Source organism: Streptomyces sp. NPDC002324 (assembly GCF_053593335.1).
The window spans coordinates 1-56,965 of record NZ_JBSFCF010000049.1; the positions used below are offsets into that span (position 1 = coordinate 1).

Sequence of the window (56,965 nt, forward strand, 5' to 3'; positions counted from 1 at the left end):
TGCCGTTGCGAGGGTGTTCAGGTCGTTCGTCACACATCGACATTGGACGCCCTCGCGCTCTGTCCGCAGGCCATCCCTTGGACTCATTCATCTAGTGCCTGTCGGCGGTCCACGGGCGGGCGGTGTGCCCGTGGTGGCCGCTCACGGGGTTCCCCGCTCCTCGGGGCTCGTGGGCTACGCCGAGGCCTCGGTCAGGCGCCGCAGTTCCTCGGGGGTGAGGGTGAGGTTGGCGACGGCCAGGAGGTCGGGGAGCTGGTCCACGGTGCGCGCGGAGGCGATCGGCGCGGCGACGGTCGGCTGGGCGGCGAGCCAGGCCAGGGCGACGGTGGCGTGGGCGGCGCCGCGGGACCCGGCGATCTCGTCGAGGGCCGCGAGGACCCGCGTGCCGGCCGGGGTTTCGAGATACGCTCCGGCGCCGGCCGCACGGGGGCTGTCGACCGTCGTGCCGGGGCGGTACTTGCCCGTGAGGAAGCCCTTGGCGAGGGCGAAGTACGGGACGGCGGAAAGGCCCGCGTCGGCGGCGACGGACTGGAGCGGGCCCTCGTAGGTGTCCCGGGAGACCAGGTTGTAGTGGGGCTGGACCGCCACGTAGCGGGCCAGGCCCTCGGCGTCCGAGAAGTCCAGGGAGGCCTTCAGGCGTTCGGGGGTGATGTTGGACGCGGCTGTCGCGCGGACCTTGCCGGCCTTCACCAGGTCGTCGAGCGCGGTGACGATCTCCTCGACGGGCACCTCGGGCTGGTCGAAGTGGGTGTAGTAGAGGTCGATGTGGTCCGTGCCGAGGCGGGCGAGGGAGGCGTCGGCCGCGGCCTTGATGTTGGCCGCCGTCAGGCCCTGGTACTCGGGGTGCTGGCTCACCTTGGTCGCGATGACCACGTCGTCGCGGTTGCCCCGGGACCTGACCCACCTGCCGATGATCCTCTCGGACTCACCGCCCGTGTTGCCCTCAACCCAGGCCGAGTAGGAGTCGGCGGTGTCGACGAAGTTGCCCCCGGCGGCCGCGTAGGCGTCGAGGACGGCGAAGGACTGGGCCTCGTCCGCCGTCCACCCGAAGACGTTGCCGCCGAGGGAGAGCGGGAAGACCTCGATGTCGGACGTGCCCAGCTTGCGAAGAGAAGTCATGTGCAACGTCAACCGTCGCGGCGGACGCCCGCATTCCGCGCCGGCGTGAACGCCATGTGAAGCCGTGGGGCGGCAAGGGGTCGGGGGCCGCGGCGGAAGCGGTCGCCGGCACGCGCGTATGACGAACGCCGCGCGGTCCTCACGGACTCACGCGGCGTCGCCGCTTCGTTCTCCGACCGGCTCTACGGGGTCAGACCCTTGCTGCGCAGCCACGCCGCCGGGTCGATGCCGCTGGCCGAGCCGCCCGGGTGGACCTCCATGTGGAGGTGGGCGCCGGTGACGTTGCCGGTGGCGCCCACGCGGCCGATGACGTCGCCGGTGGCGACCTTCTGGCCGACGCTGACACCGATGGAGGACTGGTGGGCGTACCAGATCTCGGTGCCGTCATCGAGGGTGAGGACGGTCTTGTAGCCGTAGGAGCCCTCGTAGCCGGCCTGCGTGATGGTGCCGCTGTGGACGGCCTTGATCAGGGTGCCGGTCGGGGCGGCGAAGTCGAGGCCGGTGTGGTATCCGGAGGACCAGTAGGGGCCGGCCTGACCGAAGGTGGAGGTGAGGGTGTACGAGGAGGTCGGCAGCGTGAACTGCTTGGCGAGGGAGGCGAGACGCTCCGCTTCCTTCTTCGCCGCGGCCTCCTCGGCCGCCTTCTTCTCGGCGGCGGCCTCCTTGGCCTCGGCTTCCTTCTTCTCCTTGGCGGCCAGCTCGGCGGCCTTGTCCGCGGCGGCGGTCTGGGCGGCCTCGGCGGCGGCCTTGTCGAAGGCGTCCTGCTGGGACTCGGCCTGCGCCATGATGCGGGCGCGCAGCGCCTCACCGGCGTCGGCGGTGCCCTGTTCGGTGTCGGCGGCCGTCAGGCCGGCGCTGCTGAGGGGGGATCTGGAGGCCTCGGGCTCCGGCTGGTCGGCCTCGTCCTCGTCCTCGAAGACCGAGCCGACGTTCGGCATGTCGGGCATCGAGATGGACACGGGGGCCTTGCCGGACTGCGCGCTGGCCATGCCGGCGCCGCTGACGGCGGCTATGACACCGACACCGAGAACCGTGGAGCTGCGGGCGAGACCGCCACGAGCGAGTACGCCGGTCTTCTTGGCGACGCGGTGCCGACCGCGAGCGGGGCGAAGGGAGTCCTCACTGGGATTCCACTCCTGCCAGGGGCCCTCGTTGTCGCTGTTGTAGCTGCCGTAGCCGAACGTCTGGCTCTCGCCGTCACGCTGGTCGGGCACGAACGGGGCTTCGGTCGCGGACCGGTTCGACGCCACGTGGGCGTACTCCTTCCTTCCTCCTCGCCTACCGGGTTAGCTGACGGGTTCGGAGCAGGAAGGTCTCCTACGCGCGTAAACCGGTCGTGCGCACTGCCACGACGGTCTCCGTGCGATTCACCCCAGGGTGGTGGTTCCCCGGTTCCCTTGCGGGATTCGGCGCGTGAGCACGGAGCCGTCTCTTGTGACGGCTGGGACGACCGCGCTGCGTTATCGAACGTTAATAGACGCGAGTACTCCATTCCAAGCTGTTCCGAATGATCGTTCCGGCGTTCCCGGTGGACTTTACGGGTCATGAGGGGTTTAAAACGGGCGAGTTGACTTGCCTCACGAGTAACAAAAGTTCTGACGCCATATCAGCAGACCTACGGAAGACGGTCGAACAAACACGTTCGGTGACATTCGGTGACAGGAGCGCCTCCGAGCCTCCGTGCCTGCCGGATGTCACGGGCGGCGGACCGCCAGAAGGGCCATGTCGTCCGTCGTGCGGTCGCCCGTGTGCCGGCGCACCTCGTCCGCCAGGGTCGTCAAGAGGGCGCGCGGGGCGGAGAAGACCCTGCCGGACAGGCGCTCGGCCGGGTCGTAGAAGGCACCGCGCGCGTCCCGCGCCTCGGAGAGACCGTCCGTGTAGAACAACAGCGTGGCGCCGGGCGGAAATTCGGCCTCCTCCGCGCGGTCGGGCCAGGCGCCCAGGTCCTCCATGCCCAGCGGGAGGGCCGGCCGCCGGGCGTCCAGGGTGCACAGGGTGCCGTCGGCGAGCAGCAACAAAGGCGACGGATGCCCCCGGTTGACGATCCGGGCGCGTCCGGCCCCGTGCGGGAACTCCGCCAGAACCGCCGTCACGAACCCCTCGTACTCCACCGCCGCGTCCCGCAGCGCGGCCTCCCGCCTGGTCGTCTCCCGGGCCAGCGCCCGCTCCAGCCGCTGGGCGACCGCTTCGAGCGTCGACTCCTGCTCGGCCGCCTCCCGGAACGCGCCGATCAGCACCGCCACCGCCGACACCGCGCCCAGCCCCTTGCCGCGCACATCGCCCACGATCACCCGTACGCCGTGGGGCGAGTCCTGCACCGCGTACAGATCACCCCCGATCGACGCCCCCGCCTGCGCGGCCTCGTACCGCGCGGCGATCTCCAGCCCGCCGATCCGCTCCTGCGGCACCGGCAGTACGGCCCGCTGCGCCGCCTCGGCGATCTCGCGGGCGGTGGCGAGCCGGGCGTCGCTGCGGCGGACGAGGCGGTTGATCAGTACGGCCAGTACGGCGACGGTGGCCACCGTGGCGATCTCGGTGATCGCGTCCACCTGACCCGTGTCGCCGTAGTAGCCGCGCACGGCGCTGACCCCGGCGACCGAGGCGATTCCGACGATCACCGTGCCGAGCAGCGAGAAGAGCGGGGCCGCCACCAGGGGCGAGGCGGTGAAGAAGGGGACGGCCGTGAACTCGCGCGGGGTGAAGTGGTCGTAGAAGAGGCCGATGGTGATGAGCAGGGCCGGGAGGACGCGAAGGAGCGTACGGACGTACGAGAGCCGCCACCCGCTCGGCTCCCTCACCCCCGCCACCCCTTCTCGCTGCCCACGGATACAGGGTTTCCGGCGATGGAGCCCGGGGCTAGTCGACGGGGCCGATTGGGCTAGCGGGAGGGGAGCCGGCAGGAGGGGCCGGCAGGAGGGGGAGGAGGGGCCGGCGGGAGGGAGCGGAGGGGGTGGACCCTGGATTCAGCCCGCGGTCAGTCCCGTCAGTCCCGTCAGCTCCGGCAGCTCCGGGAGGGGGAGCGTGTGCTGGGTCTGGAGGACTTTCGCGCGGAGGTAGCGCACGTTGTGGGCGGTGGTGAAGACGCCGGTGGGGACGCGGTGGCGGACGCCCATGCCCAGGTCGCGGAGCTGCTGCGCCTTGTCGGGGTTGTTCGAGAGGAGGTCCAGCCGGTCGATGCCGAGGGCACCCAGCATCTGGGCCGCCGCCGTGTAGTCACGGGCGTCCTCGGGCAGGCCGAGCGCCGCGTTCGCCTCGTAGGTGTCGAGCCCCTGGTCCTGGAGGGCGTACGCGTCGAGCTTGTTGTAGAGGCCGATACCCCGGCCCTCCTGGCGGAGGTAGAGGAGGACGCCGCCGCGTTCGGCGATCCGCTCCACCGCCTCGCGCAGCTGCGGACCGCAGTCGCAGCGGGCCGACCCGAAGACGTCGCCGGTCAGGCACTCGGAGTGCAGCCGGACCAGCGGGTCCGTGCCGGGGGCGGGGTCGCCGAGGACGAGCGCCAGGTGCTCCTGGCCGTCGACGAGGCCGTGGAAGGTGACCAGTTCGGCGTCTACGCCGTAGCCGTCCTGGAAACGCAGCGGCACCCGGACGCGGGCACGCGGGGTGGCAGCGGGAATGTCGGGCATGCGGGATCTCCGGTCCTGGTGCGGGCGTCGTCATGCTTCAGATTTGAAGCATGACGCTCGGCAGGACTCTAACCCCTGCTTCAAATTTCAAGCAACCTCTTTGGGATGCCTCACATTCCCGCGACCCGGGAATAAACGCGAGACCTACTCCCCGGACGGACCGGCCTGGCTCGACGGACACGCGCGGCGGCGCCACGGCAGATCGTCGGAGCCGGGGGCCGCCTGCGGGTCCCCGCCCTGGATCGCCGTCGCGATGGACGCGCAGATCTCCTCGAACTGACCGATCTGCTCGGGGCTGAGATGGTCGAAGACGGCCTTGCGGACCGTTTCGACATGGCCCGGCGCCACCCGCTCCAACAGGCCCATGCCCTCGTCGGTGAGCACGGCGACACTGCCCCGCTTGTCCCACTGGCAGTCCTCGCGCCGCACCACGCCGTCCTTCTCCAGCCGGGTGACGACATACGTCAGCCGACTGCGCGTGATCTTCTGATGCTGGGCGAGATCGGTCATCCGCATCCGCCGGTCCGGCGCCTCGGAGAGGGAGGCCAGCACGGAGTAGTAGAGGTGCGGCAGACCGGCCTCCTGCTGGAGCTGCCGGTCGAGCGCGTCCTCCAGGAGCGAGCTGGCGGCCACGTAGGCACGCCAGGCACGCTGCTCGTCGGGGGTGAGCCAGCGGGTCGTCATACGTACAGTGTAGTTATTGTTTAAAACTTGAACCAAGCCCCGCCGGAACGCCACCCCGACCGGCCCCACCGCCGTAGTCCCATCCCCACCACCGAAGTCGCAGCCTCACCGCCGTAGCCCCATCCCCACCGCCGTCACCGCCAGGGAGCGCGTCCATGCCCCAGCCCTACGTCCTGTTGTCCGCCGCCGTCTCCCTCGACGGCTTCCTGGACGACACCGGGCCCGAGCGGCTGCTGCTCTCCGGCCCGGCCGACTTCGACCGGGTCGACGAGGTGCGCGCGGCCAGCGACGCCATCCTGATCGGCGCCGGCACCCTGCGCACCGACAACCCCCGCCTGCTGGTCAACTCCCCCGAGCGCCGCGCGGCCCGTGTCGCCGCCGGACTCTCCGAGTACCCGCTGAAGGTCACGGTCAGCGCGTCCGGCGATCTCGACCCGGCGGCCCAGTTCTGGCACACGGGCGGCGCGAAGGTCGTGTACACGACGGACACGGGTGCGGGGCGGCTGCGCGACCTGGGCCTGCCGACCGGCCCGAACGGGGTCGACGTGGTGTCCGTCGGCCCCAAACTGGAGTGGCCCGCCCTCCTCGACCACCTCGCGGTCGTACGCGGCGTCCGGCGCCTCATGGTCGAGGGCGGCGGCCTCGTGCACACCCAACTGCTCCAGCAGGGCCTCGCGGACGAGGTGCAGCTGGCCGTGGCACCGGTGTTCGTGGGCGAGACGGACGCGCCGCGACTGTTCGGGACGGGCGCGTATCCCGGGGGACCGAGGAGCCGGCTCCGACTGCTGGAGACCCGGCCGGTCGGCGACATCGTCCTCATCCGGTACGCCCCCTCCGTCCCCGGCGCCGGGAAGGCCGTCTCCCCCGCCGACCGCCACTGGCTGGCCCTGGCCTGCGAACTGGCCGCCGCGTGCCCGCCCTCGCGGACCGCGTTCAGCGTGGGGGCCGTCGTGGTCGCCGAGGACGGTACGGAACTGGCCCGGGGCCACTCCCGCGAGGGCGGCGACCCCGTGGTCCACGCCGAGGAGGCGGCCCTGGCCAAGATCGACCCCAGCGACCCGCGTCTCGCCTCCGCCACGGTCTACAGCAGCCTGGAACCGTGCGCCCGCCGCGCCTCCCGCCCCGCGCCCTGCGCCCGGCTCGTCCTGGACGCGGGCATCCGCCGTGTCGTCACGGCCTGGCGGGAGCCGGACACGTTCGTCGAGGACGCGGCGGTCGGGAACGCGGTGCTGGCGGCGGAGGGGGCCGTGGTCGTGGTGCTGGGGGAGTACGGGGGGCGCGCGCAGGCGCCCAACGAGCATTTGGTCGGCTGAGCGGGGGCTGGGCCGGCAAGGCCCGGCGGGGGCCCGACGCCGACGCGCCGGGGCCTGACGCGGACCTGCCGAACGCGTCGCTTTCGGCCCCCGAACAACCCGTGTGCTTGGGGTCCCGCAGATGGCGTACACTGGTTTCAACGACGCGGGGTGGAGCAGCTCGGTAGCTCGCTGGGCTCATAACCCAGAGGTCGCAGGTTCAAATCCTGTCCCCGCTACTGAAGGCCGAAGGCCGGAATCCGATCAGGATTCCGGCCTTCGGTGCGTGCGGCACCCGCGCTCGCCCGCTCACCGCACGGGGGCGGCTCGCAGGGATCCCTCGCCGGAGGGCCATGGTCAGCGGCTGACCGCGAAGACCGTGCCGTCGTCGTTGCCGACGTAGACCGTGTCGTCGGTCGCCGTGGGCGAGGAGCGGATGTCCGCACCGGTGCGGTACGTCCACAGGGATGTGCCGGTGTCCGCGCGCACGGCGTAGAGGTTGCCGTTCTTGCTGCCGACGTACACGGTGTCGCCGAGGACCGCCGGTGACGAGTAGACGACGGCCCCGATGCCGAACTTCCACCTCTGCCGCCCGGTGCGGGCATCGACGGCGTACAGGTTGCCGTCGTCGCTGCCGACGTAGACGACGCCGCCGGACACGGCCGGCGAGGACCCGACTCCGCCTCCGGTGGCGAAGCGCCAGCGGAGGTCACCGGTGTCGCAGTCGACGGCGTACAGGTTGCCGTCGTAGCTGCCCAGGTAGACCACCCGGTCGGCGACCGCGGGTGAGGACTTGACGTCGCCGTCGGTCCCGAAGGCCCAGCGGCGTTCGCCCGTCGCCACGTCGACGGCGTAGAGGCGGGAGTCCTCGCTGCCGACGTAGACCTTGTTCCACGCGACGACCGGGGAGGAACGGATCCGTCCCTTGGCGGCGAACGTCCACTTCCGGTCCCCGGTACGGGCGTCCACGGCGTACAGCCGCGCGTCGTCACTGCCCGCGTAGACCACCCCTCCGGCGACCACCGGTGACGAGTTGACCTCCCCGCCCGCGCTGAACTGCCAGCGCTGCTCGCCGGTCTTCACCTCGACGGCGTAGAGGTGGTAGTCCGCGCTGCCGAAGTAGGCCAGGCCACCGGCCACGGCGGGGCAGGTGTAGACGCCGTTGCCGGTGCCGAACTGCCAGCGCGGCTTGCCGGTCTCGGCGTCCAGGGCGTACAGGTTTCCGTCCTTGCTGCCGGCGTACACCAGGCCGCCCGCGGCGAGGAGAGCGGGCGCGACCGGGCCTCCGGTGCCGCGCTTCCATCTCGGCTTTCCCCGGGTCGGTACGCCGTCCGGGTCCTTCAGGGTGCCGTTGCCAGACCCCTGGTCCGGCTCGTTCTCGCGACGCCCCAGCAGATAGGTGCCCGCGCCCACGCCCCCCGCTCCGGCGAGCGCGGCCAGCACCCGCCGACGGGTCGGCGCACCCGCGCCACGGTCCGCCGCGCGCGACGGGCCGGAGGTCGGCCGCCGGGGCGCCGATCGTTCCGGTACGTCCCTCTTCCCGGAGTGCTGCGGCTGCTCGGGCGGCGACGGTTGCGGTGGTGGCCGCCGATCGATCCAAGTGAGGGGACCGCCGTCCGGTACGCGCGGGTCCGCGGGAAGGCGCGGGTCCGGAACGCTCGGGTCCGCAACGCCCTGAGCGCCCTGAGGGACCGTCCCACTACCCCCGGCGGTCGCGGACACCCCGTCCCTCTCCCCCGCGCGGCGTACCGAGGAGGCCACGGATGCGGGCAGCCAGGCTCCGCCGTGCAGGGCGAGGGTCACGGTGTCCGCGCCGTACTCCGTTTCGGGCACCGGCAGGATGAGGCCCGCGAACTCGGCGAGAAGCTCCGCGACGGTGGGCCGACGGGCCGGAACCTTGTCCAGGCAGCGGCCCAGCAGGGGGCGCAGCCCTGCCGGGACGGCGGACAGGCCCGGCTCGTCGTGGACCACGCGGTAGCCGACCCCGATCGACGAACCGGACCCGAAGGCACCCTCGCCGGTGGCGGCGAAGACGAGTACCCCGCCGAGGGCGAACACATCGGCGGCCGTGCCGGCCCGGCCACCGGTCAGTTGCTCGGGCGACATGAACGCGGGGGTGCCGATGACACCGCCGCCGCGGGTCAACGCACTCGATCCGGCGGTGATCGCGATCCCGAAGTCGATCACCTTGGGTCCGTCGGGGGCGAGCAGCACGTTGGAGGGTTTCAGATCCCGGTGGACGAGGCCCGCGGTGTGGATGGCCTGGAGCGCCTCGCTCAGACCCGCGCCGAGGGCGTGCACCGAGGTCTCGGGCAGCGGTCCGTGGCGGGCGATGGTGTCGTCGAGCGAGATGCCGGCGACATGGACGGTGGCCAGCCACGACGGCTCCCCGTACGGATCGGCGTCGACGACCGCGGCCGTGAACGCCCCGCTGACGGCCCGGGCGGCCGCCGCTTCCCGGGCGAAGCGCTGCCGGAACTCGGGTTCGTAGGTCAGCTCGGGCCGGATCGTCTTCACGGCGACCGCCCGGCCCCCCGGCGACACACCGAGGTAGACGCGCCCCATCCCACCCGCGCCGAGGCGCCCCACGATCCGGTACGGCCCCACCTGCCGAGGGTCGCCGCTCTCCAGTACCTGCGCCATGGGCCCCCGCCCCTTCCGAGGGCGATCGCCCCCCCGACCCCCCGAACGCCTTCCGGTCCATGATGTCCGCCGCACACGGAATCCGCACCACACTGTGCGGTCGGACGCGACACGGACCCACGAAGGTTCCCGAGCCCCTCCCCCCGCCGATGCCCCTCCGACTCTCAGCCGTGGGCCCGCGCCGTGAGATAGGGATCGCGGCGGAGAACCTCGCGGCTGCCGAGAAGGGTGCCGGCGGCCAGGCGACGTCTGAGCCCATCAAACGGGGCCGCCCCCCTCACCGACGTCACACGCTCAGCCCCTTTCCGCGAGCCTGCTCCGGGGCGGCGTGCCAGGCTCGGGAGCGCGCCGGGTGTGTCGGCCGGCGAGGCGTTCCGGTGCGTTCCGGTTCGGTGGCAGCCGTCCGTGGGAGCGGAACGAGCCCGCACCCGCGAGGAGGCTGCGCATGCCGGTCGGTACGGACGGGTCCGGGGCCTCCTCGCCTGTGGACCCGAGGACGCTGCTGCGGAGCCGCGCCTACCTCGTCCTGCTGTTGATGGCCGCTCTCATCGGCGTACCGGTGTCCGCGGCGGCGTTCGGGTTCCTCGCGCTGGTCGGGGAGGTCCAGCCGCTGCTCTACGCGGATCTGCCCAAGTCTCTGGGGTTCGGCGGAACTCCGTCCTGGTGGCCGCTGCCGCTGCTCGCCGTCGGGGGACTGCTGGTAGGTCTGACGGTCCGATACCTGCCGGGGCACGGCGGTCATGAACCGAGCGCCGGGTTCCAGCCCGGCGGTGTGCCCAAGCCCGTCGAGCTGCCCGGCATCTTTCTCGCCGCCTTGGCGACGCTCTGCTTCGCCGCCGTCCTCGGACCCGAGGCACCCCTCCTGGCACTCGGCAGCGGGCTCGCCGCCGGTGCCGTGCGGCTGGTCAGACGCGATCCGCCGGAGCAGATGAACGCGGTGCTGGGCGCGACGGGGAGTTTCGCGGCCGTCAGCTCCCTGCTCGGATCGCCTCTGCTGGGGGCGTTCCTCCTGATGGAGGCCTCCGGGCTGGGAGGGGTGATGATGACGACGGTGCTGGTACCCGGGCTGCTGGCCTCGGGCATCGGTGCGCTCGTCTTCGTCGGGCTCGGCTCCTGGACCGGGCTGGGCACGTACTCCCTGGTCCTGCGCGACGTACCCGAGGCCGTGCGCCCGACGGCGGCGGAGTTCGGCTGGGCTCTGCTCATCGGTCTGTCGGCCGCGCTGGTGGCCGCGGGCATCCGATGGCTCGCCGTCCGGCTCAGGACGCGCGTCGAGCGGCGCCGAGTGGCGGCCACGGTCGTCATCGGCCTGGTCGTGGCGGGACTGGCGATCGGCTACGCGGAGGCCACGGACAAGCCGGCGACCGACGTGCTCTATTCGGGGCAGACGGCGCTGGACCCCTTCCTCACGCACAGTGCCACGTACTCGGTGGGCGCGCTGGCGTTGCTGGTGCTGTGCAAGGGACTCGCCTACTGCGTGTCGCTCAGCGCCTTCCGGGGAGGCCCGATCTTTCCCGCGATGTTCGTGGGAGCCGCGGGCGGCATCCTCTGCTCCCACCTACCGGGGCTGAGCCTGATCGCGGGGTTCGCGATGGGTATCGGGGCGATGAGCGCCGCGATGCTGCGCCTCCCCCTGGTCTCCGTCCTGCTGGCCACGCTGCTGATCGGGGTCGAGGGGGTCACCGTCATGCCGCTGGTGATCGTCGCGGTGGTGGTCTCGTATGTGGCTACGGCGAGGTTCACGCCGGGGCCCGTATCGGAGGCGGGGCATCGGCAAGGGCCGGGGGCGGGCGCGGGCGCGGGGCGACCGCAGGTATGAGTTGTTCGCCTCGCCTCCCGTCCGGCCGGCGTGGTACCCGGCGGCCGGACGGGAGGCAGAGCGCCCGCGGGCTGCGCCTACATCCCGCGTCCGGTCTCTTCGGTCTCCTCGACGTCGTCGGTGGCCTCGGTGTCCGGTACCGGCAGACGCAAGCCCCTGGACTCGGCGACACGCAAGGCGTCCGTCAGGCACTCGGCGAGACGGATGCCCGCGAAGCGGACCTCGGTGTACGGCGAGGCCGGGTCGTCCAGCACCGGACGGGCGAGGTCGAGTACGTCGGTGCCGGTGGCGAGTTGGGTGGCCTCCAGTTCGTCGGCGAGACGGGAGAGGGGGCCACCGTGGTGGTCGGTCATCAGATAGCAGGGCTTTCCGTCGGGCGACGGCCATGGCAGAAGCCGGAGTTCGAGCGCGGGCGCGTAGGCGGGTACGGGTGTGCCGTCGACGCGTTCCATCAGGCGGCCACCTTCCGCAGGCCGACCAGGTGCTGATCGAGGTCGACCCCGTAGTCGGCGGCCAGGACGAGCGCGAGACGGCGGTACTGCCGGAGGGCGGCCTCTTCTTCGTGCGCGGCGAGGTAGGGGCGGACCAGGGCGGAGGTGGAGCCGTCGATCGGGGCGTGCAGGCCGTAGGGGGAACGGTGACGGGGAAGTCCGGAGGACGCGGGGGCGGGAGCAGGGCTGTGGGGGTGTTGCCGTACGGCGGTGACGTGCAGGCAGAGGTAGGGACGGTGGCGGGTCAGTCGGCGTTTGCCGGTGCCTGGGGAGAACAGCAGGCGCAGCCATCGGAGGACGCGGGGGATAAGGTCGGTCATGTCGACGCTCCTGGTAAGCGTTGGCCGTGCCCCGGGAGGTCTCCACACCTCGCCGGGGTCTGCTGATTTCGACCATACCGGTAACTGCGTCCCCCTGCACCTCTCTGATTACTTCCGCGTCCCACTGCGGCGGGACGCGTTCCACTCCTGCGGTACGCGGAAGGCTGCGGCAACGTGGAGGGATGACGGAGCTTCCGCGCTACGAGTACGTGAAACTCGCCGATGCCATCGCGGCGGACATCGCCGCCGGCAAGTTGCCGCAAGGGGCCGCGCTGCCAGGCGAGCGCGCGATGACCGATCTGTATCGCGTGAGCATCGGCACCGTGCGTCGAGCTGTCGTCGAGCTCCGGAAACGAGGACTCGTCGCCACCTTGCCTGCGAAGGGGACGTACGTCATCGCGACGCCCGAGTCCTCCACGGGCAGCTCGGAGACGAACGGAACCGCTGACTAGCCCGAGGGCTCAGGAAGTTCAACCTGTGGCCGGACCCGATGTCACGTACTGGCCGGGCGACGCGGCGGACGCCCTCGCCCGGCAGCGCGTCAGGACCTCGTCGCCAAGGTCCCCGAACGCCGCGGCGCCCGAGCCGACCGAAGCCGACCCGGGCGCCGCACCGCAGGTCAGAGGGAGTAACCCCCACCCGCGAACCGTAGGCCCTGTGGGACTCGAACCCACAACCAATGGATTAAAAGTCCACTGCTCTGCCAATTGAGCTAAGGGCCCAGGCGATGTTGCCTCCCCGAGCATAGCCGGACGTGGCCGGGAGTCCGATCGGGTATCGGTGACCCGGCCGCGTCGGAGTACCGCAAAAAGGTCCGCCGCAGAACAGAACGGACGGAAGATCGCCGGAAGCGGGGCGAGTTGACTGGTGCCCGAGCCCTCTCGGTCAGGGCGGCCTCGTCCTCACCGCGCCACCTTCCGCGCCGCCTCCCGCGCCACACTGCGCTCGTGCTCGGGGTTGAGGAACCAGTGGCGGGCCGAGACGGCCCACCAGATCGCCGCGAAGCCCAGTACCACCAGGACGGCGACCGGCGCGTAGTTGAAGTTCTCCCAGGTGACCGGGGCGAGCTGCGGAAGCATGAACAGCACGGTGATGGCGAAGACCCACACCACGGCGATGATCCCGATCACCCGGGACCAGCGCCCCAGGTGCCAGGGGCCGCGCTGGAACGCCTCGCCCTTGCGCAGCCGCAGCAGGGTCGGGATGACGTAGGCGATGTAGAGGCCGATCACCGCGATCGAGGTGACGGCGGCGTACGCGGTGACATTGATCAGGTACGGGAGGCCGAGGACCAGCGCGCCGCCCGCCGCCAGCCAGACGGCCGCCACGGGAGTGCGGGTGCGCGGGCTGACGGTGTGCCAGACGTGCGAGTACGGGAGCGCGCCGTCGCGGGAGAAGGCGTAGATCATGCGGCTGTTGGCGGTGACGGAGGCCATACCGCAGAACAGCTGTGCGCCGATGACGACGAGGAGGAGCAGCTTGCCGCCGGTCGCGCCGAGCGCGTCGAGCAGGATCTGCGCGGGCGGCACCCCGGTCGCCGACTCGCGGGCGCCGTCGTAGGACTGGATGGCGAAGGTGAAGCCGAGGAGGAGGACGAAGCCCGCCACCCAGGACGTCCAGATGGACTGGACGATGCCCTTGGGGCCGGCCGTCGACGCGTCGTGCGTCTCCTCGGTCATATGGGCGGAGGCGTCGTACCCGGTGAAGGTGTACTGCGCCATCAGCAGGCCCAGCAGCACCACGTACAACCCGCTGCCCCAGCCCGTGTGGTTGACGAACTCGGTGAACACGAACGACGCCGACTGATGACTGTCCGGGACGATGACGAGCGCGCCGACGATGACCACCACGCCCACCACGTGCCACCACACGCTGATGTTGTTCAGCAGCCCGACGATGCGTACGCCGAAGGTGTTCAGGAGGCCGTGCAGCAGCAGGATCGCGGCGAAGAGGAGGATCGTCCGGCCCGGGGTCACCTCGAAGCCGAACTCCAGGTTCAGATACGCCGCCAGAAAGGACGCCGCGCCGAAGTCGATGCCGGCGGTCACGGCGACCTGGCCGAGCACGTTGAACCAGCCCGTGAACCACGCCCAGGCGGCCGCGCTGCGCTCCGGCGCCAGCCGATGGGCCCAGAAGTACAGCCCGGCGGAGGTCGGATAGGCCGAGCAGATCTCGGCCATGGCGAGGCCCACGAAGAGCGTCATCAGGCCGACCGCGACCCAGCCCCAGGTGATCACCGCGGGCCCGCCGGTGTTCATGCCGAAGAGGTAGAGCGTCATACAGCCGGAGAGGACCGAGATGATCGTGAAGGAGACCGCGTAGTTGGAGAACGCGGACATACGGCGGGCGAGGACCTGCGTGTAGCCCAGTTGGGCCAGACGTTCCTCGTCGGACACCGAGACCGACACAGACTCCGGAGCCGAAGCCCCGGCTGCCCCACGGGCTATGTCGTCATCTGTCATGCCCCCAGCAATTCCCTCTCCGGGGACGTGACATGCGCCACACCGTGGCCGAAAATCGGCGAGAACCGATCGATGCGGGATCGAACCTGACCGAACACACACGAAGGCCCGTACGACCGGAGTCGTACGGGCCCTTCGAGGTGTGAGTCGGCGTCAGCCACCGGCCTCAGCGAACGGGATCAGCCGTTGCGCTTCCAGCGCGGCTTGTCGTCGCGGCGGCCGAAGGAGGAGCCGGTGCCGGTGCCGGAACCGGAACCGGTGCCGGTGCCGCGGTGGTCGTCACGACGGCCGTACGGACGCTCGTGGCCGCCGGAGCGGAAGCCCGGACGGTCGCCGCCCTGGCGGTCACGGTTGAACGGACGGTCGCTGCCCCGGTGCCCGCCACGCTCGTCGCGACGCTCGAAGGAACGGCCGCCACGGTCGTTGTCCCGACGGAACCCGCTGCCGCCACGGTCGTCACGACGCTCGAACGAACGCCCACCGCGGTCGCCGTCACGGCGCTCGAACCCGCCACCGGCGTTGTCCCGGCGGAAGCCGCTGCCGCCACGGTCGTCACGACGCTCGAAGGAGCGGCCACCACGGTCGCCGTCCCGACGGTCGTCACGACGGTCGTTGTCCCGGCGGAAGCCACTGCCACCGCGGTCGTCACGACGCTCGAAGGTACGGCCGCCACGGTCGTTGTCCCGACGGAAGCCACTGCCACCGCGGTCGTCACGACGCTCGAAGGTACGGCCACCACGGTCGCCGTCCCGACGGTCGTCACGACGGTCGAACCCACCGCGCTCGCCGTCGCGGCGGAACCCACCACGGTCACCGCGGTCACCACGGTCGTAGCCGCTGCCGCCCCGCTCCTCGCGGCGCTGACGCGGCTGGTCGTACGAGGAACGCTCGTACGCCGGACGCTCGGCAGGCTGCTCGACGATCGCGGCCGGGGCCTCGACCGCCGTACCGTCCGCCTCGACGGCGGCGGTGACGGTGATGGCCTCGGCAGCGGCGGCGACGGCCGCCTCCGGGTCCTCGCCCCGCTCCCGCGCGGCGCGCGCGGTCAGCCGGGTGGCCTCGTCACGCAGCTCGGCGGCGCGGCGCGTGGCCCGCTCCAGCTCCTTGGTGAGCTGGGAGACCTCACGCTCCGCCTGCTGCGCGGCGTTGTCGGCCGACTCGGCCTGGACCTCGGTCATCGACCGGGCGCCGGTGATGTCGGCGACCTCGGTGTCGAAGGCCGTACCGCCCTGGATGATGTGGCGCGAGGCGTCGACGCCCGCGTCCTCCATCAGGCGGAAGATCTGCCGGCGCTGGTGCGGCAGGGACAGGGACACGACTGTGCCGCTGCGGCCCGCGCGGGCCGTACGGCCGGAGCGGTGCAGGTAGTCCTTGTGGTCACCGGCCGGGTCCACGTTGAGGACCAGGTCGATGCCGTCGACGTGGATACCGCGGGCGGCCACGTCGGTCGCGACCAGCGCGTTGACGTAGCCCTTCTTGAAGTCCTCCAGGACGCGGGTACGCGCGCCCTGCGTCATACCGCCGTGGAGCGCGTCGGCCTTCACACCGGAGTCGCAGAGCTGCTCGGCGATGCGGTCGGCGCCCAGCTGGGTGCGGACGAAGATGATCGTGCGGCCCTTGCGGGAGGCGATCGCGGCGGTGACCGGCGCCTTGTCCTTGGGCTTCACGATCAGGATGTGGTGCGACATGGTCGTGACGTTGCCCTGGGCGCTGTCGACCTCGTGCGTGACCGGGTTGCTCAGGTAACGCTTGACCAGCGTGGAGATCTCGTTCTCCATCGTGGCCGAGAACAGCATCCGCTGGCCGCCGCCCGGGATCTGGTCGAGCAGCTCGGTGACCTCGGGCAGGAAGCCCAGGTCGGACATCTGGTCGGCCTCGTCGAGCACGGCGACCTGGACGTTCTCCAGGGAGCAGGCGCCACGGTTGATGAGGTCGCGCAGCCGGCCCGGGGTGGCGACGAGGACGTCGACGCCGCGCTCCAGGGCGTAGATCTGGTTGCCCATCGACGTACCGCCGCAGACGACCTTCATCTTCAGGCCGAGGACGTCACCGTACGGCTGGAGGGCGTCCGCGACCTGCATCGCGAGCTCACGCGTCGGCGTGAGGATGATGCCGCGGGGCTTCTTCTTCTCCGTGTGGCCGCCGGCCAGCTGCGCGAGCAGCGGCAGACCGAACGACAGCGTCTTGCCGGAGCCGGTGCGGCCGCGGCCGAGGATGTCCTTGCCGGCCAGGGCGTCCGGGATGGTCGCGGCCTGGATCGGGAAGGGGGTGGTCACGCCGTTCTGCGCGAGCTTGCGCACGACGCCCTCGGGGAGACCGAGAGTCGCGAAGGTGACCTCGGGAGCGGCCTCGGCGGAGGCGTTCTCGATGTTCTCGACGACCTCTGCGTCCGCGCCGTTCTCGGGCACGACAACGTGATCAGTACTGGAAATGGACATGCGTATGCGAAACCTTCCGGAGTCTCGTCGGCACGCGCCCGTCAACTCCGTGATTCGCACACGACCGCCTCTATGCGGTCCGCCACGGCAAGGGAGAGTACGCGCCACACGGCGCGCTCTGTGATGGCGCCGGGCAATGGGGCAAGGGGATCAAACGATCTGCCACCATACGCACCCGCAACCCCTCAAGGCAAACCCAGCGGATATCCGCAGGTCCGGGCCCGACGTTTTCGGGCGGAGGTGAGGGCCGACGTCAAGCGGCGGCAGAAATCTCATCCTACAGCATGCATCGGGCGGCTCGTGCAGCATGCGCGGGGCGGCGCTAGGCGGCGTCCCCCGCCTCCGGCGCCGGCTCCCGCTCCACGAGCTGCGCGCCCTGCTCGTGCCCGCCCTGCTCGTGCGCGGACGACGACGGCTCGGCCGAGGGCTCGGGCACGGGCGACGGCGACTGGGGCGGCTCGGTCGGCTCGGGCTCGGGCTCCACGACCGGCGGCGGGGACGGCTCGCCCTTGGTCGGCTCGGGCTTCTGCGGCCCCTCGCCCTTCCCTCCGCCCTTGCCTCCCTCGGGCGGCTTCGCCCTGCCGGACGGCTTGGCCGCCCCGGAGGCCGACGCGGACGCGGAAGGGGACCCGGACGCGGAAGGGCCGGGCGAGGCGGAGCCGTGCCGCTTCCCCTGCCCGGCCTGGTACCCCGTACCGCCGCCACCCGTCCACGCGGAGCCCCCGTCGGGCCTCTCGCCGCCCCGCTGCCCCGCGGACGGCGACGGCCCGGGCTTCCGCCCGTCGTCCCCCACGCTCATACAGCCGGCGGCCGCCGCTACGGCCATGACCGTGGCGGCCAGACGGACGGGTACGTTCAAGGCGCGCACGGCGGCCACCTCCGAGGGGGGCGTGAAGGGGAGTCCCCCTGCCCAACTCCCGCCGCCCACAAGAAGACACGCGCCGCCCGGCGCCCGCGCCGGCCCCTATCCGTACCCCAGCGCGTGCAACCGCGCGTCGTCGATCCCGAAGTGATGCGCGATCTCGTGGACCACGGTCACCTCGGTCTCCGCGACCACGTCCTCCCGCGACTCGCACATCCGCAGCGTCGGCCCCCGGTAGATCGTGATCCGGTCCGGCAGCACCCCCGCGTACCACTCGCCGCGATCCGTGAGCGGAGTTCCCTCGTACAGCCCGAGCAACTCGGGGTCGTCGGCGGGCGGCTCGTCCTCGACGAACACCGCCACGTTGTCCATCAGCCGTGTCAGCTCCGGCGGAATCCGGTCCAACGCCGTGGCGACCAGTTCCTCGAACTCCTCGCGCGTCATCTCCAGCACACGGCCATTGTCATGCACGACACGCGGGTACGAGAGCCCCGGGAAGCACGCGGGCCGCACCGGGCACCGCAAACCCGGCGCATCCGCGAGCCCGGCGCACCCGCGAACGCCGGACCCAGGCACCGCCCACCCGCACGACGCCCCGGCGGCCACCCCTCCCGCCCCCACCACCCCCGCCGCATATCCGCCCCCGCCCCGGGGCATACGCGACCAATGGCACGCGCCCCCGCCGACCCGGCCTCCGCCGACACCCCCGACGTCCCGCGTTCGACCCTGCGCCGCATCCGCCGCGCCCTGTCCCGCGCCCCCCGCGCCCTGGCCCGGCACCACCGGTCCCGCCGCGCGCACCCGACCGTCGAGCTGGTCCACCACCCCCACCCGTGGACGCGGGCACTCAGCCTGGTCGCGGTCGTCCTGCTCGGCGCCTGGCTGGGCCTGCTGATCGTGGGCAACGTCCGCACCCCCGTCGGCCCCATGAACACGACGATGACCCTGCGCCCGTCCCTCACCGGCGGCACGAAGATCAACGTCTCTCCGCTGGGCGCCCTGGAGCTGCAGAGCCACAACGCCCCCGTACGCCTGGACGTGAACGTCGACCAGCTCGACCCCGAGCGCGCCCAGGCCCTGGTCGACCACCCCGAGCGGATCTCCGGGCTGCAGGAGGAGATCGCCTCCGACGTGCGGCACGGCACCATCGACCTGGCCGTACGGTCCGGCGTCGCCGTCGTCGCCGGGGCCACCACGCTCGGCCTCGCCGTCTACCGCCGCCCCCGCCGCGCCCTCGCCGCCGGCGGCCTCGCCTTCGTGCTCCTGGCCGGTGCCGGCGGGACGGCCGCCGCCACCTGGAACCCGAACTCCGTCCTGGAGCCGAAGTTCTCGGGCCTGCTCTCCTCCGCCCCCTCGATCGTCGGCAACGCGCGCAGCATCGTCACCGAATTCGACGTCTACCAGAAGGAGTTGGCCCGCCTGGTGACGAACGTGACCAAGCTGTACGACGTCACGTCCACACTCCCCGCGTACCAGCCGGACCCGACGACCATCCGCGTCCTGCACGTCTCCGACATCCATCTGAACCCCGCGAGCTGGAAGATCATCGCCTCGCTGGTGGAGCAGTACGAGATCAACGTCATCGTCGACTCCGGCGACACCATGGACCACGGCACCGCCGCCGAGAACGGGTTCCTCGACCCGATCGCCGACCTCGGGGCCCCGTACGTCTGGGTGCGCGGCAACCACGACTCCCGTGCGACGCAGCGCTATCTGGAGGGCATCGACCACACCCACGTCCTCGACGAGGGGAAGGCGGTGACCGTGGGCGGGCTGCGGTTCGCCGGGATGGGGGACCCGCAGTTCACCCCGGACCGCTCGGGCGGCGCGTCGGGCCTGCCGTCGGAGGAGGCGGCCGGGCGGCGGCTGGCGGACGCCCTGCGCGCGCAGCGGGCCGCGGGCACCCCCGTGGACATCGCGATCGCCCACAACCCGGACGCCGCCCGGGAGACGGACGGCGACGTCCCGCTCGTCCTCGCCGGGCATCTGCACCACCCCGAGATGGAGGTCCTCCGCGAGGGCACCCGCCTGCGCATCGAGGGCTCGACGGGCGGCAGCGGTCTGCGCGCCCTGGAGGGGCAGCACCCCGACCCGATCGAGGCCTCGGTCCTGTACCTCGACCGCGACACCCGTCGTCTGCAGGCCTGGGACGAGATCAAGCTGGGCGGCCTGGGCCTGACAACGGCGGAGGTCAGCCGCCATCTGCCCAAGGAGAACCAGCCGGGTGCCGCACCCGGGGAGGAGGACGGCGACGAACGGTCCCCGTCGCCCTCGGGAAGTACGTCGAAGAAGGGGTCTCCCAGTGGCCCGTAAACCGTTTTGGCGATACCTCCCGCCATCCCATATGCTTCTCACGTCCCCGACGCGCTGAGAAGCGCGCAGGCGGGCCGATAGCCCTCATCGTCTAGCGGCCTAGGACGCCGCCCTTTCAAGGCGGTAGCACGGGTTCGAATCCCGTTGGGGGTACGCAACACCCTGTGCGAGACTAGTCCCGCACAAGCTTGGTCCTGTGGAGCAGTTTGGAGTGCTCGCCACCCTGTCAAGGTGGAGGCCGCGGGTTCAAATCCCGTCAGGACCGCTGGTGTTTCACGTGAAACATCGCGGCTGGGTAGCTCAGTTGGTACGAGCGATCGCCTGAAAAGCGATAGGTCGCCGGTTCGACCCCGGCCCCAGCCACATCACACGAAAACCCCCTCCAGTCACCTGGAGGGGGTTTTCGTCGCTCATGGAAACCTGAGGGGGGTTCTTGAGAGGCATCACCAGGGGACTTGTGACGGTCGGCGCCGTCCTGTTCTCCGTGCTCGCGATACCCGGCACGGCACACGCCGACGCTCCGGTCGTCAAGGAGGCGGGCAGCTCCGGCGACTGGGCGGCCATCGACGTACGCCTCAACCACGGCAGCGCGATCGGCGAGGACGTCACGGAGATCACCGCGACGCTCCGCCCCGTCGGCAGTGCCGAATCCGACACCCCCGTGGCGACGGTCACCGATTTCAAGCAGACGAACTGGGTCACCAGCTGGGAAGGCGTGTGGTCCTCGCCCCCCGTCCACCTGGACACCCTGGGCGACTACACGATCGACGTCGAGGCCACCACCAGCGCGGGTGAGACCACGGTCCGCAAGAACGCCGGCACCCTGCGGTACCGCAAGCAGCCGGTCCTCCAGGACTTCGCCGTCACTCCCACCGCACCGACCATCGACGACAAGACGGTCACGGTCAGCGGTGACCTGGTCGTGCGCGATCCGAGCACCCGCGCGACCGAGCCCCTGCCGGGCGCCTCCGTGGACCTCAGGATCGGCCAGCGCATCGAGACGACGGCCACCACGGACGAGAAGGGTCACTTCTCTGTCACCCGCGAGCTGGCGGAGGGCGGCTGGGCCTGGGCCACGTACCAGGGCGATCTGGGGTACGCCTCCACCCCCTGGGTCGACATCGCACCCAAGGCGGCACCGACCCGCCTCGTCCTCGACAAGGCGAGCTTCCACCCCACGGCCGGCGACAGGATCACGGTCTCCGGCACGCTCGAGTACCAGAGCGGCTCGGAGTGGAAGCCCCTGTCCGGCATTCCGCTGGAGATGGACCACAAGAACAGCAGCACCGCCAGCCCGATCGAGGCGACCACGGACGCCGAAGGCCGCTTCGGCTTCGTGGCGAGCCCGTATCAGAAGACCGTGTACGAGGTGGCCTTCTCGCCGTACCCGCACAACGCCTGGATCCAGCGCACCGCGACCGCCGACATCTCCGTCGCGGTCACGGCGACGACGAAGTTCCGGGAGTTCACGGCCTCGCTGGACGAGTACGCCGAGCTCAGCGTCTCCGGCACGCTCGGGGTCACCGGGGACGACCACAGCGAGCGGGTGAGCGTCGCCGTCCAGTACTCGCCCGACGGCAAGACCGGCTGGACCACCGAGAAGACGGTGAAGACCGGCTTCGACGAGCAGTTCCGCGTCAAGGTGCCGGGCTACACCGACGGCTACTGGCGGCTGCGGTACGCCGGTTCCACGACGTACGACGTCAAGGGCACCACCAGCGGCGCGTCGCGCGAGAACCGAATCCTCACCCGGATCAAGGACGCGAACGCCTCGCCCGAGCCGGTCCGCAAGGGCCGCACGGTCACCGTCAAGGGCGTGCTCCAGGAGCGCAAGGCCGACGCGTCCACGTGGAAGGCGTACGGCTCCAAGAAGGTCCAGATCCTCTTCCGGCCCAAGGGCAAGAAGACCTGGTACCTGATGACGACCGTCACCTCGAAATCGAACGGTTCCTTCAGCAAGGGATTCACGGCCCAGCAGGACGGCACCTGGGTACCCGTCTTCGCGAAGCCCGACAGCAAGCACTTCGTCGGCAGCGGTAAAGAGGACTACGTCGACGTGCGGTAACGCGCATCACAGGCACCGGGCGAGGGGCGGACGCAAAAGCGTTCGCCCCTCGTTTCGTCGAGGTGAGATCCTGGGTTCCGTATGTCTACGCCACCTGCCCCCGCCTTCGGCGCCCTCGCCCCCCGTCTGGCCGAGCTGTCCCTGCGCGACGCGCACCGGCTCGGACGCAGGCTCGAAGGCGCGCGCAAGATCCGTAAGCCCGAGGCCCGGGCCGCCGTGCTCGCCGAGATCGAGGCGGAGGTCACCAAGGGCGTGTCCCGCATGGCCGAACGCGCCGCGCGCGTGCCGGCCGTCTCGTACCCCGAGCAGCTGCCCGTCAGCCAGAAGAAGGACGACATCGCGGCGGCCATCCGCGATCATCAGGTCGTCATCGTCGCGGGCGAGACCGGCTCCGGAAAGACGACCCAGATCCCCAAGATCTGTATGGAGCTGGGGCGTGGCGTCCGCGGCATGATCGGGCACACCCAGCCCCGTCGTATCGCCGCCCGTACGGTCGCCGAGCGCGTGGCGGAGGAGCTGCGGACCCCGCTCGGCGAGGCCGTGGGTTGGAAGGTGCGCTTCACCGACCAGGTCAACCCGGACGCCACCTTCGTCAAGCTGATGACGGACGGCATCCTGCTCGCCGAGATCCAGACGGACCGCGAGCTGCGCGCCTACGACACGATCATCATCGACGAGGCCCACGAGCGGTCCCTCAACATCGACTTCCTGCTGGGTTATCTCGCCCAGCTGCTGCCCAAGCGCCCCGACCTCAAGGTCGTCATCACCTCCGCGACCATCGACCCCGAGCGTTTCTCCCGCCACTTCGGCGACGCGCCGATCGTCGAGGTCAGCGGCCGTACGTACCCGGTCGAGGTGCGCTACCGCCCCCTGCTGGAGGAGGACGGCGACGACGCCGACCGGGACCAGATCACCGCGATCTGTGACGCCGTCGAGGAGCTTCAGGGCGAGGGGAAGGGTGACATCCTCGTCTTCCTCTCCGGGGAGCGGGAGATCCGCGACACCGCCGACGCGCTGATCAAGAAGAACTACCGGTTCACGGAGGTGCTCCCTCTGTACGCCCGGCTCTCGCACGCCGAGCAGCACCGGGTCTTCCAGCCCCACACGGGGCGCAGGATCGTTCTGGCCACGAACGTCGCCGAGACCTCCCTCACGGTGCCCGGCATCAAGTACGTCATCGACCCGGGCTTCGCCCGCATCAGCCGCTACAGCCACCGCACCAAGGTCCAGCGCCTCCCGATCGAGGCGATCTCCCAGGCCAGCGCCAACCAGCGCAAGGGCCGCTGCGGCCGTACGTCCGACGGTGTCTGCATCCGCCTGTACAGCGAGGACGACTTCGAGGCGCGTCCGGAGTTCACGGACGCGGAGATCCTCCGGACGAACCTCGCCTCCGTCATCCTGCAGATGACCGCGGCCGGCCTCGGTGACATCGAGAAGTTCCCCTTCATCGACCCGCCGGACCACCGCAACATCCGCGACGGCGTCCAGCTCCTCCAGGAGCTCGGCGCGCTCGACGCGGCACAGAAGGACGCACGCAAACGGCTGACCCCGATGGGCCGCAAGCTCTCGCAGCTGCCGGTCGACCCGCGTCTGGCCCGCATGGTCGTCGAGGCCGACAAGAACGGCTGTGCCCGCGAGGTCATGGTGATCGCCGCCGCGCTCTCCATCCAGGACCCGCGCGAGCGCCCCGCCGACAAGCAGGCCCAGGCGGACCAGCAGCACGCCCGCTTCAAGGACGAGACGAGCGACTTCCTCGCCTACCTCAACCTCTGGCGGTACGTCCGCGAGCAGCAGAAGGAACGCGGCTCGTCGTCCTTCCGCCGGATGTGCAAGCAGGAGTACCTGAACTTCCTGCGGATCCGCGAGTGGCAGGACATCTACAGCCAACTGCGCACGGTCGCCCGGCAGATGGACATCCACCTCAACGAGGACGACGCCCCCGAGCAGCACGTTCACCTCTCCCTCCTCGCCGGTCTGCTGTCCCACATCGGCATGAAGGACGTGAAGGAGACCGGGGGCGAGGGCGGACGGAGCACGGGCAAGAACGAGTACCTGGGCGCCCGGAACGCCAAGTTCGCGATCTTCCCCGGCTCGGCCCTCTTCAAGAAGCCCCCGCGCTTCGTGATGTCGGCGGAACTGGTGGAGACCTCGCGCCTGTGGGCCCGGGTGAACGCCAGGATCGAGCCCGAGTGGGTCGAGCCGCTCGCCGAGCACCTGCTGAAGCGCACGTACAGCGAGCCGCACTGGGAGAAGGACCAGGCGGCCGTGATGGCGTACGAGAAGGTCACGCTGTACGGCGTGCCGATCGTCGTCCAGCGGAAGATCAACTACGGACGGATCGACGCGGAGGCCAGCCGCGAGCTGTTCATCCGGAACGCCCTGGTCGAGGGCGACTGGCGCACGCACCACAAGTTCTTCGCCGACAACCGCAAGCTGCTCAGCGAGGTCGAGGAGCTGGAGCACCGGGCCCGGCGCCGGGACATCGTGGTCGACGACGACACCCTGTTCGACTTCTACGACCAGCGGGTCCCCGAGCATGTCGTCTCCGGCGCCCACTTCGACTCCTGGTGGAAGCACAAGCGCCATGAGCAGCCGGACTTCCTGGACTTCGAGCGGGAGATGCTCATCCGGGAGTCGGCGGAGGCGGTCACGAAGGACGACTACCCGGACTCCTGGCGCCAGGGGCAGCTCAAGTTCCGTGTCACGTACCAGTTCGAGCCGGGTGCCGACGCGGACGGGGTGACGGTCCACGTCCCCCTCCAGGTCCTCAACCAGGTCACCGACGAGGGCTTCGACTGGCAGATCCCGGGTCTGCGGGAGGAGGTCGTGACGGAGCTGATCCGTTCCCTCCCCAAGCCGATCCGCCGCAACTACGTACCGGCGCCCAACTTCGCGCGGCGCTTCCTGGACCAGGCGGTCCCCCTCCAGGAGCCGCTGCCGGTGACGATGGCCCGCGAGCTGAAGCGCATGGTGGGCGTCCCGGTGACGCCCGAGGACTTCGACTGGTCCCGGGTCCCCGACCATCTGAGGATCACCTTCCGGATCGTCGACGAGCGGCGCCGGAAGGTGGCCGAGGACAAGGACCTGGAGGCGCTGCGGCTGCGGCTGAAGCCGAAGGCCCGTCAGGCCCTCTCCCAGGCCGCCGCCGCGACCGCCGAGCGCGAGGGCGGCGAGTCCCTGGAGCGCAAGGGCCTCACCGACTGGACCATCGGCTCGCTCACCCGTGTCTTCGAGACCCGCAGGGCCGGGCAGCCGGTGAAGGCGTACCCGGCACTCGTGGACGACGGACCGACGTCGAACACCGTCTCCGTCCGCCTCTTCGACACCGAGGCGGAGCAGTCCGAAGCGATGTGGAAGGGCACCCGGAGACTCATCCTCCGCAACATTCCGGTCAACCCTGCGAAGTTCGCGAGCGAAAAGCTCACCAACGCTCAGAAGCTGGCACTGTCCGCGAATCCGCACGGTTCGATCCAGGCGCTGTTCGACGACTGCGCGATGGCGGCGGCCGACAAACTGATCGCCGACTTCGGCGGACCCGCCTGGGACGAGTCGTCGTACCGCAAGCTGTACGACAAGGTGCGCGCGGAGATCGTCGACACGACGGTCCGTACGGTCGGGCAGGTGCAGCAGGTGCTGGCCGCCTGGCAGGCCTGCGAGCGCCGGCTGAAGTCCACGCGCAGCCCGGCCCTCCTCGCCAACCTCGCGGATGTACGAGGGCAGCTGGACGCCCTGGTGAAGCCCGGGTTCGTCACGGAGGCGGGGTTGCGGCGGCTGCCGGACCTGATGCGCTACCTGGTGGCGGCCGACCGCCGGCTGCAGCAGATGCCGACCGCCGTCCAGCGGGACACGTCCCGCATGGAGAAGGTCCACGAGATGCGCGACGAGTACGCCTGGCTGCTGGAACAGCTCCCCCAGGGCCGGCCCGTCCCCTCGTCGGTCCTGGAGATCCGCTGGATGATCGAGGAGCTGCGCGTCAGCTATTTCGCGCATGCCCTGGGCACGGCGTACCCCGTCTCCGACAAGCGGATCGTGAAGGCGATCGACGCGGCGGTGCCGTAACGACCCCTTCACTGAAAGTGAGTTCGCGCGGCGGGCTCCCGCTCCTGTACAGTCTCTTCTCGCAGGCCAGCGCGGCAACAAGGCGCGGACTGCGAAACCTGGTCCTGTGGAGCAGTTTGGAGTGCTCGCCACCCTGTCAAGGTGGAGGCCGCGGGTTCAAATCCCGTCAGGACCGCTTGATCGCCGAGAGGCCCGCATTCGAAGAGAATGCGGGCCTCTCGTCGTGTGCGCCGACTTCTCCCCGATGCGGCCCTCGGCTTGGTGAGGGCTGTCGGCCGGCGTGGCGTCCCGGTCGAGGTGCGGGGCTCGCGCGCCGACCGGCAAGGCGGAAGTGGCATTGCGGTCACCGGGTGCCGCGCCCTCGCCACCCGTATACGTCGGGCTCTCGTCGGTCGAGCGCCCGCCATGTCCCGCGCGGACGGGAGCGGGACGGCGGCCATGCGGTTGGCGGGGTGAAGAGGAAGGTTTCGGGAGCGCCCGGAAGCCCACCGCGCGGCGGTCGTCGCGAAGCCGCGCGGGAGCGACCGTCACCGTCCAAGATCCAGGGCGGCTGGGGCCGTTGGGCGTGCGAGGGGCATCTGTGGCCCCTCGTGCGCTTCCCGCGCCCCCGGAGGGCGTCCACGCTCCCTCCTCGGGCGCGGTGGGGGTTGACGGCGTCACATTCCGCCGGTACCTCAGATTCAGGGCCCCGAGACCCTGGAGGTGGCGTATGGCGGCGTCCGCTCGGCACGAGACCCGCGCATTGCTCCGTGCACACCTGTCGGCCGCTTCCTCGTACCGCCACCTCACCCGCCACTGCCCCATCTGCCACCGCCTGCTGCGGCTGGCGACGGAGCACGGGGCGGGCGGCGAGGACGGCGCGGAGGGGCCCGCGGCGGACGAGACGCCCTCCAAGGCGTGAGACGCGCCCCGGAGGGAACACACTCGGCTAGGTGGAACGGCTGGGGCATGCCACGAGTAACTCCCGGTTCCATTACCGCAGATGCCGCTCGGGCAGCAAGGACTCTGGCGTGTGACGGGTGTCACCGCATGAGTTTTCGGAACCCCGGTTCTTACCGGTCTCCTACAACTGGTCAATTTAATATGTGCAATTGCACCAGTCCCTGAGACCCTCCACAGGAGATCCGACAGGCCTCCCCAGAGTCCGACAAGCCCGCGCACAACCTGTCGCTTCCCGACCGGACACCCCCGGTCCGGCGCACAAAAAAGATCGCGCTGGACCCGGCGGAGTCCAGCGCGATCTACGACGCACCCTTGGTGCTTGCCTGACGATGCCCAGGGGGCCTGAGGCCTCCCGGAAAGTTCTGTGTGGCTCGGGCGTGGGGTCTGTTGGGGCAGAACCCGCGTCGTTCAAAGCAGTTTGAGCGGTGGTGCTTCCAGGCTCCCGGCCGATTGGGGGACCAGCCGAAATGCCCTGTTAAGCGAGGTTTCAGGCCTCGCTGCGCTGCTGCGGAATACCCGCGAGCAGTGCGCGGACCTCAGCCTCGCGGTAGCGGCGGTGTCCGCCGAGCGTGCGGATGGACGTGAGCTTGCCGGCCTTCGCCCACCGCGTGACCGTCTTCGGGTCCACACGGAACATGGTGGCGACCTCAGCCGGGGTCAGCAGCGGCTCGGCATCAGGGGTGCGAGCGGTCATGAGCGGCCTCCTCGGGAGAACCGAACCTTCTCGGTTCTTTCCTCTAAATTCTGCACCTTGACCCGCGTTGCCCGAAATGGCGGACGCGAGTCGAGTCGGTTATAGGACGAACGGCTTGTCCTCGGCACTACAACTACACCATCCGTCCAGCCGCGTCGGCCAAACCGATGGAATTGCCCTCCCAGGTGTTCATCAGCGACGGATGCCGATGGACCACCCCATAGCGGACAGTCACGCCACTGTGACGATCAGTCACAGTGGCGTGCAGGAGTCACGAGACCCCCCCATAGCGTGCAATGCAGAGATTCCACCCAAACGCGGGCAGAAGGAGCCTCCCCCGGGCTCCTTGTCCTATTTTGACACGAGGAGGTGCGTAAGAGGCAAGGCCCGCGTAAGTGCAATCCGTCACGCTTGGCGGCTTCTTGACGCAAAAGCCCGGATCGGGACCTACGTCCCCCTGTGACGCCCCGCAGATAACTGCGCGGTGTCAAGCTTGGGTCAAGGGTGGACAGTTCACCATGGTTCGGCCTTCATGGAAAGCCTTTGCTCACTGGCCCCACAAGTCACAAGTACGGCTGCGGGGTTGAGTCGGTTCAACCGGATCAGTCCGGTTCTGATCGCCGAGTGCCCGAACCTGATCGCCCGAGAGCCGCTCTCAGTTCGCCGAGCGCCGGTCCCGCACCGCCCGCCAGCGCTCGACCAGCCGCCCGTACGCCTCCCCGGCGGCAGGCCCGTCCCCGTCGCGGAGGGCCTCGATGCCCTCGGCGACATCGGCGGCGGAGTGGTCGCCGTCCAGCTCGGCGGCGGGCAGGACGTGCACCAGGCCGCCGTAGTCCAGCTCGACGAGCGAGCGCGGGTGGAACTCCTCCAGCCAGCGGCCCACGTCGATCAGACCGTCGACGAGCGGCCCCTCGTCGATGGTGTCCCGCAGGGTCCGCAGCCCACGCGCCACGCGCCGCCGGGCCTGCACCATGGGAGTGCGATAGCGAAGCACCGGCGAGTTCTCGCCGGATCCCTTCTCGTAGATGCGCTCCTCGTCCGAGACGAGCACGAACCAGTTCAGCGGCACCTGCCAGGTCGCCGTGCGGATCCACGGACGGGCGTCGGGGTTGCCCGCCATCCACCGCTCGTAGTCCTGGCTCGCCTGGTGCCGCACCAGAGGCGGCAGCACCGCGTCCAGGACCGGGGCGGGCAGCTCCTCGGCCAGGTCGCCGAGCGCCTGCCAGCCGCGCAGCCGGGTCCGCCAGGGGCACACGCAGACCACCCCGTCGACGTCCAGCACGAAGGCGTCCCCGCTCTCGTGCACCGGCACCGGCATGGGCGGGGTCGGCAGCAGGTCGGCCAGCGAGCGGCGCAGCTCGTCCTGGTAGGAGGGCCGGTCGGTGCGCCGGGCGTAGCGGGTCCAGTGGCCGCGCTCCGGCTCGGGGAAGGCCGCCAGCGGTTCGTACACGCGAAGGTAGGACGCGTACGGGACGATCACCGAGGACACCTTGGGCACGCCTGCTCCCTCCCCCGGCTGTCACCGGGGAAACCTGCCGAACCCGCACACCGGCGGGCCGGAAAACTGTGCGGATCGCACCACGTCCGTACTCCGGAAGTGGGGTGATCCTGAGGCTGCGCCGCTGTACGGCGGACGCAGGCTCTAATCTCATGCTCACAGACCCCGCCACCCGTACGGGAGCCTGTACCCAACCGCCGCTTCTTACCCAGGAGTCACCACAGTGACCGATGTATCTGACGGCGTCCTGCACACCCTGTTCCAGTCGGACCAGGGCGGTCACGAGCAAGTCGTGCTCTGCCAGGACCGGGCCAGCGGCCTCAAGGCCGTCATCGCCATCCACTCCACCGCGCTCGGCCCCGCTCTCGGCGGCACGCGCTTCTACCCGTACGCGACCGAGGCGGAGGCCGTCGCCGACGCGCTGAACCTCGCCCGCGGAATGTCGTACAAGAACGCCATGGCCGGTCTCGACCACGGCGGCGGCAAGGCCGTGATCATCGGCGACCCCGACCGGATCCGGAGCGAGGAGCTGCTGCTCGCCTACGGGCGGTTCGTGGCCTCGCTGGGCGGCCGTTACGTCACCGCGTGCGACGTCGGCACGTACGTCGCCGACATGGACGTCGTGGCCCGCGAGTGCCGCTGGACGACGGGCCGCTCCCCCGAGAACGGCGGCGCGGGCGACTCGTCCGTGCTCACCGCCTTCGGCGTCTACCAGGGCATGCGGGCCTCCGCCCAGCACGTCTGGGGCGATCCGTCGCTGCGCGGCCGCCGGGTCGGCATCGCGGGCGTCGGCAAGGTCGGCCACCACCTCGTGACCCACCTGCTGGCCGAGGGCGCCGAGATCGTGATCACGGACGTGCGCGAGGACGCCGTACGGCGGATCCTCGACCGGCACCCGGAAGGGATCACCGCGGTCTCCGGCACCGACGCGCTCATCCGGACCGAGGGGCTCGACATCTACGCCCCCTGCGCGCTCGGCGGGGCCCTCGACGACGCCTCCGTGCCCGTCCTCACCGCCAAGGTGGTGTGCGGCGCGGCCAACAACCAGCTCGCGCACCCCGGCGTCGAGAAGGACCTCGCCGACCGCGGGATCCTCTACGCGCCGGACTACGTGGTGAACGCCGGCGGGGTCATCCAGGTCGCCGACGAGCTCGACGGGTTCGACTTCGAGCGGTGCAGGGCCAAGGCCGCGAAGATCTTCGACACCACACTGGCGATCTTCGCACGTGCGAAGACGGATGGTATCCCGCCGGCCGCCGCGGCCGACCGGATCGCCGAGCAGCGGATGCACGAGGCGGCCTTGCGCCGCGGTCACTGAGTCCGGTCGGCCGGCGCCGCACGGCCTACGTGCGGCGGCGGCCGGTACCCGTCGGCGGCATTAGAGAGAACTCTCACTTCCGTCGGCGGGTCGCTCGCCCAGAAACGGTTAAAATCACCTTTGACCAGCGGGGAAAGGGCTCCTCGCCGGTTCTGGGCACGGGCACGTCCTGCGGGCGACGTACCGTATGGGCGTGGGCTCAGGTACCGTGGAAGCCCTACGGACCGGTCTCTCCATGGAGAGTCCGTTCCAGATCATGAACGCGTGTCAAGACTCTGGGGCCACCGAGCCCCGTATCCGAGGGGGTCGAGCCATGGGGCGCGGCCGGGCAAAGGCCAAGCAGACGAAGGTCGCCCGCCAGCTGAAGTACAGCAGCGGCGGGACTGATCTTTCGCGTCTGGCCAATGAGCTGGGCGCTTCGACTTCGAGCCAGCCGCCGAATGGCGAGCCGTTCGAGGATGACGAAGACGACGACGACCCGTACTCCCAGTACGCGGATCTCTACAACGACGACGAGGACGAGGACGACGAGTCCGGTCCGGCGTCGCATCGCCGCGGGGCTTGACGTCGCAACGCCGCGCTACCCGGTCCGGATGGGTTTTCACCGCCGGACCGGGTTTTGTGCGGTCCCGCTCCGCTTGGGGCGGGGCGCCTCGTAGCTCGGGTCCCCCTGTGATCTGGCGACTGCGGGTGCGTCGTGCGTTTCTCGCGCGCAGTCCCCCGCGGCCCTGGGGGCGGCCTTCGGCCTGCCCCCAGGGGCTGGAGCTGTTCAGGCCCGCGCGTAGTCGCCCACCAGTTCCGCGCCCGTCGTGTGGTCGGCGCGGTCGGTGATCTCGCCTGCCACCCAGGCATCGACACCACGGTCCGCCAGGGTCCTCAGGGCCACGTCCGCGGACTCCTGGGGGACGATGGCGATCATGCCCACGCCCATGTTCAGGGTCTTCTCCAGCTCCAGGCGCTCGACCTGTCCCGTCCTGCCGACCAGGTCGAAGATCGGGGCCGGGGTCCAGGTGGAGCGGTCCACGATCGCGTGGAGCGTGTCGGGGATCACGCGGGCCAGGTTGGCCGCGAGACCGCCGCCGGTGACGTGGCTGAAGGCGTGGACCTCGGTGGTGCGGGTGAGGGCCAGACAGTCCAGCGAGTAGATCTTGGTGGGCTCCAGCAGCTCCGCGCCGAGGGTGCGGCCCAGCTCGGCGATCTCGGCGTCCAGGGAGAGACCGGCCTGGTTCAGCAGGACATGCCGGACGAGCGAGTACCCGTTCGAGTGAAGGCCGGAGGCCGCCATGGCGATCACCGCGTCACCCGTACGGATACGATCCGGGCCGAGCAGGTGCTCCGCCTCGACCACGCCCGTGCCGGCGCCGGCCACGTCGAAGTCGTCCGGGCCGAGGAGGCCGGGGTGCTCGGCGGTCTCGCCGCCGACGAGGGCGCAGCCGGCGAGGACACAGCCCTCGGCGATGCCCTTGACGATGGCGGCGACCCGCTCGGGGTGGACCTTGCCGACACAGATGTAGTCGGTCATGAACAGCGGTTCGGCGCCGCAGACCACGATGTCGTCCATCACCATCGCGACCAGGTCGTGGCCGATGGTGTCGTACACGCCGAGCTGCCGGGCGATGTCGACCTTCGTGCCGACGCCGTCCGTGGCGGAGGCGAGCAGCGGGCGCTCGTAGCCCTTGAGGGCGGAGGCGTCGAAGAGGCCGGCGAAGCCGCCGAGGCCGCCGAGGACCTCGGGGCGCTGCGTCTTCTTCACCCACTCCTTCATCAGCTCGACGGCGCGGTCGCCCGCCTCGATGTCGACGCCCGCGGCTGCGTAGCTGGCACCAGTTGTCTCAGACATGACGGTGAGAACTTTCGTGTCGTACTGCAGGTAGGACGGGCTTACGGGCGACGGATCGCGTCGGCCGCGGCCGTGGCTGCCGGTCCGGCGGCCAGCTCGGTCTCCAGGAGCTGCTTGCCGAGCAGCTCGGGGTCCGGCAGCTCCATCGGGTACTCGCCGTCGAAGCAGGCGCGGCAGAGGTTGGGCTTGGCGATGGTGGTCGCCGCGATCATGCCGTCGAGGGAGATGTACGCCAGGGAGTCGGCGCCGAGCGAGGTGCCGATCTCGTCGATCGTCATGCCGTTGGCGATGAGTTCGGCGCGGGTCGCGAAGTCGATGCCGAAGAAGCAGGGCCACTTCACGGGCGGCGAGGAGATCCGGATGTGGACCTCGGCGGCGCCCGCCTCGCGGAGCATCCGGACCAGCGCGCGCTGGGTGTTGCCGCGGACGATCGAGTCGTCGACGACCACCAGGCGCTTGCCCTTGATGACTTCCTTGAGCGGGTTCAGCTTCAGACGGATGCCGAGCTGGCGGATCGTCTGGGAGGGCTGGATGAACGTACGTCCGACATACGCGTTCTTCACCAGACCCGCACCGAACGGGATGCCCGAGGCCTCCGCGTAGCCGATGGCGGCCGGGGTGCCGGACTCCGGGGTCGCTATGACGAGGTCGGCCTCGACCGGGGCTTCCTTGGCCAGCTTGCGGCCCATCTCCACACGGGAGAGGTACACGTTCCGGCCGGCGATGTCGGTGTCCGGGCGGGCCAGGTAGACGTACTCGAAGACACAGCCCTTCGGCTTCGCTTCCGCGAATCGGGAGCTGCGCAGGCCGTTCTCGTCGATGGCGATGAACTCGCCCGGCTCGATCTCGCGGACGAAGCTCGCGCCGCAGATGTCGAGGGCGGCGCCCTCGGAGGCGACGACCCAGCCGCGCTCCAGCCGGCCGAGGACCAGCGGGCGGATCCCCTGCGGGTCACGGGCGGCGTACAGGGTGTGCTCGTTCATGAAGACCAGGGAGAAGGCACCGCGGACCTGCGGGAGGACCTTCGGGGCGGCCTCCTCGACGGTCAGCGACTTGCCGTCCTCGTCGACCTGGGCCGCGAGGAGCGCGGTGAGCAGGTCGGTGTCGTTGGTGGCCGCGACGCGGGGCGTACGGCCCTCCTGCTTGGGCAGGTCGGCGACCATCTCCGCGAGCTGGGCGGTGTTGACCAGGTTGCCGTTGTGGCCGAGCGCGATGGAGCCGTGCGCGGTGGCACGGAACGTCGGCTGGGCGTTCTCCCACACGGAGGCACCCGTGGTCGAGTAGCGGGCGTGACCGACCGCGATGTGACCCTGGAGGGAACCGAGCGAGGTCTCGTCGAAGACCTGGGAAACGAGGCCCATGTCCTTGAAGACGAGGATCTGGGAGCCGTTGCTGACCGCGATACCCGCGGATTCCTGGCCCCGATGCTGGAGGGCGTAGAGCCCGAAGTAAGTGAGCTTCGCGACCTCTTCGCCCGGAGCCCAGACACCGAAGACGCCACACGCGTCCTGGGGGCCTTTCTCGCCGGGGAGAAGGTCGTGGTTGAGTCGTCCGTCACCACGTGGCACGCCACCGAGTGTAGGCGAGATCGTGCACCGGTCCGAATCCGGCGATCTCGCCCGCCCCGGTTCCCGACTGCGGCCCTTCAGACGTCACTTGTCGGCGACGGCACCGATGCCCGCGTCGTTTTCGCTGGTCAGCGTGATACTGCGGTGATCGATCCGATACTCCACCGTGCCCTTGAAGATCTTCAGGAGGCTTCGCTCGGCGGCCATGAGTGAGTCGGAGCACATCTTGCGGGTGGTCCGCGGATTGCCGAGGGTGATGCGGTCCTCGCTCACCGTGGCCTTCGCCGACACCTCGTTGCAGCCGACGCTTCCGCTGAGGGTTCCGGCCTTCTCGTCGAGGGTGAACCAGGCCTTGCCCCTGGCGGCCTCGGGGAGGGAGGTGGCGACGTCGTGGTCCATCAGGGAGTCGATCAGCCACTTCGTGCCGTACAGCTCGGCGGGCTTCTCCTTCGTCAGCTTCACGGTGTCGCCGTCACCCGTGGTGAGGGTGAGTCCGCCGTCGGCGGTCTCGGCCGTGAACGTCCCCGCGTCCAGGGTGCGGGCGAAGCTCTTCTCGAACTTCATCGGGGCGTCGGCGCAGGCCATCTCGGTGGACCGCGCGGCCTCGAAGTCGATGCCGTTCTTCTTGAACGCGGCGGTCGAGCCGAAGGTGTTGCAGCCGTAGTTGCCGTCGACCTCGCCGTTGTCGGCGATCTTCAGATAGGCGCCGTCGGGGGCCTGTTCGGTCTTCCCGCCCACGGTGAGGCTGTCGACCTTCCAGCGGACGCCGGTGACCGAGGCCTTCGTGGTGCTCGCGTCGACGGCGCCGCTGCCGGAGTCGCCGGCCGACTCCGAGCCACAGGCCGCGAGCAGCGGCAGCGGAAGCACGGCCAGGGCGGTGAGGGTCAGTCGCAGTCGCTTGTCCATGGCGGTGGGACGGGTGGGGTCGGTGGGTGGTTCCACCGGGTTTCGTGACCCGGTCAGCGCATCAGGGGCAGCAAGGCGCCCAGGTCGGCCCGTTCGCCGCTCGCGCTGACCTGGGCCTCGTCCAGGGCGGTGGCCCACTCCACACGGCCGGTCGCGAGCCGGATCCAGGTCAGCGGGTCGGTCTCGACGACGTTCGGCGGGGTGCCCCGGGTGTGCCTCGGCCCCTCCACGCACTGCACGACGGCGTACGGCGGAATCCGCACCTCCGTCGAGCCGCCGGGCACCCGCGCGGCGAGGGTGTCGGCGAGCACCCGGACACAGGTGGCGAGGGCGTGCCGGTCGTAGGGGACGGCGAGGCCGGGGACCGCGGCGTTCAGGTCGTCGGTGTGGACGACCAGCTCGATGGTGCGGGTGACCAGATAGTCGTCGAGGAGCATGCCGCCGGCGCGGGTGTCGATGACCCGGCCCTGCGGGGCGGCGGCGAGCGCGTCGGTGATCCGCCGCTCCACCTCCGCGTAGAGGGCGACGAGGCCGGGGTGGGCCTCGGCCAGGTCGTGGCTGCCCTCGGCGATGGCGGACGCGTGGGCGGCGGTCGCGGAGGCGTAGTCGAGGGGGTTCAGCTCGGCCTTCGGCGGCTCGGGCCGCTCCAGGGCCCGGCTGACGCTCTCCACGGCCATGGTGAGGTGTGCGGCCAGGTCCCGTACGGTCCACTCCCCGAGCCGGGTGGGCAGCGCGAGCCGCTCCTCGGTGAGGACGCCCACCGCCTCCCGTACGTGCCCGAACTGGGCCAGGACGGCCTTGCGGGTCTTGGCGGGGTCGTAGGCGCGGGGGCGTTTCCTGGCGGGCGGCATGGGCTGAGCGTATGCGGCCGCGCCTGCGTGGACTCCCGGTCACTCGAAAGTGTGGTCGACGGCGAATTGCGCCCCTCCCCGACGCCCACTGGCGACACTGGCCTTCGCCCGGAAAGGGGGGCAACATGACGGTTATGGCCGAGCGCACGTCTCAGATGTCGGTGGAGGAGTTCGAAACGATCGCCTCCGCCGCTCCCGAGACCGTCACGTTGGAGTTCATCAACGGACGGATCGGAGTCAAGCAGGTGACGGACGGGGACCACAGCACCATCGTGTCCTGGCTGACCCGGCGTTGTATGCAGTCAAGGCCCGACCTGGACCTGTACCAGGCCCAGGGGCTCCGGGTGGACACGTATCGGCAGGGCAGAGCGAAGCCGGACGCCGTGATCGCGCCCGAGGCCCATTTCGCGGGACACGGCGAGTGGGCCGACCCCGAAGGGGCTCTCATGGTCGTCGAGGTCACGTCCTACGACTCCGACACCGACCGGCGGGACCGGTACGAGAAGCCGGCCGCGTACGGGCAGTCCGGAATCCCTCTGTACCTGCTGATCGACCGGGACGCGTGCACCCTCACCGTGCACAGCAGCCCGGACCGGCTGGTCGGCGGTTACCGTGACGTGCGCACCGCGAAGTTCGGCGAGAAGGTGTCCCTTCCCGATCCGGTCGGGATCGAACTCGACACGGAGATCCTCAAGAACTACGTCCGCTGACCCCAGGACGCGGCGAAGGCCCCGCCGGATGCTTCCATCCGGCGGGGCCTTCGCCGTCGTACGGGGACTACGCCAGCAACGCCGGGATCGTGCCCTCGTGGGCCGTGCGCAGCTCCTCCAGGGGGAGGGTGAACTCGCCCTGGATCTCCACCGCGTCGCCGTCGACGACACCGATGCGGGTGGCCGGGAGGCCCCGGGCGCCGCACATGTCGTTGAAGCGGAGCTCCTCGGAGCGGGGGACGGCCACGACGGCGCGGCCGGCCGACTCCGAGAGGAGGAAGGTGAAGGCGTCCAGACCGTCGGGGACGACCAGGCGGGCGCCCTTGCCGCCGAGCAGGGCCGACTCCACGACCGCCTGGATCAGACCGCCGTCGGAGAGGTCGTGCGCGGAGTCGATCATGCCGTCGCGGGAGGCGGAGATCAGGATCTCGGCCAGCAGGCGCTCGCGCTCCAGGTCGACCTGCGGGGGCAGACCGCCGAGGTGGTCGTGGACGACCTGGGACCAGGCCGAGCCGCCGAACTCCTCGCGGGTGTCGCCGAGCAGGTAGAGCAGCTGGCCCTCCTCCTGGAAGGCGACCGGCGTGCGCCGGGCCACGTCGTCGATGACGCCGAGGACCGCGACGACCGGGGTGGGGTGGATGGCCACCTCGCCCGTCTGGTTGTACAGGGAGACGTTGCCGCCGGTCACCGGGGTGCCCAGCTGCAGGCAGCCGTCCGCGAGACCGCGCACGGCCTCCGCGAACTGCCACATGACCGCCGGGTCCTCGGGGGAGCCGAAGTTCAGGCAGTCGGAGACGGCCAGCGGCTTGGCGCCGGTGGTGGCGACGTTGCGGTACGCCTCCGCGAGGGCCAGCTGGGCGCCGTGGTACGGGTCCAGCTTGGCGTAGCGGCCGTTGCCGTCGGTCGCGATGGCGACGCCCAGGCCGCTCTCCTCGTCGACGCGGATCATGCCGGAGTCCTCGGGCTGGGCGAGCACCGTGTTGCCCTGCACGAAGTGGTCGTACTGGCTGGTGATCCAGGACTTGGAGGCCTGGTTCGGGGAGGCGACCAGCTTCAGGACCTGCTCCCGCAGTTCCTCGCTCGTCGCCGGCCGGGGCAGCTTGTTCGCGTCGTCCGCCTGGAGCGCGTCCTGCCACTCGGGGCGGGCGTAGGGGCGCTCGTAGACCGGGCCGTCGTGCGCGACCGTGCGCGGGTCGACGTCGACGATCTTGCCGCCGTGCCAGAAGATCTCCAGCCGGTCGCCGTCGGTGACCTCACCGATCACCGTGGCGATGACGTCCCACTTGTCGCAGATCTCCAGGAACCGGTCGACCTTCTCCGGCTCCACGACCGCGCACATGCGTTCCTGCGACTCGCTCATGAGGATTTCCTCGGGCGAGAGGGTCGAGTCGCGCAGGGGGACGTCGTCCAGCGTCACGCGCATGCCGCCGGAGCCGTTCGAGGCAAGCTCGGACGTGGCACAGGACAGGCCGGCCGCGCCGAGGTCCTGGATGCCGACGACCAGCTTCTCCTTGAAGGCCTCCAGGGTGCACTCGATGAGGAGCTTCTCCTGGAAGGGGTCGCCGACCTGCACGGCGGGGCGCTTGGAGGGCTTGGCGTCGTCGAAGGTCTCGGAGGCCAGGATGGAGGCGCCGCCGATGCCGTCGCCGCCGGTGCGGGCACCGTAGAGGATGACCTTGTTGCCCGAGCCGGAGGCCTTGGCGAGGTGGATGTCCTCGTGCCGCATGACGCCGATGGCACCGGCGTTGACCAGCGGGTTGCCCTGGTAGCAGGCGTCGAAGACGACCTCGCCGCCGATGTTCGGCAGGCCCAGGCAGTTGCCGTAGCCGCCGATGCCGGCGACGACGCCGGGCAGGACGCGCTTGGTGTCGGGGTGGTCGGCCGCGCCGAAGCGCAGCGGGTCGACGACGGCGACCGGGCGGGCGCCCATCGCGATGATGTCGCGGACGATGCCGCCGACACCCGTGGCCGCGCCCTGGTAGGGCTCGACGTACGAGGGGTGGTTGTGCGACTCGACCTTGAAGGTGACCGCGTAGCCCTGGCCGACGTCCACGACGCCGGCGTTCTCGCCGATGCCGACGAGGAGCGCGTCGGACTGCGGGGCCTTCTCGCCGAACTGGCGGAGGTGGACCTTCGAGGACTTGTACGAGCAGTGCTCGGACCACATGACGGAGTACATGGCCAGCTCGGCACCGGTCGGGCGGCGGCCGAGGATCTCCACGACCCGCTCGTACTCGTCCTTCTTCAGGCCCAGTTCGGCCCAGGGCAGCTCGACGTCGGGGGTCGCGGCCGCGTGCTCGACCGTGTCCAGAGGCGTCCGGCTCATGCGTTGACCAGCTTCTTGAGGATCGAGGTGAAGAAGGGGAGGCCGTCGGTGCGGCCGGTGCCGATCAGCGGCTCCACGGCGTGCTCCGGGTGCGGCATGAGGCCCACGACGTTGCCGGCCTCGTTGGTGACGCCGGCGATGTCCCGCTGGGAGCCGTTGGGGTTGAAGTCGAGGTACCGGAAGGCGACACGGCCCTCGGCCTCCAGCTTGTCGAGCGTGTACGCGTCGGCGACGTACTGCCCGTCGTTGTTCTTCAGCGGGATGTGGATCTCCTGGCCGGCCGTGTAGTCGGTGGTCCAGGAGGTCTCGGCGTTCTCCACCCGCAGCTTCTGGTCACGGCAGATGAAGTGCAGGTGGTCGTTGCGCAGCATCGTGCCGGGCAGGAGGTGGGCCTCGGTGAGGATCTGGAAGCCGTTGCAGATGCCGAGGACCGGCAGTCCGGCCTTCGCCTGCTCGATGAGCGTGCCCATCACCGGCGAGAAGCGCGCGATGGCTCCGGCGCGCAGATAGTCGCCGTAGGAAAAACCGCCGCACAGCACCACGGCGTCGACCTGGTGGAGGTCCTTGTCCTTGTGCCAGAGAGCGACGGGTTCGGCACCGGCGAGCCTGATCGCACGCTGGGTGTCCCGGTCGTCGAGGCTGCCGGGAAAGGTGACGACGCCAATACGAGCGGTCACTTTCCGGCCTCCGCGACTTCCTCGACCTTGACGGTGAAGTCCTCGATCACGGTGTTGGCGAGGAAGGATTCCGCCAGCTCGTGGATGCGGGCGAGCGCGGCGTCGTCCACCGGTCCGTCAACTTCCAGTTCGAATCGCTTTCCCTGACGTACGTCGGAGACGCCCTCGAAACCGAGACGCGGCAGCGCGCGCTGCACCGCCTGGCCCTGGGGGTCGAGGATCTCCGGCTTGAGCATGACGTCGACTACGACGCGTGCCACTGGCACTCCCGGTGTGTGGTGCTGAGCAGGTTCCTTCAGACTACCCGTACAAAATTTCTACGCGGGTAGATTCGTAGGAAACTACAGGGATTCCGGGTGACGGCGGTCACGATCCGGTATCAGGTGATCACCCTCATGAAAACTTCTGGGAAAGATCCCGGATCCCTATTGCGCGAGGGACACGCGGGCGGATTAAGTCTGTCTGCACATTGCAATGCCGGGCACTGTACAAATGAATTGGCAATAGCCGATACTTTGCCCAAATAACAGCCGGACAGCCGACATCTTCCTGACGTCAGGGCACGTCAACGACAGAGATGTCGCACGAAGGGACCGATATTCGTGGCGCAGCGTGTCGTGGTCACTCTCTCCGACGACATCGACGGCTCGGAAGCGGCGGAGACGATCGCCTTCGGACTCGACGGCAAGTCGTACGAGATCGACCTGAACGAAGCCAATGCCAAGAAACTGCGTAAGGCGCTCGCACCCTACGTGGACGCCGGCCGCAAGCGGTCGAGGTCGGGCAAGGCGTACCAGCAGACCCAGGTCGCTCCGGACCCCGCGGCCGTCCGCGCCTGGGCCCAGGCCAACAAGCTGGAGGTCCCCGCGCGCGGCCGGATCCCCAAGCGGGTCTACGAGGCGTTCGCCGAGGCGCAGTAACCGCCAGGGTCGGCCGGTCCTCAGGGTTCGTCAGCGGACCCCGGGGGCGGCCGACTTGGGCCCCGACGGCAACCGACTTGCGTTGCCCCCGGGCGGATCAGCTAGAGTCTGGAGCACGCCGAGGGGCAAGGCCGAAAGGCCCGGCTCACCGGAGTCACGCGGGTGTAGTTCAGTAGCAGAACATCCCCCTTCCAGGGGGAAGGCGCAGTGTGCAATTCCTGTCACCCGCTCTGGATCACTTACCGGACCACTGTTGTGGATCAGGTAAAGTAGTCCTCGCGCCGATCGGTGGGAGCCGGTCGGAGGCAATGCGGACGTAGCTCAGTTGGTAGAGCGCAACCTTGCCAAGGTTGAGGTCGCCAGTTCGAACCTGGTCGTCCGCTCGTGAAAGAAGGCCCCGGTCCACTGGACCGGGGCCTTCTTCGTGTGCGCGACCGCCCCTCTCGTGCGCGACTCCCCAGACTCCCCCTTTGACGTCCTGGACGTCCTGGACCTCTTTGACGTCTTTGGCGTCTTGGCCGTCCCCCGCTTCTGACATTTGTCATGCCGAGTGATGACACCGCGCACTGCTCCGCGGCCCTCCCCGACGGGACGCTGAGGACATGAAGACGAACGGGCACGACGACGTGAGCACTCACGATCACGAGAACGTGATCGAGGTCACCGACCTGCGCCGCGTGTACGGGGGCGGTTTCGAGGCCGTAAGGGGAATCACCTTCTCCGTCGGCCGGGGAGAACTCTTCGCGCTCCTGGGCACCAACGGCGCGGGCAAGACATCGACGGTCGAGGTACTGGAGGGTCTCGCTCCGCCGTCCGGCGGCCGGGTACGGGTCCTCGGGCACGACCCCTACGGGGAGCGTGCGGCCGTACGCCCCCGCATCGGCGTGATGCTCCAGGAAGGCGGCTTCCCCTCCGAGCTGACCGTCACCGAGACGGTACGGATGTGGGCCGGCTGCACCAGCGGCGCGCGGCCCGTCGGGGAGGCGCTGGAGATCGTCGGGCTCGGGCGGCGGGCCGGCGTACGGGTCAAGCAGCTGTCCGGGGGTGAGAAGCGGCGCCTCGACCTGGCGCTCGCGCTGCTCGGGCGCCCCGAGGTCCTGTTCCTGGACGAGCCGACGACCGGGCTCGACGCGGAGGGCCGCCAGGACACCTGGGAACTGGTGCGGGAGCTGCGGGACGGGGGGACGACCGTGTTGCTCACCACGCACTACCTGGAGGAGGCCGAGGACCTGGCCGACCGGCTCGCCATCCTCCACGAGGGCGCCGTCGCCGTGACCGGTACCCCGGCCGAGGTGACCGCCTCCCAGCCCTCCCGCATCTCCTTCGAACTGCCCGCCGGGTACTTCCTCGGCGACCTGCCGCCGCTCGGCGAACTGGGCGTCACCGGGCACGAGGAGCACGACCGCGTGGTGGTCCTGCGCACGAACGAACTCCAGCGGGCGGCCACCGGACTGCTGCTGTGGGCCGAGCGGGCACGGATCGAACTGCGCCGGCTGGAGGTGCGGTCGGCCTCGCTGGAGGAGGCGTTCCTGCGGATCGCGCGGGAGTCGGCGGAGGCGGCGCGTGCGGACACGGAGTCCCGCACGGACACGGGAGCGCGTACGGGCGAGGGCTCACGCAAGGGCGGGGTGGCGGTATGAGGACGACCAAGGGGACGGGTACGGGTATGGGGACGGGTGCGGCTGGGGGAACGGGGGCGGCGCCGGTCGTCGCGGCCGTCGGGACGACGACTCTCCGGGGGCGGATGACCGCGCTCGCCCGCGCCGAGCTGACGCTGCTGGGGCGGAGCCGGGCCACGCTGTTCACGGCGTTGTTCGTGCCGCTGCTGCTGCCACTCAGCGTGCGGTCGGCGACGGACCAGATGGACCTCGCCGAGGCGGGACTGGACGTCGGGACGGTCATGCTCTGCGCCGCCGTCGGCTTCTCGCTGCTCTTCGCGGTCTACACGGCGCTGACCAACATCTTCGTCGTCCGCCGCGAGGAACTGGTGCTGAAGCGGTTGCGGACCGGTGAGCTGCGCGACCCGGAGATCCTGGTCGGCGCCGCGCTGCCCGCCGCCGGCATCGCGCTCGCGCAGTGCGTGCTCGTCGCGATCGGGTGCACGGTCCTGCTGGACATGAAGGCACCGTCCGCGCCGCACCTGGCCGTGCTGGGGCTGCTGCTGGGTGTCGTGCTGTGCGTGGCGCTGGCGGCGGTCACCGCGAGCTTCAGCCGGACCGCCGAGAGCGCGCAGGTCACCAGCCTGCCGCTGATGTTCGTGTCCCTGCTCGGGTCGGGCATCACCGTGCCGCTCGAAGTGCTGCCGGACCGTCTGGCCTCCTTCCTCGAACTGCTGCCGCTCACCCCGGTCATCACCCTGGTGCGCGGCGGCTGGACCGGCGACCTGTCCGCGTACGACACCCTGGGCGCCGTCGCCACCGCGCTGGCCTGGACCGTGATCGCGGTGTTTGCTGTACGGCGGTGGTTCCGCTGGGAACCGCGTCGATGAGGGGGGTTGGGGCATGCGGGGGCCGGGGGCATGGTGGCGGGTGAAAAGCACGCCGGCGAAGGTGGAGGCGTACACGCGGTGGTCGTTCCACATGTTCGCGGTGATCGAGCTCCTCGCGGCCGGACTGCCGGCCTTCGCCGAGGTGGGGCCGGGGCGGCCGGCCGGCTGGCTGATGCTGCTCATGGTGAGCGTGCACGCCGCGACCTGTGCGGTGACCGCGTCCCGGGCACTCGACTGGACGCGCGGCCGGCGGGCACAGCCCGTACGGCTGATGTGGGGGCTCACCGCCGTCACCGCCGTGGTCGCCGTCCTCACCTTCGTGATCGCCCAGCACGCGGTGAGGGGGGACGTCACCGACAACGCCGGCATCTTCAGCATCGTGGCGATCTTCGGCGTCGGTAACGTGACACTCGGTGTCCGCGACCGGAAGCAGGTCCTGGCGATCGTCGGCGGCTTCGCGGTGGGCTCAGCGCTCCTGGCCCTCCTGCTGGGCACACCGGGGCCCGCCGCGCTGATCACGGCGGCGGTCGTGCTGATCAGCGGCGGAGCGCTCGCCTTCACGGCCGTCTTCTCCGTCTGGCTCCTCGACGCCGTCTACGAACTCGCCGACGCCCGCGAGACCCGCGCCCGCCTCGCCGTCGCCGAGGAACGGCTCCGCTTCGGGCGGGACCTGCACGACGTGATCGGCCGGAACCTCGCGGTCATCGCCCTGAAGAGCGAGCTGGCGGTCCAGCTGGCGCGCCGGGAGCGGCCCGAGGCCGTCGAGCAGATGATCGAGGTCCAGCGGATCGCGCAGGAGTCGCAGCGTGAGGTGCGGGAGGTCGTGCGGGGGTACCGGGAGGCCGACCTCGGCGTCGAACTGGCCGGTGCGCAGGGCGTGTTGGCGGCGGCCGGCATCGACTGCTCGGTCGACGGGGCCGAGGTCGCCGGGCTGCCCGGCGAGGTGCAGTCCGCGCTCGCCTGGGTGGTGCGGGAAGGAACGACGAACGTGCTGCGGCACGGGAACGCCGCGCGGTGTGCGGTGGCGCTGAAGGTGACGGAGGGGCAGGCGGTGCTGACCGTGGAGAACGACGGGATACGGGCGACGGGTGCTCCGGAGGACACCGGCCGTTCCGTCGGCGCGGGGTCGGGCCTCGCCGGGCTGCGGGAGCGGCTGGCGGCGGTGGACGGGACGTTGGAGGCGGGGCCGGTGGGCGGGGAGGCGTTCCGGGTGGTGGCGCGGGTGCCGCTGGGCTCAGGGGGGCCGGGGATCGCCTCGGGAGCCGGGTCGGGGGCAGGGGCGGGGGCGGGGTCGGGGGCGGCCTCCGCGTCCGGCTCGGCCGCGCGGGGTTCGGCCGCCTCGGTCGTACCGGGGGGCGCTGCGTGAGCGGCGTGAGCGGTGGTCCCGGTGTGCCTGGCGTGCCCGGTGTGCCTGGCGTGCCCCGTGGTCCCGGTGCGCCCGGTGCGTCTGCCGCGCCGGAGGGGGCGGGGCGGCCCGTGCGGCTTTTGCTGGCCGACGACGAGCATCTGATCCGGGGCGCGCTGGCGGCGCTGCTGTCGCTGGAGGAGGACCTGGCGGTGGTCGCGGAGGCGGCGAGCGGGCCGGAGGCGCTGGCGATGGCGATGGCGCACGAGCCGGACGTGGCCGTGCTGGACCTGCAGATGCCGGGGGCGGACGGTGTGAGGGTCGCCACATCACTGCGGGCCGAACTGCCGGGCTGCCGCGTGCTGATCGTCACCGGTCACGGTCGGCCGGGCCATCTGAAGCGGGCACTTGCGGCAGGTGTGCGCGGGTTCGTCCCCAAGACCGTCAGCGCGCAGAGGCTCGCGGAGATCATCAGGACCGTGCACGCGGGGAACCGTTATGTGGACCCGGAGTTGGCGGCCGACGCGATCTCCTCCGGCGACTCCCCGCTGACCGCGCGGGAGGCCGAGGTGCTCGAACTGGCGGCCGACGGGGCGCCCGTCGTGGAGATCGCCGAACGGGCCGCACTGTCCCAGGGGACGGTCCGGAACTATCTGTCGTCGGCCGTGTCCAAGCTCGGGGTCGAGAACCGGCACGCGGCAGTGCGTCTCGCACGGGAGCGAGGTTGGGTATAGTAGGCCTCGCGCCACGGCGCAGCGCGGACGTAGCTCAGTTGGTAGAGCGCAACCTTGCCAAGGTTGAGGTCGCCAGTTCGAACCTGGTCGTCCGCTCGTGAGATAGATCGAAGAAGGCCCCGGTCCAGTGGACCGGGGCCTTCTTCGATCCGCTAGCTCCAGCCGATCCCCGTCAGACGCTCGTACGCCTCCACGTACTTGGCGCGGGTCGCGGCGACGATCTCCTCGGGCAGCGGCGGCGGGGGCTGCTCGCTCTTGCGGTCCCAGCCGGAGGCGTCCGAGGTCAGCCAGTCGCGGACGAACTGCTTGTCGAAGGACGGCTGGGCGTGACCCGGCTCCCACAGATCGGCCGGCCAGAAGCGGGACGAGTCAGGAGTGAGGACCTCGTCGGCGAGGACGAGGGTGTCGCCCTCGAAGCCGAACTCGAACTTGGTGTCGGCCAGGATGATGCCCCGGTCCCGGGCGATGTCCCGGGCGCGGCCGTACACGGCGAGGGTCGTCTGGCGCAGCTGGGCGGCGGTCTCCGCGCCGACCTGGCGGGCGACCTCCTCGTACGACACGTTCTCGTCGTGCTCGCCGACGGCGGCCTTGGTGGCCGGGGTGAAGATCGGCGCCGGCAGCTCCGAGCCGTCGACCAGGCCCTCGGGGAGGGCGAGACCGCAGACCGTGCGGGAGTCGTTGTACTCCAGCAGGCCCGAGCCGGTGAGGTAGCCGCGGGCCACCGCCTCCACCGGGACCATCTTCAGCGACTTGCAGACGAGCGTGCGGCCCGCCCAGTCGGCGGGGGCGCCCGGCGGGAGCTCGGTGCTCAGGACGTGGTTCGGGACCAGGTCGGCGAGCTGGTCGAACCACCAGAGGGACAGCTGCGTGAGGACGCGCCCCTTGTCGGGGATCTCCGTGGGCAGCACCCAGTCGAACGCGGACGTTCGGTCGCTGGCGACCATCACGAGGTCGCCCGCCTCGTTCTGGTACAGCTCGCGCACCTTGCCGGTGTGCAGGTGCACCAGGCCCGGAACCTGGATCGGCTCGGGCTTTTCTACGAATCCGGACACGGTTCCTCCCCGTGGTGATGTCCAAGTGGCTCGATTCTCCCGTACGCGGGCGACCGGTCTTGGCCAGGGGCTGTGTTCGGCGCGCTCAGTCGCGTTTGCAGATGCGGTCCAGGAGGTTTGCCGTGGCTCGCTGGACCCGGGGGTCGACGTGGCCCGGGCGGTCCAGGGCCGGGGACCACGCGAACGTTCCGGATGCGAAGACCCAGGCGCCGGAGGGGGCTCGGTACAGCGAGGTCTCCTGGTGGCGGACGACCTCGTCCTTGTCCCGGTACGGGGAGTGGGCGAGGAGCATACGGCCCTGGTGCTCGGGGAGCGGGGTGCGCGGGAAGTAGCGGTCGGCCTCGCCGGCGACCATGCCCTCCAGCTCGTCGTTCTCATGGGCACCGGTCGCGTCCCAGAGCCAGTGGTCGGCGTTGCGCACGACCAGGGGGTGCGGTTCGGGGACCCGGCCCTCGTACTGGATGCCCATCAACTGCTGCTCGGGGCGGTCGACTTCGCGCCACAGTGCGGGTTTGCCGGGGCCCCGGCGTTTTCGGCAGGTGAGGAGGCGGTCGGCGGCTCCGGACGGCGAGGGGCTCAGCTCCACCTGCCAGTACATGGTGTTGGAGGAGAGGAAGACCAGCGAGGTGCCGCTGTCCCGGGCGAGTTCGGTGGTGCGGCGCATCTGCGGCGACCAGTACTCGTCGTGCCCCGGGAAGACCAGCCCCCGGTAGCGGCTGGGGTCGACGCGGCCGGCGTGCAGGTCGCGGGCGTCGGCGTAGGCGAGGTCGTAGCCGTAGCGCTCGGCCCAGCGGATGAAGTCGTAGGCGTGGCCCACATGGAGGGGAAGGCCGGCGCCGGCGTAGGGGCGGTCGAAGGAGACGGTCGTCGCGGCCTCGGACTCGCCGAGCAGCCGCCCGTCCTCGTCCCAGGCGTGGTAGAGGCTGGCGCCGGTGCGGCCGTCCTCCGGATACAGGTTGTACGCCTGCCAGGTGATGTCCGGGAGCAGGAGCAGCAGGTCGGCCTGACGGTCGTCGCGGACGGTGAACGGGACGTGCGAGCGGTAGCCGTCGGCGGTGGTCAGGACCGCCACGTACGCGCCGACGTTCCAGTAGCTGGGGATCTGCAGCCGCCAGGAGAGCCACCAGTGGTGGCAGGAGACCGTGCGGTCGGCGGTGAGGGGCGGGGGCTGGACGATGCCGGACAGCCGGGGGCTGGTGGTGATCTTCGCCGCGCCGTCGCCGCTGTAGTGGCCGATGCGGTAGATGTCGACGCCGAATTCCTGGGGCGGGTCCACGGTGACGTGGAAGTCGATGGACTGGCCGGGGGCGGCGGCGCCGGTCGCCGTGAACCCCTTGATCTGCCGGCGCACGTCGTCGGCGGATCGGGGGCCCGGCGGGACGCGGGGGGCGGGAACGCGGGCACGGGCGCCCCGGGCGGATGCGGGGGACTCGGGCGGGCCCGGGTCCACGTACCAGGGGACCACCTGGCCGGTGTCGTCGAAGTACGTCACATTGCCCCGCAGCCAGGGGACCGGGCCCTGGCCGAAGGGGTCCGTCACCGCGTGGGCGAGGGCGCCCGATTCCCAGCGGCGGATGTGGTGCTGCTCCGAGCCCATGAGTTCTCCCCTCCCTCGCCCCGTGAGCCGTCGTGAGCTGTCGTGAGCACGTGCTCCGTACGCGACCTGTCCCAGCACATCACATTACGCACGCGCGCCGTCACCGTTCGTCGTGAATCGGTGGGAGTGGAACGGCGAGATCCGGATGAGGAGTCGGACACCCCCTTCCGACCAGCCACAACACCCCCAGGACCATCCTCAGGAGCGGCCTCAGGACCAGTGTCGGGCAGGCCTTCGGACCGGACGTTCCGGGCGTTCAGACCAGGCGGACCGGTTTCTCCGGGCGGACGCCGAGGCGGCTGAGCCAGTCGCGGAGGGGGACCGGGTCGCCGTCCTCCACGAGGGTGAGGACACGGGGAGCGAGGTCGGCCGCCCGTACGCCGTCGACGAGGAGGGAGGGGCCGTCCAGCCAGTCCAGGCCCGGGGTGGCGCCCGCCGTGTCCATCGCCGCGCAGCACACCATCGCGGCGACGTGCTCCGTCAGCAGCTCGCGGCCCGTGCGGGGCGGCTGCATCGGGAACAGCGGCAGCAGCCCGTCGTCCCACAGCGCCCGGTCCGGGCCCTGCGCCTCGGCCCCACCGGCCACGGGGTGGCCCTCGGCCGGGACCGTGGCCTCCTCGCGCGCCAGTTCCGCGGTCAGGGCGGCGGCGAGGGCGGCGGACTGGGGGGTGGCCGGGCCGGATTCGTCGTCGGTGTCGAGGGCGGGGTCGGGGTCGGGGCCGGGGTCAGTGGTGTCGCCGGCGTCGTGCGGGGATATGTGGTGGCTGTCCGGTTCCAGGTCGGGGTTGTGCTCGTGTTCGCGGTCCGCCTCTGGGGCCGTCGCGCGTCCGGCGGCGGGGTGGGGGGACGGGTGGCCGTGCGGCGCGGTCGTCGTCCGGGGACCCGACTCGGCGGCCTCGGTGGCTGCGGTGGCCTCGGTGGCCGACAGATGCGGATCGGCGGCGGCTGCGGTGGTCAGGTGGGTCAGGACCCGGGAGAGGGTGGGGCCGCCGTGGGCCGGGCCGGTGGGGTCGATGGTCGGGTCGCTCGCCGGGTGGCGGACGCCCAGCGCGTCGAGGACGCGGTGGAGGCGGGCCGCGTCGGCGCGCCATTTGCGGTCGACCACCTCGTCCGGATACTCGTGCCAGTCGACCGGCGACCAGTCGGGGCCGGACTCGGCGGGGCCGCCGTGGAAGAGGCGGGCGGCGAGCAGGGACGCGGCCTCGTCGACCGTGCCGGGCTCTTCGAGCAGGTCGCAGGCGGGGCGCTCGCCCAGCCGGGAGGCGAAGCCCTCGGCGAGGCGGTCTCGGCGTGACAACTCCGTGAGCGCGGCCACGACACCCGCGTCCAGACGGGACGGCCACCGGCCCATCCGCCACGCGGGCAGCGCGACCCGGGTGAGGAGGCGGTCCCAGCCCGCGTAGGCGAGGCCGACCTGCTCCTGGGCGACGATCCGCAGACCGTAGTCCACAGCCTGTGCGCGCTCGGCCGCCGCGGCGGCGACCCCGCGCTCCATCTCGGCCGCGTGCCCCCGACAGCCGCGCAGGAGCATCCGGGTCACCCAGCCGACTCCGCCCAGCGCCGTACGGACGACCACGCCGTGCGACGGGGCCGAGCTGACGGCCACGGCCGCGTCCAGCCCTCGGACGAAACGGCGGGCCGCGGCTATGTCCGGGTGCGCCGACGGACCCGTACCCGCCACGACCGGGGCCAGCACCGCTCGTAGCTCACCGACCCGCATCCACCACAGGAACGGCGAGCCGATGACGAGCACCGGCGCGGTGGGCGCGCGGTGGCGACGGTGGGAGGAGAGCCCTGGCTCCGGCCCGGACCCCAGACGGGACTGCAGAGGGGAGGGCAGGCCGGGTGACGAGCCGCGCGTGTCCGTCATCTCGTCGCCACGCCCCGTGCCGCGGTCACCGGCCGTGGCGGCCCCACCGTCGACCACATCGCTCCCGTCGGCCCCGTCGGCCCCGTCGGTCGAGGAGTGGCGGGGCGCGTCGGGCTGGTGGTGGGACGGGTGGGTGCGGTCCTCCAGCCAGCTGTCGCAGTCCGGGGTGAGCGCTATCGCGGACGGGGGCGGGACGTCCAGGCGGTCGGCCAGGTCCCGGACCAGCCGGTAGAGATCGGGCGCGGCCTTCTCGGTGACCATGACCGTGGGGCTCACGGCGGGCCGGGCACGGGCGACGACGAGCGCGATGCCCGTGGCGGCGAGGAGCACGGCGAGGGCGAGGCCGGACACGATCCGGCTCGCCATGGACCAGCCGGGGCCGGTCAGATGGCCGGTCGACCCGCCGGCCAACAGGACGACGGCGACGGCCGCGGGCAGCACCGCCACGGCCAGCGCCCTGCTGCGGACCCGCAGCACGGCGAGAGCCCGGGCGCGCGCGGCCTGCGCGCCCGCCTCCTCACCACCTGCCATACCGGTCACGACCCGACGTCACCCCCTGCTGTCCCGTGCGGCGCACACCGCGACGCCTGCGACGACTGCTCGTCGCAGTGGTCGCCGCCGAATGCCCTGACGTTGCTCACTCCCCCACTGTGGCACCGACCACCGACATCGCAATGCCGGTGGGCCAAGTGCCGGAACGCTTGCGCCGCACCCTAGTTGGGGCCCCGGCCGTCGTCAGCCGGATGGGCCATCGCTCACTCGATGGAATGGCTCTGGGGAGAGGTGAAGGACGCCGGGCAAGGATCGGGCCCCGGATTCCGACGGCTTCCCAGGGGTTCCTGGGTGTCTCCGAGGGATTCCGGGGCCTGGGGTTCGTACCCGTTGCTGATGCTTCGCATGCGGATGTCGTGAAGGGGACGGATGTGCAGGGATGCGCAGGGAAGGACGCGGGGGCGTGGAGGGGCGGGGCCGGTCCACGACCGTCAGTCGGTCACGCCTCCGCCGCCGCCTCCACCGCCGCCTTCGCCGCGATGTCCGACCGGTGCTGGGAGCCGTCGAGGCCGATGCGGGCGACGGCGGTGTAGGCACGGTCGCGGGCCTGGGTGAGGTCCTCACCGGTGGCCGTGACCGACAGGACCCGGCCGCCGGCGCTGACGACCTCGTCGCCCACGAGCCGGGTGCCGGCGTGCAGGACGTACGCGTGCGGGGCGTCCACGGCGGCGATCTCGTCGAGGCCGGTGATGGGGTCGCCGGTGCGCGGTGAGCCGGGGTAGTTGTGCGAGGCCACGACCACGGTGACGGCCGCGTCGCCGCTCCACCGCAGGGGTTCGAGGTCGCCGAGGGTGCCGTTGGCGGCGGCCAGCAGGACACCGGCCAGCGGGGTCTTGAGACGGGCGAGGACGACCTGGGTCTCCGGGTCGCCGAACCGCGCGTTGAACTCGATCACCCGTACGCCTCGGCCGGTGATCGCCAGGCCCGCGTAGAGCAGACCGGAGAACGGGGTGTCGCGGCGCCGCATCTCGTCGACCGTCGGCTGCAGCACGGTCTGCAGGACCTCGTCGACCAGCTTCGGGTCGGCCCACGGGAGCGGCGAGTACGCGCCCATGCCGCCGGTGTTGGGGCCCTCGTCGCCGTCGAGCGCGCGCTTGAAGTCCTGCGCGGGCTGGAGCGGGACAACGGTCACGCCGTCGGTGATGGCGAAGAGGGAGACCTCGGGGCCGTCCAGGAACTCCTCGATGACGACCCGGCCGCACGCGAGCGCGTGCTCGCGGGCCTGGGCGAGGTCCGCCGTCACGACGACACCCTTGCCGGCCGCGAGCCCGTCGTCCTTGACGACGTACGGCGCGCCGAACGCGTCCAGCGCCTCGTCGATCTCCTCGGCGGTGGTGCAGACGTACGACCGCGCGGTCGGCACGCCGGCTCCGGCCATGACCTCCTTGGCGAAGGCCTTGGAGCCCTCCAGCTGAGCGGCCTCGCCGGACGGGCCGAACACCGGGATGCCCGCCGCGCGCACGGCGTCGGCGACGCCCGCGACCAGCGGGGCCTCCGGGCCGACGACCACCAGGTCGGCCTCCAGCCGCGTGGCCAGCGCGGTCACGGCGGCGCCGTCCAGCGCGTCGACCGGGTGCGACTCGGCGACCTCCGCCGTGCCCGCGTTGCCGGGTGCGCAGTGGAGTGCGGTGACATCGGGATCGAGGGACAGCGAACGGCAGAGCGCGTGCTCACGAGCACCGCTGCCAATGACAAGGACCTTCACGGGGTCAGCCTAGCCGGAGGGGGTGGGGGGCTTTGTGGGGGCGCCCGAAGAGTGGGACGGGGCGGGTTCGTCGGATCGTACGAGTCGGAGCGGCGAACAGGGCCCTACGGCGACGGTCCACACCGCTGCCGGCCCGCTACTCGTTCGTGATCTCCTCGACCACGGTCGCCCCCAGTTCGCGCACGATCAGTTCGTGGCCGGAGAGGGCGGACTCGTCGAGGTCGGGGTCGTCGTCCTCGGGGGTGTCGTCCTCGGGGGAGACGGGCGGGGGCTCGGGGGGCGAGGGCGGGGCTGCTGCGACGGGCGGGGCGGCCGGGGCCGACCGGTGGGGCGCGGTCGGACCGGGGGACGCCGGGCCGGAGGCCGTCGAGGACGGGGGAGAGGCGGGGCGGGGCGCGGGGGCCGGGGAGCCGCCGTACCCACCGCCGGCGCCACCGCCGTGGCCGCCGCCCGTGCCGCCACCGCCGTAGCCACCGGCGGCCGGCGCCGGGGACCCGTAGCCGCCGGGGGCGACCGGTGCGGCGGATCCGCCCGAGGTGTCGATGACCGCCTCGATCTTCCAGTGCACGTTGAACTGCTCGGCCAGTGCCGCTCTCAGGACGTCCTCGCTGCCGCTGCTCGCGAAGTTGTCGCGGGCGCCCGCGTTGACGAAGCCGATCTGCAGGGTCGTGCCGTCGAACCCTGTGACGTGCGCGTTCTGGCTGAGCAGGATCCAGGTGAAGCGGCGGCGGTTCTTCACCGTCTCCAGGATGTTCGGCCAGAGCGTGCGGGGGTCGGGTCCGCCGGGAGCCGGGTGGTGGGCGGCGGGGGCCTGGGGGGCCGTAGGGGCGCTGGGCTGGGCGTACGCGGCGGGCGGGCCCGCGGCGGGGGGCGCGGCCGGGGCTCCGGGCGCGGGGCCGGGGCCACCGCCGGCGGGCGCGGCCGTCGGCCATCCGCCGGGACGGCGCCCACCGCCCGCCGAGGCGGGGGTGGGCCAGGAGCCGGGGGTGGAGGCGGGTGCGTTGGCGGGGGGCGTGGGGCCCGCGACCGGGTCGGGGGGCGCGGGGGCGGTGGGAGGCGGTGGCGGGGCGGTCGGCGCGGCGGCCGGGGCGATCGGCGGAGCCGGGGTCGGCTGTCCGGCGACGGGTGCCGGCGCCCCGTACGGGTCCGGGCCCGGTGTGCCTGTCGCGCCCGCGGCCCCCCGCACCGCCGCCCGGGCGGCGGCGGGCCCGCCACCGGGCGCGACCTGCGCGGCCTGCGGGGCGTGGGCGGCGGGCTGTCCGGCGTGCGGAGTCACGCCCGTACCCATGGGTGGGACGGCCGCTCCCCCGTGCGCCTCGGGGCCGGGCACGTACCCCAGGGCGGGACCGGCGGCGCCTCCCGCGAAGTTGATCCCGCGCTCCAGGCGGTCCAGGCGGGCCATGACGGAGCGTTCGTCGCCGTAGGTGGCGGGGAGGAGCACGCGGGCGCAGATCAGTTCGAGCTGGAGACGAGGCGAGTTGGCGCCGCGCATCTCGGTGAGGCCTTCGTTGACCAGGTCGGCGGCGCGGCTGAGCTCGGCGGCGCCGAAGACGCCGGCCTGGGCCTGCATCCGCTCCAGCACCTCGACGGGGGCGTCGATGAGGCCCTTCTCGACGGCGTCCGGCACGGCGGCCAGGATCACCAGGTCGCGCAGACGCTCCAGCAGGTCGGCGACGAACCGCCGCGGGTCGTTGCCGGCCTCGATGACATGGTCGACGACGTCGAAGGCCGCGGCCCCGTCCCCGGCGGCGAAGGCCTCGACGACCGAGTCGAGCAACGAACCGTCGGTGTATCCGAGCAGCGACGTGGCCATGGCGTAGGTCACGCCCTCGTCCGTCGCGCCCGCCAGCAGCTGGTCCATGACGGACATCGAGTCACGCACGGAGCCGGCCCCCGCGCGCACGACGAGGGGGAGGACGCCTTCGTCGACCGGGATCTTCTCCTTGCCGCAGACCTCGCCGAGATACTCCCGGAGCGTGCCGGGGGGCACCAGCCGGAACGGATAGTGGTGCGTACGCGACCGGATCGTGCCGATGACCTTCTCGGGTTCGGTGGTCGCGAAAATGAACTTGAGGTGCTCCGGCGGCTCCTCGACGACCTTCAGCAGCGCGTTGAACCCGGCCGACGTGACCATGTGGGCCTCGTCGATGATGTAGATCTTGTACCGACTGCCGGCCGGTCCGAAGAACGCCTTCTCGCGCAGGTCACGGGCGTCGTCCACACCGCCGTGCGAGGCCGCGTCGATCTCGATGACGTCGATCGAACCCGGTCCGTTCCGCGCCAGGTCCTGGCAGGACTGGCACTCTCCGCACGGTGTCGGCGTGGGCCCCTGCTCGCAGTTCAGACAGCGGGCGAGGATGCGCGCACTGGTCGTCTTCCCGCAGCCGCGCGGCCCGCTGAACAGGTACGCGTGATTGACCCGGTTGTTCCGCAGCGCCTGCTGCAGCGGGTCGGTGACATGCTCCTGCCCGATGACCTCGGCGAACGACTCCGGGCGATAGCGGCGGTACAGCGCGAGAGACGACACGCTTACGAGGTTATAGGCGCCCACTGACAACACGGACCCCCCGCCGGAGGGGACGAGGACCGAAGGGCGGGAGTCATCGGCCGCGAGAACGGAGATCCCGGCGGCGCCGGGCGGGCCGGATGCCGAAGCCCCGGGTCCGGAGCCCTGGATCGGGAGCCCCCGGACGCAGAAGACCCCTCACGCACCCGCCAGAGCCAACCTACCCTTGCTGCCTTCCGGCCCTGGGGGAGTTCAGTCAGATAGCGCCGCGTGAGGGGCTGCCCCCACCCTACCCGATCCCCGACGCCCGCCGTCCCGCCTCCCGCCCCCTCCCCAGCGTCGATCACCCGGCCGATCACCCGCCCCCGAACGAGTTCGCAACCACCCTCCGACGTCATGTAATGTTCCCGGCGGAGGATTCGCCTAGAGGCCTAGGGCGCACGCTTGGAAAGCGTGTTGGGGGCAACCCCTCACGAGTTCGAATCTCGTATCCTCCGCCAGTGCCTCACCGGGCACGATGTCGAAGGGCCCCACCGTTCGCGGTGGGGCCCTTCGTCGTACTCCGTCTCACTTTCCGTCTCAGTTGGGTTTTCCGTCCGGCTCCCCGTCGGGTTCGGCCGTCCCGGTCCCGGGAGTCCCGCCGACTCCTGGCGGCTCCCAGAGGGCATCGCCGATCTGTTGCGCGACCTTGCGGAGCATGGTCCCTGTCACGTGCATGTACCGAGCGCGCATGCGGGCCGCTCCCCCGGGCTCCCAACCCATGATCGAGTCGATCACGACGTCCGGGACGCCGAGGATCAGGAGGACGGTCGCGGCGGTGTGGCGAGCGTCATGGAGTCGGCCGTTACGGACGCCAGCGTCCCGGAGAAGCCGCTTCCAGACGTGAAAGTCGGTGTTCGGGCTCAGCGGCCCGCCGACCGGCGAGGCGAAGACGTACCCCTTGCCCTCCCAGTCCCCACCGGCTCTGATCCGCTCCCGCTCCTGGGCTTCCTGATGCTGCCGGAGAATCTTGATCAGCGGATCGGGCAAACCGATGGTGCGCCGCCCCGCACGGGACTTGGTGGACTTGTGCTCGCGCCGGGTCTGCTCACGCTTGGGGCAGTAGCCCGCCTTCCGGCCACACGGGTTGGCACCGCAGCCGTGCGCGTACTTCGGGCGCAGCCGGTTCTTACGGATGCGGACGTACCCAGCGGCGAGGTCGACGTCTTCCCAGTGCAGCCCCAGCGCCTCACCCTGGCGGAGGCCGAGCGCCAGGGCGACGACCCACCGCGCACTGTTGCGGAGCTTGGCCGCCTCCACGAGCAGGCTCTGAACCTCTTCGATCGTGTACGGCTCGATGTCCTCCTCTTCAAGGCGGGGAGCCTTGGCGATCTCGGCCGCGTTCGTGGCGACGTGCCCGCGCCGGACGGCCTCACCGAGGGCGACCCGGATCGTCCGGTGGGCATGGTGGGCGGTGCCGGCGGAGCTCCCGGACTCCTGCATCTTCCGGTAGAAGCGCTCCAGGTGCTCGGGCTCCAGCTTGGCGAGCTTGTGGGCGCCCAGGCCGGGCACCAGGTGAACGCGTACGTCGACTTCGTACCCGTCGTACGTGTTCTCGGAGACGTACGGCTTGGCGATGTTCTCCACCCAGTGCTCAAGCCAGGATTGGAGCGTCCAGCTCTGCCCCGGCTTCCTGAGCTTCTTGTCGTCTCGCGCCCGCTCCATCTCGCGGACGGCCTTGGTCACTTCGGCCTTGGTCTTGCGCTCGATGTGACGGCGGTCGGGCTTGCCGTCGTCGCGGACGCCGACCGTCACGCGGCCATGCCACTTGCCGTCCTTGCCGAGGTAGATGGTCGAGGCCCCGTTGGGCTGACGGGTGCGCTTCTTCTCTGCCATGCCGTCCCCCTCAGGCCGCTTGGGCGGGTCGGTTGCGCAGCTTGGCCACGTAGGCGGGTACGGAGTCGGCTGGGACGCGGCGGAGCCGTCCGACCATGACGGACTCGATCTCTCCAGCGAGGACGAGCCGGAAGCACGTCGTGCGGCCGATGCGGAGTCGCCGGGCCGCTTCCTCCACGGTGAGGAGAGCCAAGGACGGGTCGAAGGGATCAGGCCTGAGGGTGGTGACTTGGGGCTCAGCCATGGGTGGGCTCTCCTTCCGTTCCGGGGGCGGGTTCGAGGGATTCGGCAAGCCAGGCTTCGGTGTCGGAGAGCCCGGCACCGGCGAAGACCCAGTGCGCGAGGACGTACGTCGTGGCTGTCTCGTGTTCTGTTGCTGGGGTGTGGTGTTGTGCGCGGCGCCATTCGGCGCGGGCGTCGCGGAGTGCGCCGAGGGTGGTGGAGTAGCGGCGGGATTTGGTGGAGAAGTGGCCGCGGAAGCCGAGCATGTGGGCCCAGGCGCGTAGGCGGAGGTGTTCGAGGTGCTTGCGTGCGCCGAGGAACCAGGCGGTTCGGATGAGGCGGCGGGCGTGGTCGCTGATGTCGAGCTGGGCGAGTTCGGCGGCGAACTTCAGCGGCCGGTCGAGAGCTCCCGTGGCGGTTTCGGCGCCCTTGGTGGCGTACTTGGCGATGTACGAGGCGACCGCGCGTTCGGTCAGCTCCTGGCCGTCGTTGAAGTCGGCGGATCGGATGGTGCGGACGTCGAGTTGGCGGCCAAAGGTGAAGATGTGGGTGCGTCCGTTGATGACCGGGCCGTCCACG

Annotated in this window: 43 protein-coding genes, 10 tRNA genes, 1 other RNA gene, 1 pseudogene and 1 riboswitch (1 of these 56 cut by a window edge); of the genes and pseudogenes, 24 read left to right on the top strand and 31 right to left on the bottom strand. The window is 71.0% G+C overall.

All coding sequences use genetic code 11. The features are described from left to right. Positions 1–174: 174 nt before the first annotated feature. The 5 genes from ACWCRJ_RS39000 to ACWCRJ_RS39020 all read right to left on the bottom strand — a co-directional run bounded on the left by ACWCRJ_RS39000 (position 175) and on the right by ACWCRJ_RS39020 (position 5,426). Entirely contained in the window at positions 175–1,119 is a 945-nt protein-coding gene (locus ACWCRJ_RS39000) for an aldo/keto reductase (RefSeq protein WP_450943746.1), read from the bottom strand. A 182-nt stretch (positions 1,120–1,301) separates the two neighbouring features. Further along, a complete protein-coding gene (locus tag ACWCRJ_RS39005) occupies positions 1,302–2,369 on the bottom strand; it encodes a M23 family metallopeptidase (protein WP_450943747.1) in 1,068 nt (355 codons plus the stop codon). A gap of 10 nt (positions 2,370–2,379) precedes the next feature. Continuing rightward, positions 2,380–2,541, bottom strand: a riboswitch (cyclic di-AMP (ydaO/yuaA leader). A 272-nt stretch (positions 2,542–2,813) separates the two neighbouring features. Further along, the gene (locus tag ACWCRJ_RS39010) at positions 2,814–3,926 is read right to left on the bottom strand and encodes a PP2C family protein-serine/threonine phosphatase (RefSeq protein WP_450943748.1); all 1,113 of its coding nucleotides are present in this window, start codon (positions 3,924–3,926) and stop codon (positions 2,814–2,816) included. A 156-nt stretch (positions 3,927–4,082) separates the two neighbouring features. Further along, the gene (locus tag ACWCRJ_RS39015) at positions 4,083–4,742 is read right to left on the bottom strand and encodes a GTP cyclohydrolase II (RefSeq protein WP_450943749.1); all 660 of its coding nucleotides are present in this window, start codon (positions 4,740–4,742) and stop codon (positions 4,083–4,085) included. Positions 4,743–4,886: 144 nt separating this feature from the next. Then, positions 4,887–5,426, bottom strand: a complete 540-nt coding sequence (locus ACWCRJ_RS39020; RefSeq protein ID WP_450943750.1) for a MarR family winged helix-turn-helix transcriptional regulator — start codon at positions 5,424–5,426, stop codon at positions 4,887–4,889. A gap of 155 nt (positions 5,427–5,581) precedes the next feature. On the opposite strand from ACWCRJ_RS39020, the gene ACWCRJ_RS39025 reads away from it, so the two are divergent. Both ACWCRJ_RS39025 and ACWCRJ_RS39030 read left to right on the top strand, forming a co-directional pair. Continuing rightward, positions 5,582–6,739 (top strand): dihydrofolate reductase family protein, encoded by a 1,158-nt coding sequence (locus ACWCRJ_RS39025; RefSeq protein ID WP_450943751.1) that lies wholly within the window; start codon positions 5,582–5,584, stop codon positions 6,737–6,739. 144 nt (positions 6,740–6,883) lie between these two features. Further along, positions 6,884–6,957: transfer RNA gene (locus tag ACWCRJ_RS39030), tRNA-Met, on the top strand. A 118-nt stretch (positions 6,958–7,075) separates the two neighbouring features. Here ACWCRJ_RS39030 and ACWCRJ_RS39035 read toward each other — a convergent pair. After that, entirely contained in the window at positions 7,076–9,361 is a 2,286-nt protein-coding gene (locus tag ACWCRJ_RS39035; protein WP_450943752.1) for an outer membrane protein assembly factor BamB family protein, read from the bottom strand. A gap of 445 nt (positions 9,362–9,806) precedes the next feature. On the opposite strand from ACWCRJ_RS39035, the gene ACWCRJ_RS39040 reads away from it, so the two are divergent. Further along, positions 9,807–11,180, top strand: a complete 1,374-nt coding sequence (locus tag ACWCRJ_RS39040; RefSeq protein ID WP_450943753.1) for a chloride channel protein — start codon at positions 9,807–9,809, stop codon at positions 11,178–11,180. A gap of 77 nt (positions 11,181–11,257) precedes the next feature. Here the strand turns inward: ACWCRJ_RS39040 and ACWCRJ_RS39045 are convergent, their stop codons facing one another. Both ACWCRJ_RS39045 and ACWCRJ_RS39050 read right to left on the bottom strand, forming a co-directional pair. Beyond that, positions 11,258–11,632 carry a hypothetical protein gene (locus ACWCRJ_RS39045; protein ID WP_450943754.1) on the bottom strand — a complete coding sequence of 125 codons (375 nt, stop codon included), beginning with the start codon at positions 11,630–11,632 and terminating at the stop codon, positions 11,258–11,260. Beyond that, a complete protein-coding gene (locus ACWCRJ_RS39050) occupies positions 11,632–11,991 on the bottom strand; it encodes a hypothetical protein (protein WP_450943755.1) in 360 nt (119 codons plus the stop codon). Before ACWCRJ_RS39050 ends, ACWCRJ_RS39045 begins: the two co-directional genes overlap by 1 nt. A 182-nt stretch (positions 11,992–12,173) precedes the next feature. On the opposite strand from ACWCRJ_RS39050, the gene ACWCRJ_RS39055 reads away from it, so the two are divergent. Next, the gene (locus ACWCRJ_RS39055; RefSeq protein ID WP_450943756.1) at positions 12,174–12,443 is read left to right on the top strand and encodes a GntR family transcriptional regulator; all 270 of its coding nucleotides are present in this window, start codon (positions 12,174–12,176) and stop codon (positions 12,441–12,443) included. 197 nt (positions 12,444–12,640) lie between these two features. On the opposite strand, the gene ACWCRJ_RS39060 is transcribed toward ACWCRJ_RS39055, so the two are convergent. The 5 genes from ACWCRJ_RS39060 to ACWCRJ_RS39080 form a co-directional block, all read right to left on the bottom strand. Beyond that, positions 12,641–12,713: transfer RNA gene (locus ACWCRJ_RS39060), tRNA-Lys, on the bottom strand. 180 nt (positions 12,714–12,893) lie between these two features. Continuing rightward, positions 12,894–14,453: an amino acid permease gene (locus tag ACWCRJ_RS39065; RefSeq protein ID WP_450943757.1), complete on the bottom strand. Its 1,560-nt coding sequence runs from the start codon at positions 14,451–14,453 to the stop codon at positions 12,894–12,896. Between the two features lie 179 nt (positions 14,454–14,632). Next, a complete protein-coding gene (locus ACWCRJ_RS39070; RefSeq protein WP_450943758.1) occupies positions 14,633–16,891 on the bottom strand; it encodes a DEAD/DEAH box helicase in 2,259 nt (752 codons plus the stop codon). A 322-nt stretch (positions 16,892–17,213) separates the two neighbouring features. Continuing rightward, positions 17,214–17,759 (bottom strand): hypothetical protein, encoded by a 546-nt coding sequence (locus ACWCRJ_RS39075; RefSeq protein ID WP_450943759.1) that lies wholly within the window; start codon positions 17,757–17,759, stop codon positions 17,214–17,216. Positions 17,760–17,855: 96 nt separating this feature from the next. Continuing rightward, on the bottom strand, positions 17,856–18,206 hold the full coding sequence (locus ACWCRJ_RS39080; RefSeq protein WP_005482646.1) for a metallopeptidase family protein: 351 nt from the start codon (positions 18,204–18,206) through the stop codon (positions 17,856–17,858). A 213-nt stretch (positions 18,207–18,419) separates the two neighbouring features. On the opposite strand from ACWCRJ_RS39080, the gene ACWCRJ_RS39085 reads away from it, so the two are divergent. The 8 genes from ACWCRJ_RS39085 to ACWCRJ_RS39120 all read left to right on the top strand — a co-directional run bounded on the left by ACWCRJ_RS39085 (position 18,420) and on the right by ACWCRJ_RS39120 (position 27,091). After that, positions 18,420–20,066, top strand: a complete 1,647-nt coding sequence (locus tag ACWCRJ_RS39085) for a metallophosphoesterase family protein (protein WP_450943760.1) — start codon at positions 18,420–18,422, stop codon at positions 20,064–20,066. Positions 20,067–20,146: 80 nt separating this feature from the next. Then, positions 20,147–20,219 (top strand) — tRNA-Glu (locus tag ACWCRJ_RS39090). A 37-nt stretch (positions 20,220–20,256) separates the two neighbouring features. Then, a tRNA-Asp gene (locus ACWCRJ_RS39095) sits at positions 20,257–20,331 on the top strand. 24 nt (positions 20,332–20,355) lie between these two features. Beyond that, positions 20,356–20,429: transfer RNA gene (locus tag ACWCRJ_RS39100), tRNA-Phe, on the top strand. A 70-nt stretch (positions 20,430–20,499) separates the two neighbouring features. Next, positions 20,500–22,131: a hypothetical protein gene (locus tag ACWCRJ_RS39105; protein WP_450943761.1), complete on the top strand. Its 1,632-nt coding sequence runs from the start codon at positions 20,500–20,502 to the stop codon at positions 22,129–22,131. A gap of 81 nt (positions 22,132–22,212) precedes the next feature. After that, entirely contained in the window at positions 22,213–26,190 is a 3,978-nt protein-coding gene (hrpA, locus tag ACWCRJ_RS39110; protein ID WP_450943762.1) for an ATP-dependent RNA helicase HrpA, read from the top strand. A gap of 100 nt (positions 26,191–26,290) precedes the next feature. Further along, positions 26,291–26,365, top strand: a tRNA-Asp gene (locus tag ACWCRJ_RS39115). A gap of 534 nt (positions 26,366–26,899) precedes the next feature. Continuing rightward, positions 26,900–27,091 (top strand): DUF6274 family protein, encoded by a 192-nt coding sequence (locus ACWCRJ_RS39120; RefSeq protein ID WP_450943763.1) that lies wholly within the window; start codon positions 26,900–26,902, stop codon positions 27,089–27,091. 528 nt (positions 27,092–27,619) lie between these two features. On the opposite strand, the gene bldC is transcribed toward ACWCRJ_RS39120, so the two are convergent. Together bldC and ACWCRJ_RS39130 are read right to left on the bottom strand one after the other, a co-directional pair. Further along, on the bottom strand, positions 27,620–27,826 hold the full coding sequence (bldC, locus tag ACWCRJ_RS39125; RefSeq protein WP_003949541.1) for a developmental transcriptional regulator BldC: 207 nt from the start codon (positions 27,824–27,826) through the stop codon (positions 27,620–27,622). 655 nt (positions 27,827–28,481) lie between these two features. Next, positions 28,482–29,324 (bottom strand): hypothetical protein, encoded by an 843-nt coding sequence (locus ACWCRJ_RS39130; protein WP_450943764.1) that lies wholly within the window; start codon positions 29,322–29,324, stop codon positions 28,482–28,484. A 223-nt stretch (positions 29,325–29,547) separates the two neighbouring features. Between ACWCRJ_RS39130 and ACWCRJ_RS39135 the strand changes: the two genes are divergently transcribed. Together ACWCRJ_RS39135 and ACWCRJ_RS39140 are read left to right on the top strand one after the other, a co-directional pair. Next, positions 29,548–30,642, top strand: coding sequence for a Leu/Phe/Val dehydrogenase (locus ACWCRJ_RS39135; RefSeq protein WP_450943765.1), 1,095 nt, complete (start codon positions 29,548–29,550; stop codon positions 30,640–30,642). 313 nt (positions 30,643–30,955) lie between these two features. Next, entirely contained in the window at positions 30,956–31,207 is a 252-nt protein-coding gene (locus ACWCRJ_RS39140) for a DUF3073 domain-containing protein (RefSeq protein ID WP_450943766.1), read from the top strand. A gap of 204 nt (positions 31,208–31,411) precedes the next feature. On the opposite strand, the gene purM is transcribed toward ACWCRJ_RS39140, so the two are convergent. The 4 genes from purM to ACWCRJ_RS39160 all read right to left on the bottom strand — a co-directional run bounded on the left by purM (position 31,412) and on the right by ACWCRJ_RS39160 (position 35,807). After that, positions 31,412–32,482, bottom strand: a complete 1,071-nt coding sequence (gene purM, locus ACWCRJ_RS39145; protein ID WP_450943767.1) for a phosphoribosylformylglycinamidine cyclo-ligase — start codon at positions 32,480–32,482, stop codon at positions 31,412–31,414. A gap of 41 nt (positions 32,483–32,523) precedes the next feature. Further along, positions 32,524–34,050: an amidophosphoribosyltransferase gene (gene purF / locus ACWCRJ_RS39150; protein WP_450943768.1), complete on the bottom strand. Its 1,527-nt coding sequence runs from the start codon at positions 34,048–34,050 to the stop codon at positions 32,524–32,526. Between the two features lie 84 nt (positions 34,051–34,134). After that, positions 34,135–34,956 carry an META domain-containing protein gene (locus tag ACWCRJ_RS39155; RefSeq protein WP_450943789.1) on the bottom strand — a complete coding sequence of 274 codons (822 nt, stop codon included), beginning with the start codon at positions 34,954–34,956 and terminating at the stop codon, positions 34,135–34,137. Between the two features lie 53 nt (positions 34,957–35,009). Beyond that, positions 35,010–35,807, bottom strand: coding sequence for a sterol carrier family protein (locus ACWCRJ_RS39160; RefSeq protein ID WP_450943769.1), 798 nt, complete (start codon positions 35,805–35,807; stop codon positions 35,010–35,012). A 125-nt stretch (positions 35,808–35,932) separates the two neighbouring features. Between ACWCRJ_RS39160 and ACWCRJ_RS39165 the strand changes: the two genes are divergently transcribed. Beyond that, positions 35,933–36,517, top strand: a complete 585-nt coding sequence (locus ACWCRJ_RS39165) for a Uma2 family endonuclease (protein WP_450943770.1) — start codon at positions 35,933–35,935, stop codon at positions 36,515–36,517. A 67-nt stretch (positions 36,518–36,584) separates the two neighbouring features. On the opposite strand, the gene purL is transcribed toward ACWCRJ_RS39165, so the two are convergent. Genes purL through purS form a run of 3 tightly spaced genes read right to left on the bottom strand, consistent with a single transcriptional unit; the run spans position 36,585 to position 39,780 of the window. Beyond that, entirely contained in the window at positions 36,585–38,843 is a 2,259-nt protein-coding gene (gene purL, locus ACWCRJ_RS39170; RefSeq protein ID WP_450943771.1) for a phosphoribosylformylglycinamidine synthase subunit PurL, read from the bottom strand. After that, positions 38,840–39,520, bottom strand: a complete 681-nt coding sequence (purQ, locus tag ACWCRJ_RS39175) for a phosphoribosylformylglycinamidine synthase subunit PurQ (RefSeq protein ID WP_005482676.1) — start codon at positions 39,518–39,520, stop codon at positions 38,840–38,842. The genes purL and purQ overlap by 4 nt, the downstream gene beginning before the upstream one ends. Continuing rightward, positions 39,517–39,780, bottom strand: a complete 264-nt coding sequence (gene purS, locus ACWCRJ_RS39180) for a phosphoribosylformylglycinamidine synthase subunit PurS (protein ID WP_005482678.1) — start codon at positions 39,778–39,780, stop codon at positions 39,517–39,519. The genes purQ and purS overlap by 4 nt, the downstream gene beginning before the upstream one ends. A gap of 342 nt (positions 39,781–40,122) precedes the next feature. Between purS and ACWCRJ_RS39185 the strand changes: the two genes are divergently transcribed. The 8 genes from ACWCRJ_RS39185 (at position 40,123) to ACWCRJ_RS39220 (ending at position 45,103) form a co-directional block, all read left to right on the top strand. Beyond that, positions 40,123–40,440 (top strand): histone-like nucleoid-structuring protein Lsr2, encoded by a 318-nt coding sequence (locus ACWCRJ_RS39185; RefSeq protein ID WP_046914972.1) that lies wholly within the window; start codon positions 40,123–40,125, stop codon positions 40,438–40,440. Between the two features lie 158 nt (positions 40,441–40,598). Next, a tRNA-Gly gene (locus tag ACWCRJ_RS39190) sits at positions 40,599–40,670 on the top strand. A gap of 80 nt (positions 40,671–40,750) precedes the next feature. Further along, a tRNA-Gly gene (locus ACWCRJ_RS39195) sits at positions 40,751–40,823 on the top strand. Positions 40,824–41,042: 219 nt separating this feature from the next. Further along, the gene (locus ACWCRJ_RS39200; RefSeq protein ID WP_450943772.1) at positions 41,043–42,080 is read left to right on the top strand and encodes an ABC transporter ATP-binding protein; all 1,038 of its coding nucleotides are present in this window, start codon (positions 41,043–41,045) and stop codon (positions 42,078–42,080) included. A 26-nt stretch (positions 42,081–42,106) separates the two neighbouring features. After that, the gene (locus ACWCRJ_RS39205) at positions 42,107–42,928 is read left to right on the top strand and encodes an ABC transporter permease (RefSeq protein ID WP_450943790.1); all 822 of its coding nucleotides are present in this window, start codon (positions 42,107–42,109) and stop codon (positions 42,926–42,928) included. A gap of 13 nt (positions 42,929–42,941) precedes the next feature. Continuing rightward, positions 42,942–44,294 (top strand): sensor histidine kinase, encoded by a 1,353-nt coding sequence (locus ACWCRJ_RS39210; protein WP_450943773.1) that lies wholly within the window; start codon positions 42,942–42,944, stop codon positions 44,292–44,294. Positions 44,295–44,404: 110 nt separating this feature from the next. Beyond that, positions 44,405–45,007, top strand: coding sequence for a response regulator (locus ACWCRJ_RS39215; RefSeq protein WP_450943774.1), 603 nt, complete (start codon positions 44,405–44,407; stop codon positions 45,005–45,007). Positions 45,008–45,030: 23 nt separating this feature from the next. Beyond that, positions 45,031–45,103 (top strand) — tRNA-Gly (locus ACWCRJ_RS39220). 56 nt (positions 45,104–45,159) lie between these two features. Here the strand turns inward: ACWCRJ_RS39220 and ACWCRJ_RS39225 are convergent. From ACWCRJ_RS39225 to ffs, 6 genes are all read right to left on the bottom strand, one after another. Then, entirely contained in the window at positions 45,160–46,059 is a 900-nt protein-coding gene (locus ACWCRJ_RS39225) for a phosphoribosylaminoimidazolesuccinocarboxamide synthase (RefSeq protein WP_450943775.1), read from the bottom strand. 85 nt (positions 46,060–46,144) lie between these two features. Then, on the bottom strand, positions 46,145–47,656 hold the full coding sequence (locus ACWCRJ_RS39230) for a N,N-dimethylformamidase beta subunit family domain-containing protein (protein WP_450943776.1): 1,512 nt from the start codon (positions 47,654–47,656) through the stop codon (positions 46,145–46,147). Between the two features lie 256 nt (positions 47,657–47,912). Continuing rightward, on the bottom strand, positions 47,913–50,057 hold the full coding sequence (locus ACWCRJ_RS39235; protein WP_450943791.1) for a hypothetical protein: 2,145 nt from the start codon (positions 50,055–50,057) through the stop codon (positions 47,913–47,915). A 460-nt stretch (positions 50,058–50,517) separates the two neighbouring features. Then, the gene (purD, locus tag ACWCRJ_RS39240) at positions 50,518–51,783 is read right to left on the bottom strand and encodes a phosphoribosylamine--glycine ligase (protein WP_450943777.1); all 1,266 of its coding nucleotides are present in this window, start codon (positions 51,781–51,783) and stop codon (positions 50,518–50,520) included. 136 nt (positions 51,784–51,919) lie between these two features. Further along, complete coding sequence (locus ACWCRJ_RS39245; protein WP_450943778.1) at positions 51,920–54,310, bottom strand: DNA polymerase III subunit gamma and tau; 2,391 nt, start codon at positions 54,308–54,310, stop codon at positions 51,920–51,922. A gap of 165 nt (positions 54,311–54,475) precedes the next feature. Beyond that, positions 54,476–54,572: signal recognition particle sRNA small type (ffs, locus tag ACWCRJ_RS39250), an RNA gene on the bottom strand. 129 nt (positions 54,573–54,701) lie between these two features. Here ffs and ACWCRJ_RS39255 point away from each other — a divergent pair. Beyond that, a tRNA-Ser gene (locus ACWCRJ_RS39255) sits at positions 54,702–54,789 on the top strand. A gap of 79 nt (positions 54,790–54,868) precedes the next feature. Here the strand turns inward: ACWCRJ_RS39255 and ACWCRJ_RS39260 are convergent. The 3 genes and pseudogenes from ACWCRJ_RS39260 to ACWCRJ_RS39270 form a co-directional block, all read right to left on the bottom strand. Next, complete coding sequence (locus tag ACWCRJ_RS39260; RefSeq protein ID WP_450943779.1) at positions 54,869–56,164, bottom strand: tyrosine-type recombinase/integrase; 1,296 nt, start codon at positions 56,162–56,164, stop codon at positions 54,869–54,871. A gap of 10 nt (positions 56,165–56,174) precedes the next feature. Further along, positions 56,175–56,408 carry an excisionase family DNA-binding protein gene (locus ACWCRJ_RS39265; RefSeq protein ID WP_450943780.1) on the bottom strand — a complete coding sequence of 78 codons (234 nt, stop codon included), beginning with the start codon at positions 56,406–56,408 and terminating at the stop codon, positions 56,175–56,177. Then, positions 56,401–56,965 (bottom strand): annotated as a pseudogene (locus tag ACWCRJ_RS39270) (replication initiator) (it continues 722 nt past the right edge of the window). The gene ACWCRJ_RS39265 and the pseudogene ACWCRJ_RS39270 overlap by 8 nt, the downstream one beginning before the upstream one ends.

Bases quoted from the DNA above. Each gene is read 5' to 3' on its own strand.
- ACWCRJ_RS39000 (WP_450943746.1), bottom strand. From the start codon at position 1,119: ATGACTTCTCTTCGCAAGCTGGGCACGTCCGACATCGAGGTCTTCCCG.
- ACWCRJ_RS39015 (WP_450943749.1), bottom strand. From the start codon at position 4,742: ATGCCCGACATTCCCGCTGCCACCCCGCGTGCCCGCGTCCGGGTGCCG.
- ACWCRJ_RS39020 (WP_450943750.1), bottom strand. From the start codon at position 5,426: ATGACGACCCGCTGGCTCACCCCCGACGAGCAGCGTGCCTGGCGTGCC.
- ACWCRJ_RS39025 (WP_450943751.1), top strand. From the start codon at position 5,582: ATGCCCCAGCCCTACGTCCTGTTGTCCGCCGCCGTCTCCCTCGACGGC.
- ACWCRJ_RS39035 (WP_450943752.1), bottom strand. From the start codon at position 9,361: ATGGCGCAGGTACTGGAGAGCGGCGACCCTCGGCAGGTGGGGCCGTAC.
- ACWCRJ_RS39040 (WP_450943753.1), top strand. From the start codon at position 9,807: ATGCCGGTCGGTACGGACGGGTCCGGGGCCTCCTCGCCTGTGGACCCG.
- ACWCRJ_RS39045 (WP_450943754.1), bottom strand. From the start codon at position 11,632: ATGGAACGCGTCGACGGCACACCCGTACCCGCCTACGCGCCCGCGCTC.
- ACWCRJ_RS39050 (WP_450943755.1), bottom strand. From the start codon at position 11,991: ATGACCGACCTTATCCCCCGCGTCCTCCGATGGCTGCGCCTGCTGTTC.
- ACWCRJ_RS39055 (WP_450943756.1), top strand. From the start codon at position 12,174: ATGACGGAGCTTCCGCGCTACGAGTACGTGAAACTCGCCGATGCCATC.
- ACWCRJ_RS39065 (WP_450943757.1), bottom strand. From the start codon at position 14,453: ATGACAGATGACGACATAGCCCGTGGGGCAGCCGGGGCTTCGGCTCCG.
- ACWCRJ_RS39070 (WP_450943758.1), bottom strand. From the start codon at position 16,891: ATGTCCATTTCCAGTACTGATCACGTTGTCGTGCCCGAGAACGGCGCG.
- ACWCRJ_RS39085 (WP_450943760.1), top strand. From the start codon at position 18,420: ATGGCACGCGCCCCCGCCGACCCGGCCTCCGCCGACACCCCCGACGTC.
- hrpA (WP_450943762.1), top strand. From the start codon at position 22,213: ATGTCTACGCCACCTGCCCCCGCCTTCGGCGCCCTCGCCCCCCGTCTG.
- ACWCRJ_RS39120 (WP_450943763.1), top strand. From the start codon at position 26,900: ATGGCGGCGTCCGCTCGGCACGAGACCCGCGCATTGCTCCGTGCACAC.
- bldC (WP_003949541.1), bottom strand. From the start codon at position 27,826: ATGACCGCTCGCACCCCTGATGCCGAGCCGCTGCTGACCCCGGCTGAG.
- ACWCRJ_RS39140 (WP_450943766.1), top strand. From the start codon at position 30,956: ATGGGGCGCGGCCGGGCAAAGGCCAAGCAGACGAAGGTCGCCCGCCAG.
- purM (WP_450943767.1), bottom strand. From the start codon at position 32,482: ATGTCTGAGACAACTGGTGCCAGCTACGCAGCCGCGGGCGTCGACATC.
- ACWCRJ_RS39155 (WP_450943789.1), bottom strand. From the start codon at position 34,956: ATGGACAAGCGACTGCGACTGACCCTCACCGCCCTGGCCGTGCTTCCG.
- ACWCRJ_RS39160 (WP_450943769.1), bottom strand. From the start codon at position 35,807: ATGCCGCCCGCCAGGAAACGCCCCCGCGCCTACGACCCCGCCAAGACC.
- ACWCRJ_RS39165 (WP_450943770.1), top strand. From the start codon at position 35,933: ATGACGGTTATGGCCGAGCGCACGTCTCAGATGTCGGTGGAGGAGTTC.
- purL (WP_450943771.1), bottom strand. From the start codon at position 38,843: ATGAGCCGGACGCCTCTGGACACGGTCGAGCACGCGGCCGCGACCCCC.
- ACWCRJ_RS39200 (WP_450943772.1), top strand. From the start codon at position 41,043: ATGAAGACGAACGGGCACGACGACGTGAGCACTCACGATCACGAGAAC.
- ACWCRJ_RS39205 (WP_450943790.1), top strand. From the start codon at position 42,107: ATGGGGACGGGTGCGGCTGGGGGAACGGGGGCGGCGCCGGTCGTCGCG.
- ACWCRJ_RS39210 (WP_450943773.1), top strand. From the start codon at position 42,942: ATGCGGGGGCCGGGGGCATGGTGGCGGGTGAAAAGCACGCCGGCGAAG.
- ACWCRJ_RS39230 (WP_450943776.1), bottom strand. From the start codon at position 47,656: ATGGGCTCGGAGCAGCACCACATCCGCCGCTGGGAATCGGGCGCCCTC.
- ACWCRJ_RS39235 (WP_450943791.1), bottom strand. From the start codon at position 50,057: ATGGCAGGTGGTGAGGAGGCGGGCGCGCAGGCCGCGCGCGCCCGGGCT.
- ACWCRJ_RS39260 (WP_450943779.1), bottom strand. From the start codon at position 56,164: ATGGCAGAGAAGAAGCGCACCCGTCAGCCCAACGGGGCCTCGACCATC.
- ACWCRJ_RS39265 (WP_450943780.1), bottom strand. From the start codon at position 56,408: ATGGCTGAGCCCCAAGTCACCACCCTCAGGCCTGATCCCTTCGACCCG.